Annotated in this window: 51 protein-coding genes (1 of these 51 running past the window's edge); 20 read left to right on the top strand and 31 right to left on the bottom strand. The window is 45.5% G+C overall.

Annotation, left to right across the window (positions count from 1 at the left end):
- On the bottom strand, positions 1-1,008 hold the 5' portion of the coding sequence (gene pap, locus ACE1CM_RS41445; RefSeq protein ID WP_374885041.1) for a polyphosphate:AMP phosphotransferase. It extends 480 nt beyond the left edge of the window; 1,008 of the gene's 1,488 nt are visible here — the first part of the coding sequence; its start codon is at positions 1,006-1,008; the stop codon falls past the left edge of the window.
- A gap of 441 nt (positions 1,009-1,449) precedes the next feature.
- Between pap and ACE1CM_RS41440 the strand changes: the two genes are divergently transcribed.
- A complete protein-coding gene (locus tag ACE1CM_RS41440; protein WP_374885039.1) occupies positions 1,450-2,388 on the top strand; it encodes a pentapeptide repeat-containing protein in 939 nt (312 codons plus the stop codon).
- 79 nt (positions 2,389-2,467) lie between these two features.
- On the opposite strand, the gene ACE1CM_RS41435 is transcribed toward ACE1CM_RS41440, so the two are convergent.
- Positions 2,468-3,145, bottom strand: coding sequence for a sugar transferase (locus ACE1CM_RS41435; RefSeq protein ID WP_374885038.1), 678 nt, complete (start codon positions 3,143-3,145; stop codon positions 2,468-2,470).
- Positions 3,146-3,537: 392 nt separating this feature from the next.
- On the opposite strand from ACE1CM_RS41435, the gene ACE1CM_RS41430 reads away from it, so the two are divergent.
- Entirely contained in the window at positions 3,538-3,951 is a 414-nt protein-coding gene (locus ACE1CM_RS41430; RefSeq protein ID WP_374885036.1) for a hypothetical protein, read from the top strand.
- A gap of 196 nt (positions 3,952-4,147) precedes the next feature.
- Here the strand turns inward: ACE1CM_RS41430 and adhE are convergent, their stop codons facing one another.
- From adhE to ACE1CM_RS41400, 6 genes are all read right to left on the bottom strand, one after another.
- On the bottom strand, positions 4,148-6,823 hold the full coding sequence (adhE, locus tag ACE1CM_RS41425) for a bifunctional acetaldehyde-CoA/alcohol dehydrogenase (RefSeq protein ID WP_374885035.1): 2,676 nt from the start codon (positions 6,821-6,823) through the stop codon (positions 4,148-4,150).
- 738 nt (positions 6,824-7,561) lie between these two features.
- Entirely contained in the window at positions 7,562-7,729 is a 168-nt protein-coding gene (locus ACE1CM_RS41420) for a hypothetical protein (RefSeq protein ID WP_374885033.1), read from the bottom strand.
- Position 7,730: 1 nt separating this feature from the next.
- On the bottom strand, positions 7,731-8,753 hold the full coding sequence (locus ACE1CM_RS41415; protein WP_374885031.1) for an S-layer homology domain-containing protein: 1,023 nt from the start codon (positions 8,751-8,753) through the stop codon (positions 7,731-7,733).
- Between the two features lie 41 nt (positions 8,754-8,794).
- On the bottom strand, positions 8,795-9,385 hold the full coding sequence (locus tag ACE1CM_RS41410; RefSeq protein ID WP_374885029.1) for a ferredoxin: 591 nt from the start codon (positions 9,383-9,385) through the stop codon (positions 8,795-8,797).
- 73 nt (positions 9,386-9,458) lie between these two features.
- Positions 9,459-9,707: an Asr1405/Asl0597 family protein gene (locus tag ACE1CM_RS41405; RefSeq protein ID WP_374885027.1), complete on the bottom strand. Its 249-nt coding sequence runs from the start codon at positions 9,705-9,707 to the stop codon at positions 9,459-9,461.
- Between the two features lie 132 nt (positions 9,708-9,839).
- Complete coding sequence (locus ACE1CM_RS41400) at positions 9,840-11,219, bottom strand: homoserine dehydrogenase (RefSeq protein WP_374885025.1); 1,380 nt, start codon at positions 11,217-11,219, stop codon at positions 9,840-9,842.
- 189 nt (positions 11,220-11,408) lie between these two features.
- Between ACE1CM_RS41400 and ACE1CM_RS41395 the strand changes: the two genes are divergently transcribed.
- Positions 11,409-11,543 (top strand): hypothetical protein, encoded by a 135-nt coding sequence (locus tag ACE1CM_RS41395; protein ID WP_374885023.1) that lies wholly within the window; start codon positions 11,409-11,411, stop codon positions 11,541-11,543.
- A gap of 933 nt (positions 11,544-12,476) precedes the next feature.
- Here the strand turns inward: ACE1CM_RS41395 and ACE1CM_RS41390 are convergent.
- The 8 genes from ACE1CM_RS41390 to ACE1CM_RS41355 all read right to left on the bottom strand — a co-directional run bounded on the left by ACE1CM_RS41390 (position 12,477) and on the right by ACE1CM_RS41355 (position 23,399).
- The gene (locus ACE1CM_RS41390) at positions 12,477-15,224 is read right to left on the bottom strand and encodes a TIGR02921 family PEP-CTERM protein (protein WP_374885021.1); all 2,748 of its coding nucleotides are present in this window, start codon (positions 15,222-15,224) and stop codon (positions 12,477-12,479) included.
- 323 nt (positions 15,225-15,547) lie between these two features.
- Positions 15,548-17,077, bottom strand: coding sequence for an exosortase O (xrtO, locus tag ACE1CM_RS41385; RefSeq protein WP_374885019.1), 1,530 nt, complete (start codon positions 17,075-17,077; stop codon positions 15,548-15,550).
- A gap of 161 nt (positions 17,078-17,238) precedes the next feature.
- Entirely contained in the window at positions 17,239-17,916 is a 678-nt protein-coding gene (locus ACE1CM_RS41380; protein WP_374885018.1) for an actin-binding WH2 domain-containing protein, read from the bottom strand.
- A 561-nt stretch (positions 17,917-18,477) separates the two neighbouring features.
- Positions 18,478-20,550 carry a PhnD/SsuA/transferrin family substrate-binding protein gene (locus tag ACE1CM_RS41375; RefSeq protein ID WP_374885016.1) on the bottom strand — a complete coding sequence of 691 codons (2,073 nt, stop codon included), beginning with the start codon at positions 20,548-20,550 and terminating at the stop codon, positions 18,478-18,480.
- Between the two features lie 8 nt (positions 20,551-20,558).
- Positions 20,559-21,761 carry a DUF1822 family protein gene (locus ACE1CM_RS41370; protein ID WP_374885014.1) on the bottom strand — a complete coding sequence of 401 codons (1,203 nt, stop codon included), beginning with the start codon at positions 21,759-21,761 and terminating at the stop codon, positions 20,559-20,561.
- Complete coding sequence (locus ACE1CM_RS41365; protein WP_374885012.1) at positions 21,758-22,435, bottom strand: sigma-70 family RNA polymerase sigma factor; 678 nt, start codon at positions 22,433-22,435, stop codon at positions 21,758-21,760. The genes ACE1CM_RS41370 and ACE1CM_RS41365 overlap by 4 nt, the downstream gene beginning before the upstream one ends.
- A 212-nt stretch (positions 22,436-22,647) precedes the next feature.
- Entirely contained in the window at positions 22,648-23,079 is a 432-nt protein-coding gene (locus ACE1CM_RS41360) for a type II toxin-antitoxin system VapC family toxin (RefSeq protein ID WP_374885011.1), read from the bottom strand.
- On the bottom strand, positions 23,061-23,399 hold the full coding sequence (locus ACE1CM_RS41355) for a hypothetical protein (RefSeq protein WP_374885009.1): 339 nt from the start codon (positions 23,397-23,399) through the stop codon (positions 23,061-23,063). The genes ACE1CM_RS41360 and ACE1CM_RS41355 overlap by 19 nt, the downstream gene beginning before the upstream one ends.
- A gap of 159 nt (positions 23,400-23,558) precedes the next feature.
- On the opposite strand from ACE1CM_RS41355, the gene ACE1CM_RS41350 reads away from it, so the two are divergent.
- Complete coding sequence (locus tag ACE1CM_RS41350; RefSeq protein WP_374885007.1) at positions 23,559-24,965, top strand: alkaline phosphatase; 1,407 nt, start codon at positions 23,559-23,561, stop codon at positions 24,963-24,965.
- Between the two features lie 82 nt (positions 24,966-25,047).
- Here the strand turns inward: ACE1CM_RS41350 and ACE1CM_RS41345 are convergent, their stop codons facing one another.
- Positions 25,048-25,674 (bottom strand): response regulator, encoded by a 627-nt coding sequence (locus ACE1CM_RS41345; protein ID WP_374885128.1) that lies wholly within the window; start codon positions 25,672-25,674, stop codon positions 25,048-25,050.
- A gap of 521 nt (positions 25,675-26,195) precedes the next feature.
- Between ACE1CM_RS41345 and ACE1CM_RS41340 the strand changes: the two genes are divergently transcribed.
- Together ACE1CM_RS41340 and ACE1CM_RS41335 are read left to right on the top strand one after the other, a co-directional pair.
- Positions 26,196-27,944 (top strand): ABC transporter ATP-binding protein, encoded by a 1,749-nt coding sequence (locus ACE1CM_RS41340; protein ID WP_374885006.1) that lies wholly within the window; start codon positions 26,196-26,198, stop codon positions 27,942-27,944.
- 236 nt (positions 27,945-28,180) lie between these two features.
- Positions 28,181-28,798 carry a Uma2 family endonuclease gene (locus ACE1CM_RS41335; protein ID WP_374885005.1) on the top strand — a complete coding sequence of 206 codons (618 nt, stop codon included), beginning with the start codon at positions 28,181-28,183 and terminating at the stop codon, positions 28,796-28,798.
- Positions 28,799-28,902: 104 nt separating this feature from the next.
- On the opposite strand, the gene ACE1CM_RS41330 is transcribed toward ACE1CM_RS41335, so the two are convergent.
- The 5 genes from ACE1CM_RS41330 to ACE1CM_RS41310 all read right to left on the bottom strand — a co-directional run bounded on the left by ACE1CM_RS41330 (position 28,903) and on the right by ACE1CM_RS41310 (position 33,209).
- Positions 28,903-30,255 carry an FAD-dependent oxidoreductase gene (locus ACE1CM_RS41330; protein WP_374885003.1) on the bottom strand — a complete coding sequence of 451 codons (1,353 nt, stop codon included), beginning with the start codon at positions 30,253-30,255 and terminating at the stop codon, positions 28,903-28,905.
- Between the two features lie 68 nt (positions 30,256-30,323).
- Positions 30,324-30,671 carry a hypothetical protein gene (locus tag ACE1CM_RS41325; RefSeq protein ID WP_374885001.1) on the bottom strand — a complete coding sequence of 116 codons (348 nt, stop codon included), beginning with the start codon at positions 30,669-30,671 and terminating at the stop codon, positions 30,324-30,326.
- A gap of 188 nt (positions 30,672-30,859) precedes the next feature.
- Positions 30,860-31,879, bottom strand: coding sequence for an NAD(P)/FAD-dependent oxidoreductase (locus ACE1CM_RS41320; RefSeq protein ID WP_374884999.1), 1,020 nt, complete (start codon positions 31,877-31,879; stop codon positions 30,860-30,862).
- 293 nt (positions 31,880-32,172) lie between these two features.
- Entirely contained in the window at positions 32,173-32,901 is a 729-nt protein-coding gene (locus ACE1CM_RS41315) for an AIM24 family protein (protein ID WP_374884998.1), read from the bottom strand.
- Positions 32,902-33,086: 185 nt separating this feature from the next.
- The gene (locus tag ACE1CM_RS41310) at positions 33,087-33,209 is read right to left on the bottom strand and encodes a hypothetical protein (RefSeq protein WP_374884996.1); all 123 of its coding nucleotides are present in this window, start codon (positions 33,207-33,209) and stop codon (positions 33,087-33,089) included.
- A gap of 410 nt (positions 33,210-33,619) precedes the next feature.
- Here ACE1CM_RS41310 and ACE1CM_RS41305 point away from each other — a divergent pair, with 410 nt between their 5' ends.
- The 6 genes from ACE1CM_RS41305 (at position 33,620) to ACE1CM_RS41280 (ending at position 40,727) form a co-directional block, all read left to right on the top strand.
- Positions 33,620-35,245 (top strand): mechanosensitive ion channel family protein, encoded by a 1,626-nt coding sequence (locus ACE1CM_RS41305; protein WP_374884994.1) that lies wholly within the window; start codon positions 33,620-33,622, stop codon positions 35,243-35,245.
- A 686-nt stretch (positions 35,246-35,931) separates the two neighbouring features.
- The gene (locus tag ACE1CM_RS41300; RefSeq protein WP_374884993.1) at positions 35,932-36,780 is read left to right on the top strand and encodes a YaaW family protein; all 849 of its coding nucleotides are present in this window, start codon (positions 35,932-35,934) and stop codon (positions 36,778-36,780) included.
- Positions 36,781-36,851: 71 nt separating this feature from the next.
- The gene (locus tag ACE1CM_RS41295) at positions 36,852-38,189 is read left to right on the top strand and encodes an O-antigen ligase family protein (RefSeq protein ID WP_374884992.1); all 1,338 of its coding nucleotides are present in this window, start codon (positions 36,852-36,854) and stop codon (positions 38,187-38,189) included.
- 35 nt (positions 38,190-38,224) lie between these two features.
- Complete coding sequence (locus tag ACE1CM_RS41290; RefSeq protein WP_374884990.1) at positions 38,225-39,589, top strand: HNH endonuclease; 1,365 nt, start codon at positions 38,225-38,227, stop codon at positions 39,587-39,589.
- Positions 39,590-39,883: 294 nt separating this feature from the next.
- Positions 39,884-40,453 carry a J domain-containing protein gene (locus ACE1CM_RS41285; RefSeq protein WP_374884989.1) on the top strand — a complete coding sequence of 190 codons (570 nt, stop codon included), beginning with the start codon at positions 39,884-39,886 and terminating at the stop codon, positions 40,451-40,453.
- Position 40,454: 1 nt separating this feature from the next.
- A complete protein-coding gene (locus ACE1CM_RS41280) occupies positions 40,455-40,727 on the top strand; it encodes a DUF3143 domain-containing protein (protein WP_374885127.1) in 273 nt (90 codons plus the stop codon).
- A gap of 76 nt (positions 40,728-40,803) precedes the next feature.
- On the opposite strand, the gene uppS is transcribed toward ACE1CM_RS41280, so the two are convergent.
- From uppS to ACE1CM_RS41260, 4 genes are all read right to left on the bottom strand, one after another.
- Positions 40,804-41,556 (bottom strand): polyprenyl diphosphate synthase, encoded by a 753-nt coding sequence (gene uppS, locus ACE1CM_RS41275; protein WP_226586343.1) that lies wholly within the window; start codon positions 41,554-41,556, stop codon positions 40,804-40,806.
- Positions 41,553-42,491 carry a diadenylate cyclase CdaA gene (gene cdaA / locus ACE1CM_RS41270; RefSeq protein ID WP_374884988.1) on the bottom strand — a complete coding sequence of 313 codons (939 nt, stop codon included), beginning with the start codon at positions 42,489-42,491 and terminating at the stop codon, positions 41,553-41,555. The genes uppS and cdaA overlap by 4 nt, the downstream gene beginning before the upstream one ends.
- Positions 42,492-42,768: 277 nt before the next feature.
- Positions 42,769-44,193: a diaminopimelate decarboxylase gene (gene lysA / locus ACE1CM_RS41265; RefSeq protein ID WP_374884986.1), complete on the bottom strand. Its 1,425-nt coding sequence runs from the start codon at positions 44,191-44,193 to the stop codon at positions 42,769-42,771.
- An 81-nt stretch (positions 44,194-44,274) separates the two neighbouring features.
- Complete coding sequence (locus tag ACE1CM_RS41260; protein ID WP_374884984.1) at positions 44,275-45,561, bottom strand: RNA-guided endonuclease InsQ/TnpB family protein; 1,287 nt, start codon at positions 45,559-45,561, stop codon at positions 44,275-44,277.
- 135 nt (positions 45,562-45,696) lie between these two features.
- Here ACE1CM_RS41260 and rimI point away from each other — a divergent pair, with 135 nt between their 5' ends.
- On the top strand, positions 45,697-46,242 hold the full coding sequence (rimI, locus tag ACE1CM_RS41255) for a ribosomal protein S18-alanine N-acetyltransferase (RefSeq protein ID WP_374885126.1): 546 nt from the start codon (positions 45,697-45,699) through the stop codon (positions 46,240-46,242).
- Positions 46,243-46,507: 265 nt separating this feature from the next.
- Positions 46,508-48,976 carry an ATP-dependent Clp protease ATP-binding subunit gene (locus tag ACE1CM_RS41250; protein WP_374884983.1) on the top strand — a complete coding sequence of 823 codons (2,469 nt, stop codon included), beginning with the start codon at positions 46,508-46,510 and terminating at the stop codon, positions 48,974-48,976.
- A 385-nt stretch (positions 48,977-49,361) separates the two neighbouring features.
- Here the strand turns inward: ACE1CM_RS41250 and ACE1CM_RS41245 are convergent, their stop codons facing one another.
- On the bottom strand, positions 49,362-49,559 hold the full coding sequence (locus tag ACE1CM_RS41245; RefSeq protein ID WP_374884982.1) for a hypothetical protein: 198 nt from the start codon (positions 49,557-49,559) through the stop codon (positions 49,362-49,364).
- Between the two features lie 201 nt (positions 49,560-49,760).
- Positions 49,761-50,018, bottom strand: a complete 258-nt coding sequence (locus tag ACE1CM_RS41240; RefSeq protein WP_374884980.1) for a hypothetical protein — start codon at positions 50,016-50,018, stop codon at positions 49,761-49,763.
- Positions 50,019-50,216: 198 nt separating this feature from the next.
- On the opposite strand from ACE1CM_RS41240, the gene ACE1CM_RS41235 reads away from it, so the two are divergent.
- The 5 genes from ACE1CM_RS41235 (at position 50,217) to ACE1CM_RS41215 (ending at position 54,961) form a co-directional block, all read left to right on the top strand.
- Positions 50,217-50,864 carry a hypothetical protein gene (locus ACE1CM_RS41235; protein ID WP_374884979.1) on the top strand — a complete coding sequence of 216 codons (648 nt, stop codon included), beginning with the start codon at positions 50,217-50,219 and terminating at the stop codon, positions 50,862-50,864.
- Between the two features lie 51 nt (positions 50,865-50,915).
- Positions 50,916-51,119 carry a hypothetical protein gene (locus ACE1CM_RS41230; protein ID WP_374884978.1) on the top strand — a complete coding sequence of 68 codons (204 nt, stop codon included), beginning with the start codon at positions 50,916-50,918 and terminating at the stop codon, positions 51,117-51,119.
- A gap of 208 nt (positions 51,120-51,327) precedes the next feature.
- Positions 51,328-51,813 carry an AAA family ATPase gene (locus ACE1CM_RS41225; RefSeq protein WP_374884977.1) on the top strand — a complete coding sequence of 162 codons (486 nt, stop codon included), beginning with the start codon at positions 51,328-51,330 and terminating at the stop codon, positions 51,811-51,813.
- Between the two features lie 418 nt (positions 51,814-52,231).
- A complete protein-coding gene (locus ACE1CM_RS41220; RefSeq protein ID WP_374885130.1) occupies positions 52,232-52,396 on the top strand; it encodes a hypothetical protein in 165 nt (54 codons plus the stop codon).
- A 345-nt stretch (positions 52,397-52,741) separates the two neighbouring features.
- Entirely contained in the window at positions 52,742-54,961 is a 2,220-nt protein-coding gene (locus ACE1CM_RS41215; protein WP_374884975.1) for an SUMF1/EgtB/PvdO family nonheme iron enzyme, read from the top strand.
- 167 nt (positions 54,962-55,128) lie between these two features.
- Here the strand turns inward: ACE1CM_RS41215 and ACE1CM_RS41210 are convergent, their stop codons facing one another.
- The gene (locus ACE1CM_RS41210) at positions 55,129-55,374 is read right to left on the bottom strand and encodes a hypothetical protein (RefSeq protein ID WP_374884974.1); all 246 of its coding nucleotides are present in this window, start codon (positions 55,372-55,374) and stop codon (positions 55,129-55,131) included.
- A 492-nt stretch (positions 55,375-55,866) separates the two neighbouring features.
- On the opposite strand from ACE1CM_RS41210, the gene lepB reads away from it, so the two are divergent.
- On the top strand, positions 55,867-56,466 hold the full coding sequence (gene lepB, locus ACE1CM_RS41205) for a signal peptidase I (RefSeq protein WP_374884973.1): 600 nt from the start codon (positions 55,867-55,869) through the stop codon (positions 56,464-56,466).
- A 52-nt stretch (positions 56,467-56,518) separates the two neighbouring features.
- On the opposite strand, the gene ACE1CM_RS41200 is transcribed toward lepB, so the two are convergent.
- Together ACE1CM_RS41200 and ACE1CM_RS41195 are read right to left on the bottom strand one after the other, a co-directional pair.
- Entirely contained in the window at positions 56,519-57,067 is a 549-nt protein-coding gene (locus ACE1CM_RS41200; protein WP_374884972.1) for a ComEA family DNA-binding protein, read from the bottom strand.
- Positions 57,068-57,234: 167 nt separating this feature from the next.
- Complete coding sequence (locus ACE1CM_RS41195) at positions 57,235-57,522, bottom strand: SHOCT domain-containing protein (protein WP_374884971.1); 288 nt, start codon at positions 57,520-57,522, stop codon at positions 57,235-57,237.
- Between the last annotated feature and the right edge of the window lie 149 nt (positions 57,523-57,671).

Raw genomic sequence — 57,671 nt, 5'->3', positions numbered from 1 at the left:
GCTGGGTGCGGCAAAGGCATGGACTTGATAACTGCGGGGATCTAGTACGTCGGTGAGTCGTTTGATCGCACCTCCTTTTCCGGCAGCGTCCCACCCTTCAAACAATACCAATACGGGTATTTGATTTTGGTGGATGTTCAGCTGGAGTTGGCGCAACAGCACTTGTTCTTTCCGTAACTGCTGTTTATAATCCTGCCGCGACAGTGCTGCGGTTACATCTACCTGAGCCAGGTAGTCTGGTTCGGCTGGCGTTAGGTGTTCTTGCGGGGGCAATAACGGCACAGGCGCGCGCGAGTGGAGTCGGTCGAGTGATTCGGTGAGGGTGGCTGCCAGTTGGGTGAGGACTTTCACTTTTGTCCAGCGTGGGCAGTTCCCTTCCACCAACGTCCAAGGGGCGGGTCCGGTGCTGGTGTGGATCAGCATTTCTTCGGCTAGGTTGACATATTGGTCGTAATGTTTTTGTTGCTGCCAGTCTTCTGGGCGCACACGCCAGGATTGTAGCGGATCGTCTGCATATTTTTTCAGGCGGCGTTTTAATTCTTTATGACTTAAATGAATCCAAAATTTAGCGATCGCTGCCCCATCATCCACCAACTGCCGCTCAAAGGCGTTGATCTGCTGCATCACCATCGGTACTTCCTCTGGTTCGATGCGCTCAAACAAGCGGTCTTCTAAAATATGGATGTACCAGCTGTGATAAAAAAACCCGATGCTGCCCCGTCGCGGCAGTTTCCCCCAAAATCTTCGCAAGAAGGGGTATTTCATTTCCTCTGGACTGGGAGGCCAAATCGGGTGGACCGCAAACCCGCGCGGGTCCATGTAGGCAACCATTTTCTTGACTATAGAGCCTTTACCCGCAGCCGCCCATCCTTCCAGCACCACGATCGCGGGCAGTTTTTTTTCCCAACACGCTTGTTGGAGACTTCGCATCTGACGCATTAACGCTTCTATCTGCGTTGCGTAGGTAGTTTTATCTAGGGTCAGTTCCAGATGGAGGGTATCTAGCATAAATAGCAGCGACAATTGCCGTTTTATTACGTTTTTTATCAGAGAGTTTGGTTTTGTAGAGCAGCCAACCCCTCAAATTATCCAATTCTCTACCTTTTAAAAGTAGCCAAAACTACGTCATCCCATCTTTAAAAACGATTTTTCCGTGTAAATACGGTTAATTATAAAATAAATCTTAAAAATCCTTGACAAATTGATTTTTTTCTTAAAACATACCGGCGGCAAACCAGAGTAATATCCATATGGGTCAAGCGGTGATGGGTCATGGGTAATAGGTAAAAGCGCTAATGGGTAAAAGCGGTAATTGGTAATTGGAGTAACAGGCTTTGGCAGTATTGACAATTACCCATTACCCATTACCAGCACCGCTCGATGTAACTAGCAACTTACGTTAGGTAGATTTTTCAAGGGTAAAACAGTACGGACTGGAGACTTCGCATTATGCAAGTTAGCTATCTGCTAAGACTTTACGAAATGGGACATAGAGATTTTGCCGGTGTAGATCTGCGAGGCGCAGACCTGAGTGGAATAACCTTAATCGAGGTGAATTTCTCCGGCGCAAATCTGACAGGAGCTAATTTAAGCCGAACTTTCCTCACAAAATCAAATTTGAGCGGAGCGTTTCTCAATTGGGCAAATTTAAGTTTTGTTAAACTGAGCGAAGGTCAGCTAACCGATGCAGATTTAACAAAAGCCAACCTCAACGGCGCTTTTATGGTGAAGTCAAACTTAACCAAAGCCAAACTCAGCGGTGCAAATCTGACAGGGGTGAATCTGCGCGGGGCTAACCTGGAAAAAAGCAATCTCTGCGGTGCCAATTTACAAGGAATTAATCTTCGAGGCGCTAACCTTAACGGTGCTAACCTGAATTGGGCGAACTTGTCCGGTGCTAGACTGAGCGGGGCAACGCTGTATGGAGCGTTCTTAAATGGGGTGAATTTGTCAGAAGCTTTTTTAAATGGGGTTGACCTCAACGGCGTCGATCTCAATGGTGCGAACTTGAGCGAAGCCAAATTGAGCGGTACTCAACTGCAAGTAGCCAATCTCGCCGCGAGCAATTTAAGCGAAGCACAGATGTGCGGCGTTAACTTGATGGAAGCCGATCTGACCGGGGCAGACTTGACGCGGGCAAGTTTAAAAAAGGCGAACCTGAAATGGGCAAATTTGAGTAAAGCTGACTTGCGCGAGGCGAATTTGAACGAGGCTTCCTTGCTGGGTGCGACAATTGATGGAGCGGAATTTTCCGGCGTGACGATGCCTGATGAGATGAGACGCTATCTGTGCGCGATCGCTAAAGGCACGACCCCATGGACTTTTCAAGCAACCAAGGCAACGCTGAACTGTGCCCCCAATCTTGCCAGACAGGCAGTCGTTAATTAACATCAAAAAATCTGGGGAGTGCTTAACCCCCCAACAAAGGAGAAATTACGAGCGACCCGATTCCCACAAAGGCTAGCAATTAGCAAGCACCCTTTCCGCAAAAGACTACCTGAATCGTCTTCAAAACAATTTGGATATCGTATAAAGGGTTCCATAGCTTTTGGTAATTCAGGTCTAGCGCCACTATCTGTTCAAAATCCTTAATCTGGGAACGACCACTGACCTGCCATACACCCGTCAAACCGGGCTTAACATTTAACCGCTGCCAGTGATGGGAGTTATAGCGAGCAACTTCATCCGATGTGGGTGGACGCGTACCAACCAAGCTCATTTCTCCCATCAGGACGTTCCAAAACTGCGGTAGTTCATCTAAACTGGTTTTACGTAAGAAACTTCCTACCCTGGTGACGCGGGGGTCGTTTTCATTCTTGAATATCAGTCCCTTAGCTTCATTCTTAATCTGAGACTTGAGTTGCTCGGCATTAACGACCATCGAGCGGAACTTGCGAATTGTAAACGGACACCCGTACAGTCCGTGGCGCTCTTGGGTGAAGAAAATGGGGCCGGGACTGTCCAGCTTGATCGCGATCGCTATCGGTACGAAAACAATACCCAGCAAGATCAACCCTACTATACTGCCCGCGATGTCCAGCAGACGCTTGAAAATCGAGCGCGTTGAGGGGTGATGCACCGATTCGGAAACGGGAGTACTTACTGTTGAACTAAAAATTATTGGTGACATTGCTGAATGCGTCATAACGGGTAGACTCTGGAACAACCGTAAAAGTACTTAGGCTAAACACAATATATAATTCCCGTTCCAGATGAGTGTGTTTCAGACACGACCTTGTTCAAATCTTCATTTATAATCAGCTTTTATAAAGTTTGTGTAAAGCCGATATAACCCCAGAAATATGGAATTCTGGGGGAAACTACGCTTTTAAGTAAGTAGGTTCGCTTAACAACCGTCAAGAGAGCCTCATACCCGCGTTTATTTATGTTGTTCGCGGTAAGTTCTCAAAGTTGTTGCACCCCCCGCGAAGGCGCGTGTCGCGGCAAAAGATAGCGTGAACAGTCAAGCAAAGCTTGTAGATTGCAGTCGTACCCCATCGGCAGGAAAAATAAAAAGATGATAAAAAGGCGAATTAAATGTGCAAAAATATTGTAACAGTTACCGTTGCTATCAGTTTTTTAGTCGTCAGTTGCACTTCCCATAGAGTATCCCAGTGTAACAAGCTGACTGAGGCGATCAATAAAGCTGACAGAGTGACTCAAAGTGCTAAGACGGGTTTGCCCGCAGACCTGATAGGCGCAGCAGATGGACTAGACCAAATTGTCCAAGAACTGAAAACCGTTGAAGTCAAGGATGAAAAACTTCGAGGTCTGCGAGGTAGCTTTGTCTTGATGTATGGCGATCTGAGCCAATTATTCCGAAATACGGCGATCGCTATCTCCAAACAAGACCGTCAAGGTATAAAATCTTACCTCGAATCTCTCCAAGAAGCGAACAAGCAAGATCGAGTATTAGTTCAAGAGATTAATACCTACTGTGCTGGAAAATAAGCGCGAAAACTTTTTTTAAGTCATCCAAAAGGTTGCAGCAGAGTTCGCGCAGCGATATCTATTCTAATGCGTGGTTCGATCGGCTACCTGTCTTCAGGGAAATGGCAAGTTTAGCAAGGATGGGCAAAGTATGGCTTACGACTCTAAGCTTCAGGTGAGGTAATTGATGGGGTGGGTTGGCCACCCCATGTTTTGATTAGCCTACAGGTTGGGGATCGGGGTTGACCTCAACCTTGTTGGTTCCATGACCGTTGCCATTAGCCTGCATCGCCGTAAAATCAACCACAGGCACGCCTTCGTAAGCATCCACAAATAGTTGCTTCAAATCGCTAATCAAGGGATAGCGGGGGTTCGATCCGGTACACTGATCGTCAAATGCTCGATCGGCAAGGTCGTCCAACTTGGCGTAAAATTCCGCCGGGGTTTCTTTAATCACATCCTTAATCGCTGAAGGAATTTCGACTTGACGCTTGAGATCTTCCACCGCCGCAATTAACCGATTAACTTTTTCGGCTTCCGTATCGCCTCCCAATCCCAAATAACTCGCGATCCGCGCATAACGCCACATGGCATTAGGATACTTGTATTGCGAGAAAGTCGCTTGTTTAAACGGCGCATCGGTGGCGTTGTAACGAATCGTGTGGGAAATCATCAGCGCATTTGCTAAACCGTGGGGAATGTGGAATGTTGCTCCCAATTGGTGCGCCATCGAGTGACAAATACCCAGGAAACCATTGGCAAATGCCATCCCCGCAATTGTGGCAGCATAGTGCATTTTCTCCCGCGCTTTGGGGTCGTTGGCTCCATTTTTGTATGCACTCGGCAGGTATTTAAAGATCAGTCGGATCGCTTCTAAAGCTAAACCGTTGGTATACTCGGAAGCCAAAACCGATACGAAAGCTTCCAGGGCGTGAGTTAATGCATCAATACCCCCATAAGCAGTCAGCTTTTTGGGCATATGTAAAACTAACTCTGGATCGACGATCGCCATTGTGGGAGTCAGCGCATAGTCCGCCAGCGGGTATTTAATATCGGTGCGCCGATCTGTGACAACTGCAAATGGCGTTACTTCCGAACCCGTTCCCGATGTGGTAGGAATTGCCACCAGAATCGCTTTATCGCCTAACGGGGGTAATTCGTAGACTCGCTTGCGGATATCCATAAACCGCATCGCCAGTCCTTCAAATTCGATTTCTGGATGTTCGTAAAGCAACCAGATAATTTTGGCAGCATCCATCGGAGAACCGCCACCCATTGCAATAATGACATCGGGTTGGAAGGTATTAATTAATTCCAATCCTCGCTGCACGGTTTCCAGGGAAGGATCGGGTTCGACATCGTAAAAGATATCGTATTTCAATCCAATTTCATCCAGAGCTGCTTCGAGGGTATTGGTAACCCCCAAGTCGTAAAGCGGTTTATCTGTGATGATAAATGCTCGCCGTTTTCCAGCTAATTCCCGAATCGCAACGGGTAGCGCCCCAGATTTAAAGTAAACTTTTGGCGGGATGCGGAACCAAAGCATATTTTCCCGCCGTTCTGCTACTGTTTTAATATTTAGCAGGTGACGGGGTTCGACGTTTTCGCTGATTGAATTACCGCCCCAAGTTCCGCAACCTAAAGTTAAAGATGGATCGAGGCGGAAGTTGTAAAGGTCGCCAATCGCACCTTGGGAAGAAGGGGTATTGATCAACACCCTCGCGGTTTGTACTTTATCTTCAAACCGCTTGATATGTTCTGTATTCGCCGGAGATGTGTAAAGAACTGCGGTGTGACCCCGTCCGCCAAATTCTACCAATTGCTCGGCTTTTTCTACCGCGTCCTCGTAGTCTTTCGCCCGATACATTGCCAGAATCGGCGAAAGTTTTTCATAAGCAAATGGTTCGTCTTTGCCAACCTTTTCGACTTCACCAATTAGCACTCTAGTATCTTCTGGAATGGAAAACCCGGCTAATCCTGCCAGCTTTTGGACTGGTTGTCCGACTATTTCCGCGTTGAGATGTCCGTTGACAATAATTTGATTGCCGAGTTTTTCCCGCTCTTCGGGAGTGACAAAATAAGCTCCCCGCGTGATAAACTCTTGCTTGACTTCCTCATAAACATCATCCACAACAATCACCGATTGTTCGCTGGCACAAATCATGCCGTTGTCGAAGGTTTTGCTGAGAATAATCGAGGAAACAGCTAGTTTTAAATGCGCGGTAGAATCAATCACTGCGGGCGTATTTCCTGCCCCGACTCCCAGTGAAGGACGTCCGGAAGAATAAGCCGCTTTGACCATTCCCGGCCCACCCGTGGCCAGAATTAAGCTAATATCCGGATGCTGCATTAAAGCTTGCGACAGCGGCACGGAAGGATCGTCAATCCAACCGATAATGTTTTCGGGCGCCCCGGCATCTACGGCTGCTTGGAGGATAATTTTTGCGGCTTCAATCGTGCAGCTTTTCGCCCGTGGGTGGGGTGAAAAAATAATCGCGTTGCGGGTTTTAAGGGCGATCAGGGCTTTAAAAATTGCGGTGGCAGTTGGGTTGGTGGTGGGAACAATTCCGGCTAAAATCCCCACTGGTTCGGCAATTTTTTGAATGCCAAATGCTTTGTCTTCTTCAATGACGCCGCAGGTTTTGTCCTGTTTGTATTTGTTGTAGATGATTTCTGAAGCAAAGTGGTTTTTAATCACTTTATCTTCTACCACTCCCATGCCAGTTTCTGCTACTGCCATTTTGGCGAGGGGAATTCTAGCAGCATTGGCGGCTAGGGCAGCTTTTTTGAAGATGGCATCGACTTGCTCTTGCGTGTAGGTGGCGTATTCAGCTTGCGCTGCTTTCACTCGCCTAATCAATTCTTCTAATTCTTGAATGTTCGTAACTCTCATAATTTTTCAGTCCTTGACATCAACTTTCAGACTGTCATTATCTGGGTGAATGAATGTGTTTTTGCTGGCTGGCAATTGTAGCGCCTGCTTTCAACAGGTTTGACGATTTAATGAAGGGTAAAATTACCAGTTTTTGCGTGCAACAATTGGCAATAACACTAACGATTGTTTCTGGGTTGTTAGGGAGTGATGAAGGTTTTTCCTGTTACTTCTCTGTGAGACTACTTTCATTGTAAAGAAGATTTGGGGTAAGTTGCAAAAGTTTAAAATAGATTTCAGGATCGCTGGTGGTTAGTGGCAAGCTGAAGCAGAAACCCGGTTTTTTGAAAAAACCGGGTTTCTTAAGGCTGCTAATGCGTTATAATTAAAGTTAACTGCGAGTTATAGTGCTAATGGCTAATTGCTAATGGCTAATTGATAGCTCTGCCAGTCTTGTATTAGCAACCTCACACCTCAGCAAAGTGCCTGTGTGAAGTAGAAGGCAGCTATCAGCCAAACAGTGGACAAAACTAGACAACTAGCACATTCACCCGATAGATAGCCTAAGCTAAGTCCTTTATGGACGAAGTTAAAAGGGTCATGACACCTCTAGGTGCTTTCGGTGCAAAGAAGCTCTCTGTCGTTAGAAGTTAAACAGATGTATTTGGTTAAGTCAGTACTTCTAGCCTAACAAGCCCTCTTAACATTAGCGAGGAAAACATTACCCCAGAAATGGGAGTTGGTGAGAGCTATTTTCAATCAAAAACCTGCTCTTAACCGATAGAGATAGGTACGCATTTTCCACTGTTGTCCAATTTTTAAACGATTAGAGGCGTCGCGATCGCATCCTCCCATCAACCTAATTACGTACATTTGCGGAATTTTGGGTGAGCGATACCTGGGAAGCACGTATCGCTCAAACGCCATCTTATTTCGGCTTCACTATAAACTTAGAGTTAATTTTTTCAGCTTTCCCTTCTTTAACCAAAGCTTGATGAATCAACGCCGCCACTTCAGCGCGCGTCACCATTTTGTTAGGATTGAGGACTGCCGCATCTGGATGATTCACGACTAAACCCGCTGCAGTTGCTGCCGCAACGGCGTTTTTGGCATAGGCGGGAATTTGATTGGCATCTTTGTAAACTTGTAAAGTTTTACCTGGATCGGCGGGGGGTTGTAAACCCAAACCATTGGCAAGGGCAACAATAGCTTGCACTTTGGGAATTTGTTGTTTGGGTTGGAAGGTATTTCCGGGATATCCTTTTAAAAATCCGGTTCGGGTTGATTTGTCAATCGCCGCAGCTGCCCAGAAATCTGACGGGACATCCTTATATTCCACTGCCTCCCGGACGGGGTTGTGGTCAAAAATTGCTTGCGTCATTAAAGCAAATTCAGCGCGGGTTAAAGGTTGATTCGGTTTAAAGTAATCCCGCGGAAAACCCCCAATGAAACCGCGCGTTTGCAGCGATTGAATAAAGGGTTTTGCCCAGAAGTTATCCGGAACATCGACAAATTTAACCGATTTCGCTGCCGGGGGAGTTTTTGAACGGGGTGGAGGCGCGACAATTACCGGAATTGCCGGAATCACTCTAGCGACTGTTTCTCCAGGTGAAGGTACGGGAATGGGACTGGGTGATTCTTTGCTGGGAGCAATTACTACAGGCACTCCGGGTGTAGGCGTCACCGTTGCTAAGGGGACTGGTTGAGTAGGTACAATCCCGGTAGAAGGAATTGCCACTCCCTTTTGTGGGGCGGGTTGTGAAGATTCTACGATTCCAGTTACAGTGGGAAAACCTTTAAAGCGGTCGTCTCTTCCAAGCACCCAGAACAAAATCGCGCCGATGGTAGTAAATGCAACCAATATGCCGATAAAATCATCAAATCCTAAGTCGCGTCGGCGCGATGATTGTGGCTGTGGGGGGGGCGAATCTGGGGAAGGGGAATTAGTCATTTTTTTCCACCTATCGCAACGGTAATGCCATCGCGATTAGTTTAACCCACCAGCGTTGGTTCTCCAATAGGTTGGGCGAAGTGTTTTTCGATTAAGTCGGGTATTTCTTGGGGACTTACGCGCCGGTAATTCGTTTTATCGGGCATTATGACTATATTTGGCCCTGCTTTGCATTGTTTCATGCAGCCGGTTTTTTTGATCGTCACTTGGTTTTCTAATCCGCGATCGCGCAATTCCCCCGCCAGTGCCTTACATACCTCCATCGCCCCTTTCTGGCAGCAATCGGATTTTTCACACACTAATATACAAGCTGGCGGTTTGGCAGCCTTTGCTGGCACTGGGGGTAGGACGTTAGCGTTACTTGGAACTGTAAGCTTTACTTCATATGCTTTTAATTTAAGTTGACCCCGCTTCCAGTCTAGGATGCGTTCTCCACTCACTTCGAGCCAATCTCCCGCTATTAAACCCTGCCTGAGGGAACCCCGGATTGATTTTGACAGTTTTATGCAATATTCACCCTCGGCGGTGGCGAGGCGCAAGCCTTTGATTTTATACCCGTCTTCCAGAATAAATCCCACAAACCGTCCTTTCAGACAGAATTCTAATATTTGAGCGCTTTTGCAGTGACTCACGATCTTCTTCCTCCTTTATTTCAGTAATTTTTCTCAATTGTGCTGGCTGTTTCTCTCTAATCCTTAACAAAAGTTAAGGTTTGCAGTGCCAACAGCGCTGCAACAAGAATGTCAATTCGCGCCGCTTTGCGGTTAACTGTCGCACCACACTCCACAGTTGCAAAGCTGCTGTGGGTGTATTTATTTCCGCTTTTAAGCAACCGTCGCTACAACACCAACAGGGGATGCCTAACTCTTGCAGTCGTTGATAAACTTGCCAGCGATCGCCACGCTGAACTAGCACCAACTGCATCGCTGGTGCCTGATTCTGAGATTGCTCCATCAAAACTCGCTCGCTCTAGATGCAAATCATTCTCAATTTATTTGTATTATAAGCGACGGTTCGCCAATTGCAAGTAATTTTCAATTGCTCTTTAAATTGTCTTCACAAAACCTACATATGATTAAGAATTATTTATAGAACCCGCAGCAGACTGGGAATGCTATCCACCGCGTCTAAAGTGCGAATTTCGTCAAGAGCTTGGTGGAAATCGCCTTCGCGGACATCGTGGGTAACGACGACAATTTCGGCGAACTCGCCCTGGAAACCAGTCTGGACGATAGATTCAATGCTGACGCCGTGGTTTCCGAAGCTAGTCCCCAGCTTACCGATGACCCCTGGACGGTCTTTGGTGAGAAAGCGGGCGTAAAAGCGGGTAGTTAATTCTTCGATGGGAGCAATTTTGCAATAGTGTTGGTGGGTGCAGGTGAGAAGTGGATGGAGATTGGTAATTGGTAATGGGTAATTGGTAATTGGTGATGGGGAATTCTCCTCTGCTCCCTGGGAGGGAACGCCTGTGCTACGATGCCCACCTGCACTCTTAAGCACGGCGGCGATGTTTAAAATATCGGAGACGACGGCGCTGGCGGTGGGACCTGCACCCGCACCGGGACCGAAAAACATGACTTGACCGATGGGGTCGCCTTCGATCAGAATCGCGTTGTAGACGCCGCTGATGCTGGCGAGGGGGTGACTTCGCGGTACTAATGTGGGATGGACGCGCAGGCGCAGACGGTCGGTAGGATCGTCTTGGAGCATTTCGCGGTTGGCGATCGCCAGCAATTTAATTACAAATCCCAACTTATCGGCATAGGCGATATCGGCGGCGCTGACTTGGGAAATGCCTTCGCGATAGACATCTTCTAATTTGATGCGTCCGCCAAACGCGAGTGAAGCGAGAATGGCGATTTTATCGGCGGCGTCAAAACCATCGACATCGGCGGTGGGGTCGGCTTCAGCGTATCCTAATTTTTGAGCTTGGGCGAGGACATCGGCAAAATCTGCCCCTTCGGTTTGCATCCGGGTGAGGATATAGTTAGTCGTGCCGTTGACAATGCCGATTACCGAACGAATGCGGTTAACGCCTAAAGCTTGTTTGAGGGGTTGAATTACGGGGATACCGCCGCCGACGGCAGCTTCTAACAAGACGTAAACCCCCGCCTCGTTGGCTGCGTCGTAGATTTCATCGCCAAAACGGGCGATAACGGCTTTATTTGCGGTAACGACGTGCTTACCGTGGGATATGGCTTTGAGGATAAGCGATCGCGCCGGTTCCAGTCCGCCGATGACTTCGACTACGATATCGACATCAGGATCGGTGACGATTGATTCTAAATCGCTGGTGACGGCGCCTGGGGGGAGTTGGACGGGGCGGATTTTTTCAGGATTTCGCACCCCGACCCGATAGATTTCTAACTCCTCTACCAGCGGGTTACGCCCAGAAGGGTCGAGTAAAATCTGTGCAGTTCCCGTACCAACCGTTCCCAGTCCGAGCAAACCGATTTTAAAAGCCACGCTTCTGACCTATACCGACTAAATTCTTGCCAAAACCATTTTGACATCTAGGGTGCGATCGCTGAAATTTACTCGCGCTTAAATTACAGGACCCAGGCACGACGAGAAAAGAAACCGGGTTTCTTGGGTCGAATCGACTGCGCCCGCACTTCCACCGCTGTTGGATACTGAGGATCGCGATCTCAAGCGATGCTTGAGCGATCGCACCGACAGTGCCAGGTGCTAAGACTCTGTCGGTGCGATCGCCACATCTGGTGCAATGCCAACTTTGTTGATGTAGCGATCGCCAAACCTAGAAACCGGGTTTCCAGCTGCTATCTCTAGTTCTCTTGCGACGATTTTTCACAGAAACCCGGTTTCTTTGAACTTAGCGATCGTCACCGCCAGCGCCAATCCATTTTTTTAGCCTAGAACAGATTATAACCATACCCAATCGAACTAACGACATACATGAAAAATCTAGCTCTATTATCTGCCACAGTTCTAGCTGCCACATCTGGATTGGTTTTCCAGACAATGCTAACAAGTAATATCAAATCAGGTGGCATCGGAATAATTAGCTTTCTTGGCAATTGCTAATTGCTAATTGCCAGCTTGCTAATTTTCCATACAGGTCGTAATTCCGATGCAACTGGAAACGATATAAAGGCTAGATTCCCAACTGCTTATATCAAATAGAAAAAATAATGCCACATATTGGAGATTCCCCTTAATCCCCCAAAACAGCGGGGGAGTTAAAACCTAGTCTTGTTCCCCCCTTTTGTAGGCGAAGTCTTCCCGCAGGTTAGGGGGACTAGGGGAAAGCAACCATTTGTAATAAACATTTAGGTAATTGATATCAGAGAAGTCGGGAATCTAAATAACGTAAGTTGGAGCCAAAGAAACCAAGTTTCTGATGCCAAAGAAACCCGGGTTCTCTATGAAGAAACCAAGTTTCTCATGCCAAAGAAACAAAGGTGAGCGCAAAAATCTGGGGTTTCTGGCGAGAAATAGCTGAAGAAACCGGGTTTCTGATGCCAACCCGGTTTCTCTATGAAGAAACCAAGTTTCTGATACCAAAGAAACAAAGGTGAGCGCAAAAATCTTGGGGTGCTTGGCAGAAATTGCGGAAGAAACCGGGTTTCTGAGGCGAAAGAAACAAAGGTGAGCGCAAAAATCTGGGGTTTATTCGCAGAAATCGCTGAATAAACCGGGTTTCTGACTCTGAAGGCAAAACCCTGTTAATCCAATTACCAATTACCAATTACCCATTACCCTTTAATTCAAAATGCGTAAGTCCTGCTGGTATTGATAGACACCCCAGAGTGCAACTGCCCCGACTATCAGTAACAGCCATTCTGCGGGTTCGGGTACGCCACTAATGATATTACTATTGGGCTGTGGCAGTTGTTGGTCTTCCACTTCGCGGTCAAAGCGATCGCCTTGTTGTTCTGCATATTTCAACTCTTGCCGCTGTTGGTCGGTAACCAACACAATCATTGAAGAATAAGGCGTGACAATGCCGTATTGCTTCGCCGCAGCATGAATCGCATCGAGTTTTTTGATTTCGTGTAGGTAGGGACTCTGATTCGGACCAGGATGAATCCCATCGAGTTCTTTGATTTCTTTGGTTTGCAGGTAGCGACTCAGATGGGTTGTCCACTGACGGGCAGCCAAAGCACCAAAGCCTTCTTGAGCCGCTTTAGCATTTACGGCATCTTTTGTCAAGTACCAGGCATAGCCATCCACCAGATTCAAGAAAGATGTACCGATGCCGCGACTGGGTTGCGTTCCAATGCGCTGCATCACGGTTTGCACCTCAGTTGCCACTCCGCCATCGCTGTCTTGAATTGCCTTTAAAGTTGCGTCATCGTAGCCAAAAGCCAAGCCGCCCAGATGGACAAACCACACGGGGGCGGGCATTGCACCGGGCAAGTTGCGATCGCTATTCAACTCATAGCTACCCGGATCGGTAATTACCACAATGGCATCGTAATTTTTGTTGCCGCGCACTTGCTGGAACTGCGCCAGCATATCCTTCGGCTGAACCATGCCATAAAACACGACGTTTTGGGGATCGAAACTGTCAAAGTTATCGAGACGCTGGGGTTTTGTCTCCGCCTTAGTGAGGTACAAGTCGGCGATGTTTTGTTTGAGGATATTATCTTTCAGCCAGCGGAAGGTATCAGTCACTTGCTGACGATGTGCTTTCATGCTGTAAGAACTGTCTAAAATTACGGCAAATCGTTTCCCTTGGGGTAGCTGGTAGTCATTTTTGGCAAACGGGGTGGCTAGTACGTGAGCGCCCCAAGGCAGGGTCATCTGGTGCGCGGTGGCTGGTGTTTTATCGGCAGGAAGCGTTGCTGGAAGCCACTGGTTAGATCCAGAAACCGTCTTGCCATTGATGACGCGCTTGGTTGCTTTAGTCCAAAAGATATTGCGTTGCTCGCGCAGTTCGGGCAATCGCCAACCCGCCTCTTGTTTCAGCACCTTGTAGCTGAACCAGAGATACATCTTAGCTGGCTGATCCGTCCAAATCCCGTCTGCTAGGACGGTTTGCCCCTTTGGGGGTACGGGGAATGCCCGCAGACGATATTGCTTTTGCCCCACCTGCTCCAGCAGTGCCGGATCGACATTGCGCACCACCTGGTTGTTATAAACTTGCTGGGCAGCGCCCCGTGGCGAAATAACAAAGGGATATTTCTTGGGAGTCTTGGCATCATCGCTCAGCCAAACGCCGGTAATTGCTGCGCTTTCCGGCAATGAGAAGTAGTAGAGTATTTCTTCGGGAAGGTTGGTTTTGTTTTGATACACCTCAGAAATTTCTACATCTGCCCAGTCTCCGTGGGGCGTGACGGTGATGTTTTGTTGTTCGAGCCAAACTCGTTTCTGGTTGATGTTATCCAGTCCTGCTTTTGCCCCACTGCGATCGAAGGTAGATTGCAAGGCTTTTTGAATCGCTGGGTTTTCTTTTCGCAGGATGGGCGCATCAAAAAACTGGGCATAGAGTTGAGCTGCTTTGTCTACGTCTGCGGGTGTACCCTGATATGTGAAGGGAGCAGTCAGGAAGTTGAACCAGTCTTGAACGATTTGAGCTGCAATTGGAGGAAAGTGGAGCGTGTGTTGATAAAGATCTCGCATCGCCGTGTTCTCTAAGCGAGGATAGCGATAGGGAGACAGGTAAGCATTGAGTAATCCAGTGCGGATCGTATTTGATTTTTGTAGGAGTTCCTGCCGCTGCGCGTCCGTTTGGGGTGGGTTACTGAGTAAGTCAAATGCTACCACTTGGGGCTGTTGCTGCAACAGTAGGAAGGTTAAGAGCCACCCAGCGAAGATAACGTTTGTAAACGCCCGCACTCGCCATTCTCCGTAGCGGGTTCCCAATTGCTTGAGGGTTTCCGAACGCGATCGCAGATACATCCTCACCATGCCGAAGGGAAGGGTAAACAATCCCAGGGCAAATATTGCCACCGGCATCAGGATAACAGTATAAAGCAGCATTATCAGCAATCCCACGACAGTCAAGGAAGGCAGTACGTAAAAGGCAGCCAGAGCAGTAAGATATACAGCGATCGCTAGCATCAGGGTTTGTCCTGCCAAATGCCACAGGTTGACTGCCATTGGATTGTCTCGCCGACTGAGTAACCAGTGGGCGGTGGCAATTGTCCCAAAGACAATTGTTAGCAGTAAAAACGTACTCGCCACTGTCAAATCCCGCAGCCAGAAAAACCGCGCGATACACACAATCAATAGCGGTGCTTCAATCCCATAAAACAACTGAAACAGGGTAATTTCTTGCCGCCGCTTTGCTTTAGTCCCCAAGATCGAGCAGGTTGTGGGAACGCTGACTAACCCAAAAAACGTGACTAGGAAATTGAGCGGAACTTGTCGGGCGAGCGCATCTCCCAAAAGAGAGAATCCCATAAATGGGAGAACTCCCACGTAAACAATCAAAAGCAGCATCCCGTTGAATACCCAAAAGAAGACTGCGAATATTTCCCTCAAGACAATATTGCATAGTTCCATAAGAAATCCTCACTAAACAGGGCCAAAAATAAACAAGGACAGGATTTACGCTTGGGCGAGTTAGAAACGTTTTTGAGAGAAACCCGGTTTATGGGGGCGTTTTTCAGAGAAACCGGGTTTCTGGCTGCGTCATCTGGTTGCTATCAAAAATTTTGGCGAGAAACCCGGTTTCTGTCCCGCAGCTGAGAAACCGGGTTTCTGGCTACGTACTCTGGTTGCCATAACCGATTTTTGCGAGAAACCCGGTTTCTGGGCGCGGGTTTCTGGCTGCGATTTCTTTCATATAAACCCGGTTTCTTTGGGTAAGTCCTGAAGGATGCGAGTTAAGCTTTTTGCAAGGTTCGATAAACCTCAGTCACAAAAGCTTGCACTACTGGATCGTTAGGACTGTGGAATTTATCAAACAAGATAGAAACTAGGGTCCAAGATGACTCTTGTCGCGAGGCTTGCTGCCAAAATCGCACGAGCAAATCTCCGGTGGTTTGATGGGGAGATTGAAACCAATAGACAGCCGAGTGAGTTTGGTCATCCAGGGATAACCAACGCCCAAAAAGTCTCGGTGCGAACTGTTGTTGAACGATTTGATCGAGGCGAAATCCACTACCGACCAAACACATCTCTGGTGCATGGTGTGCCTGCAAGGTGGGACTGGCAACAAATAAGATAGAACCTGTCAATCCTGGAAATTCAAAATGCTGCTTCTGAGTTACCACACTGGGATGAGTGGCAAAAAAGTCTTTTTCAACTAAAGTGAGTTCTATCGGTTGCGTTTGAATCGGGCTCGACCATTGTAGATTTGCCAAATTTGGCAGGGAATTAGAAATCGCTGGTGGATTGGGAATGAGTGTTAGTCCCAAAATGCAGGCAGCTAGAAGAAAAGATTTTAGATTAGACAGTCTGGCTGAGATTGGCGAGGCGGAGCCTCTGTAATTTCGTTCCCAGGCTGAGCCTGGGAACGAGTTAAGTGAGGCTCCGCCTCCCTGGCGTAGAACCCAACGCAGAATTACCCAGCTTAGGCTACAGGCGACTATAAAAGCAATTAATCCTAGAGGTACGTGCAGGATTTCTGCCAAAATAGGCTGGTTCCAAACCTTGGCGATCAGTACTAGAGTTAGTACTCGTGCGACGTTAGCGATCGCCAGTATCGCCAAATTTCCGACAAATACTACCAGCCAGCGTAACCCAAATTGCCGACCTTCAAGCCAGGTTGCTGCGAGTAGGAACAGCGTACCCGTCCATAAACTCCTGATGCCGCTGCAAGGCAAATCTATATGGGCGATGCCGGTATCGAGGACGATGATATCTTCTGAAGAGAGGGCGGTAACGTTCCCAGCTTTCAGGATGAATTCGACGATGTGAGCGGTGAGAATGCGTGCAGGGAAGCCCAATCCACTGCTAAATTGTACGCCGAAGGGGAGGAACAGAGCGATCGCCACACCAATCGGCAACCCTTTTCGCCAAGTAGTAAACTCCAAAAACAATCCCAGCAACCCGTAAGTGCCGAGTAATGCGAACGCAATCGGTATTTGTTCCAGAATCAACAGCCAACGAGATGCGTAAGCTAACAAAGCACTGCCGATCGTTACAATTAGCGGACTCCAGCGCAAGACAGGTACCGGCGAAAAGCGAAACTGTTGTCGATAGCGCACCCCTTGCACCAGCAAGAGCAATCCCCCGGCGATCAGCAATCCTTTATTGAACGGCGAAATTTCTTGCCATGTCTGTGCTAGCCATCCCAGAATTGGCAAATTCAGATACAACCAACTCAAGAGAATGGCGCCAGTGCCTATTAGTCCCAGTTTATTCCCTGCCGCTCTGGTATCCAAACGAACCAGATTACTTTCACTGGTCATAGGTATTTCCCTCCTAAATTGACTTTTTTACTCAAATTATTTGATATGATGTCCGTCAAATCACCCTTAATTAAAACTCTCCGCGTCCCCTTCCGAGTCAGAGCGTCAGTCCTAACGATGGGTAATCAAATGGACATGATATGAGGGTTATTTTTAGTAGCTTAACCACCACCGATTGCCCGAGAAATTATCTCCCATATGTGGAGATAAAAGTTACTTTCTAGCTGACGAAACAGTTGAAATTTACTGTCAGGATCGCCAAAAAATGGTCTGAGTACCCATCCCATTTGACTGCCTACAAAGCCATACAGAAATAGCCAACCCCTGAGAATGTAAGTTCGACTGTTCGACTTACCATCATGCTGATCAAGCAACATAATTCCTTTGTAAAACAAATTAATTCCCATCAATCCTGTGATGGCAAACAAGCCTACATTCATCAGTTTAAAAAACTCATAACTCTTAATAGAGAGGCGAAAAAATAGCACGATTGGTGCAAAGGCGAACAACATGACTCCAATTACTGATGTTGATGCTAACAGAAGAGCGAGATATTGTTTTAAATTGCAACGGGAGCCTAAAAACACACCAAACAAGTATAAAGTTGGTAAGCAAATGATGATCGTGACTAAGTAGAGTGCTGGTAGCTTGACTGCGGAAGCAATGACTTGCATCCAGCTATTAGATGAGCCAATAATTGCCCCATAGATTGCCAAAAATATTGAGCTACAGACTAGAAGTGACAAAACCTTATCATTGAGTCTAATTCCTTGAGAAATTTCTTCCAAGAAACGGGCGCGATCGCGCAAAAAAGACATTAATACCGTAAACGAGTGCATCCTATCCTCCTCTGGTTGGAAACTCAGTTGGTTGCCTACTAACGCAAGTTGCTAGTTATAAACAAGGGCGTTGCAAGCTTGCTAATTGCTAATTGCTAATAAAGGATTTTTACTGACATTAGCCATTAGCCATTAGCCATCAGCTGCTATGCATGAGATAACTAGCAACTTGAGTTACTATTTACTGACGCCTCTCAACAAGGTTTTTCGCACCCAAATCCAAGATTTTTTTCAAGGATATGCCAAAAATTTATTTATGTTTCATATCATGTCCGGTTCTTCACCCATAGTTAGGAATGACGCCCAGATCCGGTGACACGGTGACGCGGGGAGATTTTTATTCAGGGTAATTAGGCGGACATCATATCAACCATCGGGAGGCAGAGCTTCCAAAAAGAAAGGTAATTGGTAATTGGTAATTAGATTCATCGCTCAGTCTACTCTTGGCAATTACCTATTACCCCAGTCAGAAACAAAGGTGATGCGTCGATTTCTCGCTGTATCCACGATTTTTCCGAGAAACCGGGTTTCTTTGTCTTGGGATGTAACTAGCAACTTGCGTTATTTACAATAAAGGTCAACTGGATTTTTATCAAAGTAATTTGTACATTTCACGATCTTGTCCACCTTGTCAGCAACTGCTCCCATAGACTCATAATTTATTTCCGGACTTTCGGCAAATCCAATCATATTTTTAATTTCCCCAGATGCTTGTCTAAAAATTTGTTTAATGCGAGCTTGGTCGGATGGTGAAATTTTAGTAGAAATAAAAATACCTGAAATAGGAATAGCCTTGCTACGATGAATGACTCTCCATTCTGGGTTAGCTGCGATATGGTGTGTCGATGCGCCAATATCTGCGTTTCCACTCCTTACTAATTCTTGAATTTTTTCATGAGAATTTCCAATAGTTATACTCAGACTCTTACCATAGAGATTGTAGAGCGGGACATGGAAACTGGATGCGGAACCGATATAGCCTAAAGCGATCTTTGTGGTTGGTTTAATATCAGCAATTGAACGAATTGGGCTGTTGGCTTTGACAAACAGAACCGAGTAGTAATAAGATGGAGTTTGAAGGTACTGACGACCTAACCAGGAATAGCCATTACTTTTAGCTGTCCAAGAGTTCATGGGAGAATTGGCAAAAATGATGTCCCATTCATTGTCAGCTATTTTCTTTTTTATTTCCTGATAAGAGATGGCATTGCCAAATTTAATCCTAACGTCTCTGACATTAATTCCTAACTCTTTTTTTAGATAGTTTTCAAAGGCTAAATAGAGATGATCGTTTGGATATAAATTCTGGTGCGGTGCTGCTAAGAATCCAATGACCAAGGGGGTTTTTTGTAAATCCTTGAAGCACCCTAGCGCTTCTTTCTTTTCGGTTGCCAATGGACATGGCGATCGGGTAAAATTAGTCCAGGTCGCTGTGACGGTAATCGCACTTCCAGCAAGCCCGCTAAAGATTGCCACCCAAGCATATTGCTTCAATTTGATGATGGAATCAAGCCATAAATATTTATGGGGAGGTGAAGGCCAAACAAATTGTTCAGCCGCCGGATTCTGACAAATTACAGGTACCCAACTAGCACCGGGAAATTCTCTATCTACCTGCAACAATTCTCGCAAAATTATGCGAGATCGCCGCACCGAGGTATATAAAGATCCACCTTGAGAAAAGTCTTCTAGAAAATACTGCAAAAATTTTTGGGCAATTTTATCGGGGACTGGTTCCCGCATCACGATCGCTTGCGGAATGTGTAACTTTTCTAACTGACGCGCTAATCCTAATCCATCACAAGAATTAAAAATGGCAAGTTTTAACCCGAGATCAATGGCAGTTTTTAGAGTTTCCTCTAACTCGCTAATTTCTAACTTGCCCTCTGGGGTTTGGTTGATGTAGAGATAACCTTTTTCACCATCCTGACTGGAACTATGTCCGGCAAAAAAGAGGATATCCCAAGATGATTGCCAAAGACTTTTAAACTGTGGGCGAGTTGGTTCAACTAAAAAACAAACATCGGCTAAGGGTAAACTTTCTAAAATCTTTCGATCTGACTGAATATCAATACCATCACTATTACCCAAGATTGCCAATATTTTTAATTTGGCTGGTTTTGCCAACTGTTTGTAACTGTAAGAAATTAATGAACTGATGCCAAGGTCAGCATGGGGAAATCTCTGGAAGAAGCTCCAAGTTTCCCAAGGCAATTTTCGTAACTGATCGTCGTCGGTTTGCAGGATAAATCGCACCCGTTCGGATTTACTTAAGTTGGCTAACAATTCTGCCTCGATCGTGCGAAATTCATCGCATCTGAGCCACTCTTGAAAGCTGACTTTGAGTTTTTCAGCTGCTTCGTAACATTCCTGGAGCAAGTTTCCTGGTTGCTCGCTTGGCTCGCCAGCAGCTTCATCAATGAAATAGAGTCGTTTTCGGCGATAAATAGACTCCAGGTTGTAGTATTTCCTCTGCCAATCTCGATAAAGTTCAGGAATCTCTGGAGCTTGTCGTAAATAACCGCTCACTCCCATAATGTAGGGAAACTTTCCCTCTTCCGCAACATCGAGGGTGACTTGGAATCCTCGTTCAAAGTCACCTCGCTCTAGTTTTAACACAACTACCTTACTCATAAAAGCAGTTAGATTGCAAAGTCCTCCATCAGGCTAATTTTACCAAAACTAAGCTGCACGCGGAATAGTTCTCCGGGTTGACCGCTAAATTGCCGTGACTGAATGAAACGGTCATTGCTTCCCGATGCAATCTCGAAGAAACAGGTTCCTGATTCATCCAAAACGGCAAGTTTGATCCCGGTTGGTAAAAAAGTTTCACCTGTTTGGGGAAACACTTGTAAGCCAATGCCATTGTTTCTTTCCTGTTGTGTCAGAGTCACAACCAGCGTCACCGCTATTCCAGGTTTGTGTCTGCCAAAATTGATTAGCTTTGCTCGTTTAATTTCTTTGGTGATACTGCGTCGAAAGGCAACCTGAGTGAATGAAGAATGGGAGAGCGCGTTATCTAAAAATACTTCCACAGGTTGCCAACCAACTTCAAATATTCCCTGGCACCATTGACTCAATTTCGCCAGGGGAACAAGTTGTGTTTTTTGACTTTCAAGGTTTTTGAGCATCTCGGTGATGGGTTGCAATTCGTCAATCGTTAACTGCTCGCTGGTAACAGTTGGAGCAAATCCCAATAGATTAGCTTCTTGCCGTTCCAAATCAATTTCAACCACCACATAGCCAATGCGGTCATCCTGAGTTTCGGGTGGAACGTAACAAGAAATGGAGGCAGATTGGGATTGAAGAGGACGCTCTGAAGCGGGGACACGGTGACGCGGGGATACCCCATGGTACGAGCTAGGGGATTCCAGCAATGTAGAATTTTCTGATTCTCCACTAATAAATTCGGGAGGGTTGCCAGACCAGGTGCTTCGATCTGGGTCAGGGTAGCTCACCGCGTCTCCCCATCTCCCCATCACCGCGTCTCCCCATCTCCCCATCTGGGCGTCTTCTTGGTCAGTTTTAAACGGCAAGTTTGAAGGATCCCGGTTAATAACTTGCAGCGGACGACATTCTAATCGTCCGACACCTGTGACCCATAAATCGGCAACATCACAGGCGAATCGAATCACGGGATTCCAGCTATCACCCCCTTTCAGATCGGTAGAAATATCCATGATTCGTAAATAATTATTCACCGCATACACGGCTAATGTGTTGAGATAAACTTGAAGTGCTTTTTCCTCGGTTGGCTGTTCGATGGCAAACTGGCAAGCAATCTGTTGTGCTGCTTGGGTAATTGGCATTAAAACTGATTGTGGCATCTGAGCGATGTCAGTCATGATTGCTTTCTCCGACTGGAATTATTTTGGGGTTCAACATATCCCTGAGATTCTGCAAATTGTCGCAGTTGGGGTAAACATTTGCGGTTGTAGACTTTAGGTAAATCTTTCGCTTCCGCTGGGGTGAGGTTAAATTCTTTGGCGATCGCATTCCAAGGAGTTTCCGGTGGGAGGCGACGCAAAATTAACGCTTGGCAATTCACTTCACGACAGTTTCTAAAACAGGTGTTCCGTAAGTTCCCATCGGGATCGGTTTCCACCCAAGCGAGGGTTTTCTCCCATATCTCCAACACAGGTTGGATGTCGGGACGAGCAGGTAAAATCGCCATCGGGTCGATTGTTTCTCCAGACTCGGTTTGCAGGGTGTTAATCTCTCGCTTTTGCTGCCTGTACTTGGAATCCCGTAAATTTCTCAATCGCTTTTTGAGATAATCATCTAGCCAGGTGATCGGGCCTTTCACGCTTGGGTCATATAACTCTGGATTTTGGCAGAAAAATTCCCACATCTCTTGGAGGGCATCATTATAATATGGTGTGCTTTCCTTCCAAAGCTTCCCGGATGCCATGACGAGTCGATGCACGCAGGCAAGTCGCGATCTCCTGTCTAAACTCCTGGGTTCATATTGACACGCTTCGGCAATCAGCGTTTGGAGTGTTTGGTTCAGATCGTTCACAGGCGATCGCTCCAAAACTCGTCTACAGTAACTGTTAGAGTGGCTCTAACCTTCATAGGCCCCAACTAGCTGGTTAGTTATTTACACGCACGAGCAGCAACCTTTTTCGCAGATTTGGCAAAAATTTTTTGATTTTCCTGGGAAAAGTTGGACTGTCTGATGTTAGAGCGGTTGTTTGACAGCAAAACCGATTGTGTCATGATGCGATCGCCCTAAGCGGAAAAATCCGTGATGGGTTTGATAACCACGCCGCAAGCAGTTGCTGCATTCAATTGTCGCGCGTCAACCGTAATCAGCGGACAATTAAGTCTTAATGCCAAAGCGATATACAGCGAGTCGTATATTGCTAATTGATGAGTTAGACTAATTTGCAAAGCTTGCGGTAATAGTTTCTTAACTGGCACAATTTGGAACGGTAGCGCCAGCAGTTGGGCGGTAAACTGCTCTGCATCTGTTTGCGGTAGTCCCCGAAACCGAACATTTGTCCACAGAACATTGACGCATTCTATCAAGCAAAACTCCGGTACGTATAAGCGATCGCCTTGAGACATCCTACCTAATAAAACTCGTGCTTCGGCTGTATAAGTTTCTTGTAAGAAACGCTTAATCGCCACGCTCGCATCTACTACATAGGTTGCCGCCATTTCTCTCTCTCCGCAATTATCATTTCGCTGCCCGTTGGCGCTCCGGGGGGCGGAGTCCACATATGACTGTCTATCGACTCAAAAATCTTCTGCAAATCTTCTGGATCTACTAAGCGTGGTGGTTCTTGAAGCCATAGTATTAACCGCTCATCAACTATCTGAGTTATCAAGGTTCTGAGTTCTGCTACTGTCAAATCTGCCACTTTTTTTGAATCTGGTGGTGGCTGTTGTAACAATAGTTTTAACTGCTCGTTGACTATGCCAGCGATTAAAGCTTTGAGTTGTTCGTTTGACTCTGCTATTGTTTTTTGTGCTTCCATTTCTACCAACTCCTTTTTCCCGCATCTAATAATGATGACACAGGCAACAACTGTTTGTACAGGCTAGAAGCACCTACTTATAGCCTGGTGTTAAACTTTTCTTTAAAATTTGCGGTTAAACTATAAAATAACCAGACTGCTAAACCCTCCAAATTGGATATGGACTTAAATCTAATTAACCCCATCCCTCCGAATTCCGACCCCGATTCATCTAATATCAGCCCAGAACCAAATAATTTTAATCAACGAGCGATCGGCACGGTATTGTTAACCCTGGCGGCGATGGTAGGCGGGGCTTTACTGGTGCGAAATGCCACTGCACCGCGTCAAGGAAATGTTATTTTTATCCACCCGGATGGTACGAGTGCTTCCCACTGGGGTGCGGCGCGGATGTTGTATAAAGGGCCAGATGGTAGGCTAAATTGGGATAAAATGTCCAATCTCGGCGTCTATTTAGGACATTTGAAAAATCAATTAACGGCTACTTCTAACGCGGGTGCTGTGATTCACGCGACGGGAGTAAAAGTAGAAGCAGATTCGTTTGGATTAAACTCAAAAGGAAAGCCATTAGAGGCGCTTTCCGGGTATAATAAAACGATAATGGAAGAAGCGATCGCATCCGGTAAATCCACCGCCATTATCAATTCCGGCGTTATCACCGAACCCGGAACGGGTGCTTTTTTAGCCAAGGTAAATAATCGCCGCAATCATGGAGAAATTACCAAACAGATAATCGAATCAGGGGTAAATGTAATATTAGGTGGCGGGGAAATGTGGTATCTTCCCAAAGGAACCGCCGGACGGCATACCTCCGCATCCCTTAGCAAGCGAACGGATGGATTAAACCTAATCGAACTGGCAAAAAGCAAAGGTTACACCGTTGTATACACGCGCGAAGAATTGCTGAATTTACCAGCAAATACTGAGAAAGTTTTGGGCATTTTTGCCGCCGAAGATACCTACAACGACGAATCAGAAGAAAAATTAAAAGTAGCGAACTTACCCCTATACGTAAAAACTGCACCAACCGTGGCGGAAAAATTACAAGCTGCTTTAGGAATTTTATCCCAAAATTCCAAGGGTTTCTTTGTAGTTTTGGAAGAAGAAGGTAGCGATAATTTCTGCAATTACAATAACGCCAGAGGGTGTTTAGAAGCGATAAAACGGGCGGATGATGCGATTGGCGTGGCGATGAATTATGCCGAGCAAAACCGGAATACGCTGGTTATAACTGCCGCAGATAGCGATGCGGGGGGACTGGAAGTAATTGGGGAACAGGCGCAAGATGTACCCCTGGATAAACCATTACCAGCTAAATATGGAAATGGCGCACCAATTGATGGACGAGATGGGACAAAAACCTTGCCATTTGTTTCAGCACCCGATAAAAATGGACAGCGATTTTCCATGGCGATCGCCTGGTCTGGTTTCGGCGATATGTCGGGTGGTATTATTGCAAAAGCTCACGGAATCAACGCCGAAATGCTGCCAAAAACGGTAGATAATACCGATATTTACCGGATGATGTATGCAACGTTATTTGGGACTAAACTACCTGAGAATTAACCAGAAACCCGGTTTCTTTAAGAAACCGGGTTTCTCAGTCAACAGATATTGCAGCTTTAAATTCTTTGCCACAAGTATTTTCCTAGATTAATCCCGATCGCAATGCTACCACCGCCGCCTGCACTCGGTCATCCACAGACAGTTTATTCATAATGCTGCGAATGTGGGTTTTAACCGTACTCAGACTCAGATAAAGCATGGCTGCTATTTCCGGGTTGCTTTTCCCTTCTACAATCAGTTTGAGAATTTCTGACTCCCGTTGGGAAAGTTGGGAGATATTATTTTTAGGAGAGGGGGGTTTGAGGTTTTTAACTACCGTGCGGGCAATTTGGGGATCGAGATAAACAGCACCTTCAATAGCGCAAGAGATCGCTTTCAACAATTGATTCAAACTCGTTCCCTTAATACAATAGGCATCCGCGCCGCTAGACAGCGCAGCAATCATTTCATTTTCTGCTTTGTGAGAAGTCAACATCACCACCCGCATATCTGGTAAAGCAGCTTTAATTTGCTGGGTCGCCGCAATCCCATCGAGTTGGGGTAACCCAATATCCATAATCGTCAAATCCGGTTTCAGGTCAAGCGCCATCTCGACGCCTTGATAACCATCACCAGCTTGTCCAATTAGGTTAAAATTCGGCTGTTCGGTCAAAAACTGCTCTAACCCCAATTGCATTACCGGGTCATCTTCTACCAATAAAACCCGCAGCAATGGCAGCTGTTCAAGGGAATTCTCGGATGGAACTGTTGCGGAAGACATAGAAAAATGTTCGCCCAACGCAGTGCTGAGTATACAATTAGAATTATAAAATTACTTCGGGAAAAACCTGAGCCAGTTTTATTGGCTCAGATTTTTCAAAAGAAACAAGGGTGATATGAAAAATCGTTGGTTTGGCAATCAGAGATTGATGAAGAAACCGGGTTTCTTTTCTCGTCGTGCGTAAGTCCCGTTCCTGTTTCCGTCGTCTTCATCCTGCTTCCCCCTATGTCAACCTCGCCTAAATAAAAAAACCCGGTTTCTCCGAAAAATCGTGGGGTGAAAGTCGCGAGATTGACGCATCACCTTTGTTTTTGACCCCGCGTGCGTAAGTCCTTAAAATATTACCTTTGGAGAGATGCAAATTGGGAATCGGTAATTGACGATCGAGGCATTGGGAATTTGACATTTATAATTCTCACCCGCCGCAGCCCACCTGTTCACCTGTTCACCCCCTCAAAAAGCTCCCCATCATGGCACAATCTCGTCTGCGAAAACTAGGTGCTTACCTGCGTCCCCACTGGCGACAAGTCGCGCTGGGTATTCTAGCGCTTTTAATTGTTAATGCGATGGGGGTTTATATCCCGCTGTTAATTCGCAATACCATTGACGAACTGCAAAAACAGTTCGATTTCGATCGGATTTGGTACTATGCGGTGCTAATCTTGGTGCTGGCAACGGTAATGTGGTTGATCCGGGTGGCGTCGCGCCTGTTTTTATTTGGCGTCGGACGGCAGGTGGAATTTGACCTGAAACAAAAGATTTTTCAACACTTGCTAACCCTGGAACCGTCTTATTTTTCCACCAATACTGCGGGAGATTTAATTAACCGCGCTACTAGCGATGTGGATAATATTCGCAGGTTGTTGGGGTTTGCAGTATTGAGTTTGGCGAATACGGTATTTGCCTATGGATTAACGTTGCCAGTGATGCTAACAATTAACTGGTGGTTGAGTTTAGAAGCAATCGCAGTCTACCCGTTAATGTTATTAGTCGTCCAGTTATTCAGCGACAAGCTACGCGCGCAACAACTGTCAGTCCAAGAGGAACTTTCCAACCTCAGCGAGTTGATCCAGGAAGATATGAGCGGCATTGCCTTAATTAAAATATACGCTCAAGAACAAAACGAGCGGCAGGCATTCCGGGAATTAAACGATCGCTTGCTAAAAGCCAATCTCCAACTTGCCAGAACCCGAACGACTTTATTTCCCATGGTAGAAGGCTTGTCTTATATTAGTTTACTGGTTTTGCTGGCAGCTGGAGCGGGAGCGATCGCATCTGGTTCGCTTTCCATCGGTAACTTCGTCGCGCTAATTATATACGTCGATCGCCTAGTTTTCCCCACTGCATTATTAGGTTTCACGATTACTGCTTATCAACGAGGGGAAGTCAGTATCGACCGCATTGAACATATTCTCAGCGTCGAACCCCAAATTGAAGATAAAACCAACAGCATAAGTTTGCCGCTAACTCAAGTCAAAGGCGAGTTAACCGCACGCAATCTTAGCTTTACCTATCCGGGTGCTAAAACCCCGGCGCTGAATAATATCAACTTTACCATTGCACCAGGGGAAACCGTAGCAATTGTAGGCCCAATTGGTTCTGGAAAGTCAACCCTTGCCAATACTTTACCGCGACTATTGAATATTGCCCCAAATCAATTGTTTCTCGATGGTTACGATATTACCCAGATTAAATTAGGGGATTTGCGGAGTGCGATCGCCTACGTCCCCCAAGATAGTTTTCTCTTCAGTACCACGATTAAAAATAACATCCGCTACGGCGATCCTGTAGCCGAACAACCAACAGTTGAATACGCAGCAAAACAAGCCCAAATTCACCCAGAAATTGTCAATTTTCCGCAACAATACAAAACGATTGTAGGAGAACGCGGCATCACTTTATCTGGCGGACAGCGCCAGCGGACTGCCCTCGCTCGTGGCTTATTAATCGATGCTCCGGTGTTAATTTTAGATGATGCCCTTTCCAGCGTCGATAATCAAACGGCTAAGGCAATATTGGATAATCTTTCCACAGGAACTGATCGCAAAACAGTGGTGTTTATTTCCCATCAATTATCGGCGGCGGCGACATGCGATCGCATTTTTGTCATGGATAAAGGCGAGATTGTTCAGACAGGAACTCACGCCGAATTGGTGCAACAACCCGGTTTATACCAATCGCTTTGGAATCAACAAAAGTTAGAGGAATTATTGCGCTAAAACACACCAACCCAGCCAAAATACGACACCCTTAAGGGTGTCGCTATACAAACCAAGGCTGCCTCCGCAGCCTGTAAGAATTCTAGCCTGCTACGCCTTGCTTTGTTTGTGTAGCCACATGCTTTCTTCTTGTGGGCGTTTCAGAAAGTTGGCGAAGGTATTTTTTGAGAAACCGGGTTTCTATATCTTATGCTAAAATAGTTATAGTCTCTCGCCGATGCAATGGAGACAATAGTATGACCTATACAACAACTAAACCGCTAACCTTTGAAGAGTTTCTTAAAGTCTGTCCAGAAGATGGCAGTTATGAACTGGTAAATGGGGAGATTGTCAAAGTGGATTCTACAGGAGCGCATAGAAGTGTTTCGAGATTTATAGTCAGGAGTTTTGACAGAGAAATTGAGCGATTAGGACTCGACTACATAGTTGACAAAGACATAGCCATCAGGACTTACACCAGTGGCGGAAAAGAACAAGGTAGAAGACCAGATGTGAGCGTAATTGAGGGGAGAATTTGGGAAAGATATCTCAACACCTACGCCGGTATTATAGAACCCCTACTTTTAGCCGTTGAGGTTGTATCAACGAATTGGGAAGATGACTACGTTGATAAACTAGATGAATATCAAAGATTGGGCATTTCTGAGTATTGGATTGTAGATTATCTTGCTATTGCTTCTCGTAGTTATCTCGGAAATCCTAAAGTCCCCTCTGTTTTTGTCCATCAGCTAGTCGATGGACAATACCAAGTCAAGAGATACGCAGGCGACGATAGAATTATCTCCCAGATTTTCCCAGAGCTAGAACTAACTGTCGCAATGGTTGTAGCAGCAAGTCAACCCCGCATAGTCTAAGAAACCCGGTTTTTTGGAAAAACCGGGTTTCTGGGCAGGTTTCTGAGTTTGTATAGCGGCAGCATTAATGCTGCCGCTATACAAACGAGAGCCTTAAGGCTGTGCTAGATTAATATCTGGCGATTCTCCATCCCTAAATCCTGCAAAAATCTATTCTTATCAAATCTGTATTGTTCGCCCAAAAAAGATATTATTCTTTCAGTATCATCTTCAGCATTTTGCAAGCAGGTTGAAGCGCCAGGAGAAGGGGTTATATTAAACAAAATATTCTCGCCTAAAATCTTTGCTTCTCCAAGTTCCATGCTTTTAGTCTTAAGATTAACAATTTGAGGTCTAATTCCTCCATATTTTTGGGCAAACTTCAGTTCGCTCAATTTTATTGAAGGCACAATCCTTTTAACTTCTTTAATAAACAATCTCTTGCCAATGAAGGGAATATCATAAATATAATTTTTCACGATATATTTCAAGATAACGGGTTCGGAAAGAATTTTAAAGAAGCTGATAAAAGCATCCAAACTCAGTCCAGCCGTCTTAAAATATGACCAAATAGTCCCATAATGATGCCGCTCTAACATGGGAATAGCTTTTGCAGTCGGACCAAATCTAGTTTGACTTTGATTGTGAACTTCTGGATCTCCATGAATGGCGGCAAAAGGTAGTTTTTTAAGTTGCACGGTATAAACTTTACCGTTTAAAACTCCCGGTGCAAAGTAAAAGCTGCCAGCAACGCTCAGAAGCGCATAATCTTTCCCATAACCTAAAGATTTGGCAAATAATAAACTATGCGCTCCAGCAGTAACAGCAACTACTTTTGCTGCGATAGTTTCTCGAGCAGTTTGAATGTAATATAAGTCTCCTTCCCTTGTAATCCGCTTGACTTTTGTCCCCATCATCAAATCAATATTTTTGTGGGAATTTGCCAGCGCCTGTTGCAAAAATGATTGAGCCAGCTTTTGGTAATCGATTGTATAACCTTCTTCAGTAAAGAGAGCAAGAACTTCTTCATCTGTTTCTCTCTCTTTCAAAACATTGGGTTCTACCGATTCTATTTGGTCTTTATCTATTAATCTCAAATCGGGAAATAGGGATTTAAATTCTCCATATCTGTTTCTGAGTTGGTCTGCTTGTTCTTTGCCGATCGCCAGAACCATTTTATGATACTTGCTGTATATTTCTTGTCTCGCGTCGTTTTGCAAAAGATAATTTTTTACCAAGCTGGCAGCTTTATTAACTTTTTTAGCTTTTTCCAAGGTGTAGTTGGTTTCTATATCGCCAAAATGAAGCGTTTGACTATTGCTGGTTCTGTGGGAGTTAACTAAAGCAACTTCTGGGTTTTTTTCGATCAAAGCAATGCGATTGATGTTAGTGTAATTGCTTAAACTATACAGTAAAGCAGTTCCAGAGACTCCAGCGCCAATGATGGCTACTTCATAAACAGTTTGAGCGACTGGCATAATTCTTCCCCAATATAACTAAACAAAAAAATAGATGCGATTCCTCCGGAAAGCTTTGCTAACGCAAGCTATTTATTTTGCTCAATTCGTTCTACCCAAGCTTCGCTTTGCGAGATTGTTAGAACCATTTTTTTGTATGGTTCATCTTCTAATTCTAAAATTAAATAGTCTTGCTCTGCTGTGACATACCAAAATTCTCTACCATTTCTGGTATAATAAGTTCCGGCTTTGATAACTCCTGGAAGAAAAGTTCCAGGGGCGCGAATTTCCGCCCAATTGCTTTGGGGTTCTTCGGTGCTTACCCGTTTGATATGGTTGAGTGGAATTTCAAAGGTTTTGTTCAGCGTAAATGCCCAAAGTTGCTCGTACCATTCCAAGTCAATCAGCAATTTGTCGCCAACGATACTAAGATTCATCTCGCTCCACCACAACAGGAGTTTCAGGATTTTATTCTAAAATAATATCTAAAAAATTGGCAGCGGGGCGCGCCAGAAAGTTAAATGATGATTAATTTTACACATGGCTGTAACCCGTTGCCAGAAACCCGGTTTCTTTTTCGGAGAAACCGGGAAGCAAGCGCGTCAGTCCTGCCTTTGAATTGAAGCTATCCAAGATTATGCAAAAAATTATTACCGGGAAGCGGTAGTTGTTTAAGATATCGATTAATTCCAGACGCGGCTGCCATACCAGAAACTAAAGCACTTTCTACTAGATTACCACCACACCAATCCCCACAAAAAATTAAAGGCTGCGGTAACTGAGAATCTAAGCAGATTTCCGATAAGGGACTACTGGGAAAAGCATAGCGCCATCGGTGGACTTGGAACCAGTCTGGTGCATCTATCCAGGGAAGTGTTAATTCGGCGGCGGCGCTGGATAATAAATGTTGTCCGATTAAGTTTAAATCTGGTGCTTCTAAGTTAGCGCGGGCGAAATCGGCGCTGCTGTGAAACACCAATACGGTTGCTGGAGAATTGATGCGCTTGCTGCTATCTAAACCTATCCAGAATAAGTCAGAATTAGGGGGAAAAGAGATATCTTTCCAGGTTAAATTGAAAGGCGTTGAATAGCTAGCGATCGCAGTCAAACAAGGGTCAAATTCAACCCCACGCAAGCTATCTAAAAATGTCGCCGGTAAAATTGTTTCGGCTAAAGGTTCGAGTAAGATTAAAGCTTGCGGGGCGGGAATTGCGACAACGACTGATGACGCTGTTAATGTTTCGGTTGTTGCTGCAAAGGTGAGATGCCAAATGTTATCGGTGTTGAGGGTAATTGACTCGACGCGGCGATTTAATTTAACGTTCAAATTAGTGGCGAGAAATTTAGCGATCGCACTCATCCCATCTGGCGCTACATACTGGGAAATTTTGGCTTCTGACTCGTACCAAAGTTGAAGGATATTGCGCGAGAGCAATACCTCAATTAACTCCTCCACCCTCTCACCATTAGCTTCCAGATAGCGCAACCCATGATCCGCGCGAATACCATTTACCCGCCGCGTCGCCGCCCTTCCGCCAACACCACGGGACTTATCTACCACGACGGTATTATATCCAGCTTGATGCAATTGTTGAGCGCAAGTCAAACCAGCAATTCCAGCACCAATTACAGCAACATCAAACATTAATTTTGTAGTCTCCTGCGATTAAATTTGAGGGGTGCAAGAAACCCGGTTTTGCCAAAAAACCGGGTTTCTGGGCGAGGGTAGTGGGTATTGGGTAAGATTGACTACTAACGTAAGTTGCTAGTTATAAACATTGGGCGTTGCTAATTGCTAATTGTTAATTGCTAATTGCTAATTCCGAGAGAGCTTCGTCAGCATTTTTCCTGATCGATCCATTAGCCATTAGCCATTAGCCGCGCGTTTGAGATAACTAGCAACTTGAGTTACTACCTACACACCAGTAACTCTGTCTGTCACCCCAAACCCATTCCATCATTTTCAGATACCAATAATTTACCTTCACCCTCATAAACCCAAACATAACCCTCACCGCCGCCTTTACCAAAATGTCCTAATTTGCGGTAATCTTCTACAATCCCGTTTGTAAATCCTTTGACTAGGTCATAGTCGGCAATTACAACTTCCCCTCTGGTTATTTCAATCACTTTGCCAGGGGCAAGCGTACCCGTTACAACTTTAGCAATTTGACCGGGTAAAGCTTTAATAGCAACCCTCCACCGACCATCAGTAGAACCCATCATTTGTCTGTATTTTAATTTTTTTGCCCCGATTACTACGTTGTCAGAACAAAATTGAAATACTCCGTCATCAAACTCCCATTGCTCCGATTCTGACAGTTCAATTGGCGTATAATTCAGAAAATTGCCTTTTTGTCTAGGTTCGAGGTGGACGGTTCCCGTTCCTTTATAAACTGGGGCGTTATACTCCATCTCTGTGGTCAAGGAAACCCATATATCTCGCAAACGACTATCGGTTTTATAAATGCCGTAATTTATTTTACCGACGCACCTATGCAACGTTCCTTTTTGTAAGATAACCCCCGAATTATTCAGCTTAATTTCTACTTGCTGAATCAAGGGAATATTTTTGGTTGGATGATACAATTGGTTCGTTTCTTTATTGATGCCATTTTGGATATACCAAATATCTGTGGGTGACAAAATCTTGACTTCCTGTTGCATAATTATTTTCAAATCTTTTCTCGTATAAGCTAATTGATTTTGGCATCCTTGTCAAGGTTAGGCTCATAATCCCGGTTGGTTTGGGATGATTTTAACAAATTTTCCAGCATCTTTTCTCCTGCGGGCGGCTGCTCGGTATCGAGCTAAAAACCTCCGTTATCCGCCGATTTGTCTAATACTTTTGCCTAGGCATCAGCGCTATTTTTTCCTGAATCATCAGCTGTTAATCGATAGATTTCAAGAACCATAACTCTGGGTTGCTGTGCTTTAATATTTCCCAGCAATTGTGTTATTTGGGTGTCAGACATAGCCATCGCCCCAACTGGCGGATATGTCTTCAATGATATCCACAGTATAATTACTCAGATAACGGCAAAGCAAGTTGGTTGAATATACCTTTTATAGGGGCGGGTTTATCCAGATTTATGCTTCGCCAGCACAATATCTATACACCCGCCCCTACTGTATTCCATCTTGTAACAAACCGCTATAAAGTCACGTCTCCCTGTATGGTATAATTTCGTAAGATATACCCTGGGATAGAAAATATTTCAATCCAGATGTGTTAGTTGACAAAGATTTTTGTCACTAATACTCTGTAAATCAAACCCTGGGAGGATTCTGCTCTCAACTTTAACTCACAGCAAAGGAAAATGCTTGAAGTAACCAAGCATAAAACTTTTGTTGCCAGTTTATTGGTTGCTATATGGAGACACAAATGATTGCTATCTTCGCCTTTCAACCTATTCTGCTAGGATTCTTACTGGTCCCTTCAGCGGAAGTTGTCAGTTTCTTCATTACTTTAGTCATCGCTGCATTGGTAGCAATAATGCTAGACCTAGTGATCTTCGCATTGCTGCGAAGCGTATTTCGCCAGATGGAAAGCGATGCAGCCCTAGTCAGTCTAAACGTTTCGCGGCTTCCAGTTCTAGCGATTTTCTTAATGTTGAGCCTAAAATTTTCATTTAACGAATTAAATACGGGACCAATCATTGATGGAATTCAGAAAGTATTAGACGCCTTGCTGGTTTTGGCTGTTACTCACTGGATTGCCCAACTATTTACTCAAGTCGTTATCTCCTACTTGAAAGAGAAAGCCAGGAAAACAGAAGCGGTTTGGGACGATGTATTGGTACCAATTTTAGAACGAGCTATCCCGTTTTTAACTTACCTGATAGGGGTATCGATTTTCTTACAAACCCTGGGAGTAAATTTAACCGGAATTGGGTTAGCAGTTGGCAGCATTAGCGTTGTAATTGGTTTATCGGTACAGAAGATTTTAAGCGACTTTTTCGGCGGATTGGTCTTATTGGTCGATACTCCATTTAAATTCGGAGATGTCATTTCCTTAAACGGGTCAATGGCTGTGATTAAAAATGTCGGCATCCGAGTGACAAAATTGTACCTAATCGATACCCATTGCGAGGTTTATACACCCAATTCCTCTTTTGGCGGTCAAGACATCATTAATCTCAGCCGTCCTACCCCTCACTATGCTTATTCAATTAATATCGGAGTCAGAGTTGATGCAGATCCTATAACAGCAACCACAATCTTGAGAGAAATTGTTCTCGGACATCCAGACATCTTGGGTAATATAGATGAAAAGCTGTTATACATCGACAAATATTATGAATGGAATGAAGCTCAACCGAGAAATATCTCAAAGCAAGAAGTCGCAAGCCAGCGGATTTTAGCCGAAAAAGATGTCAACAACCAACTCCAAAAAATTGAAGAAGCGTTTGAGAATATGATTGGTAAGATTAAGATTTTAGAAAAAGGAGGATTAGAATCAGAGGAAATCAGAAGAATTCAAACAAATTACCTAGAAATTTTGAAGTTGGTTGGGTTGCGTGCGAGCGCAGAACGCAAGGGGAGAAAACAGCGAACAAGAGTTGATGAAGAAAAGGAACCAGCCTTGAAAGATAGCCTGATAGGCTTAATCAGAAATTGGTATCAAATTTGGTTAAAAGACCCCGATCTCGTGTTGGAAGACCAGACGATATTACCCGAAGAATGGGAACAAAAGATTGAAATACTTAAGACCAAAATGAACAAACTATATCAGATAATATCCAACCCTGGTGGGCAGGAAACCAGGTTGGATGATTATACGAGTAAGTTTGTGGAGTGGATGAACGAAAACTTCAAAGAGTCCCAAACCATCTGGAAAGATCCAAAAATTCGCCTGAACAATATTGCAGGATCTGAGATGCAATTTACCGTCAAGTTCTACGTTGACAATATCAGGTTAGAACACTGGGAGCGGGGCTACCGCGTCAATAATGAAGTGCGTAGAGAGATGGTGCGGCGGTTAAGACAAGCTTACATTTACAATAGCTAAAAACCAACTTCTGGCATCATACTTCTGTGCCTCTATCTTGGGAGACAAATTTCTCCCGCAACTCGTTCCTTTGCTCGGCAAAAGAACGAGTTTATTTTTTGGGATCACCACTAATCTCCGGGAGTGTTTCATCCCCCGCGATTTATCCGGGGGATGAAACACTTTGCTATGGGAATTTATTCGCTGTCAGCCAAAGAACGAATGAACTCTCGAATAACGTCTGATTTAGACCTCCTGTTTTTTTTCAATAACGTTCAAGCTTTTCATACTCTGACTGACTAACTCGAATATGCAACTGTTCTCTTGACATTTTGCCTACAAAATCGGTACATTGATTAGATGCTGAAATAGCGAAAGGCACGCTCGGTTGCTACGCAGAAAAGGTCTCGCAGTCAGCAAGTATCGGAGATAGATACGCAAACCGTAGCCATGGGGCTGTCCGGGGTATCTCGGTTATGGAAGCAACATCAAGTAGTTGGTGTCTCGTCATGCCAGCCTGGAGGTTCAAGGGGCTAGTATGCTTGGGAAGAACTTCTCCAACATCGCTAGTTTCTTAGGGCTACTGAAAATCTCTGCTCTGGAGCCATTGCGAATGCCCCCGTGCTTCAGCAGGGGGTAAGCTTACTCCCTCACCATAGCAGTAGAATAAAGAACAGCAAGAATCTGGGGTCTTGGAGGATTTGACTTTGGATGAGTTAAGAGCAGTGCTGGAGTTGGCAACAGAAGAAGAATTGCAGCAGCTGACCGCTATTCTGTTCTGTCGCCGGTTCAATCCCCTAGACTACGTTGGCACACCCGAACCGATAGAAGTGCAAAGCCAGGATCGCCAAGCGTGGTTAGATACGATCGAACAGCGCTTTCGGTTCTTGGCTGCCGATGGGTTAACGGTATTGCAAGGGCGCACCCATCAGGTAACTTATCGGCAAACGTTGATTCAAGTCTGTCGCTATCTGAAAATTCCATACTCCCACAAGCTTTCCACCACCGATATCGAAGCAGAGATATTTCTCAACCTGCTGAAACGGGCATCGAAACAATTACCCCCATCGGAGCAAAATGAGTTGAAGCAGCGAATTGTACAAAGTCTCTCCGAGTCCAAGCTTTCTCAACCCCTGCCCCTGTCCGTACAGCGCGATCCCTTGGGTTGGTTGCTTAAAGGTGGTAGCGCCTTGGCAGTCACTTCCGTAATCCAACCAATGCTGCTTAAACAAATTGCCCGTCAGTTTGCCATCCACTTTGCTACCTATCAACTCGCTAAGGAAGCCGTTGTTTCTGGCAGTACGGCAGTAGCAACCAAGGTACAAAGCTATATGCTAGTCAAAAGCGCTCAACAGGGAATGGCTGTGAGTGCGGCGCGATACAGTGCTGTCCGGGGTGTATTCTCCTTTTTAGGGCCGATGCTGTGGGCTTGGTTTTTTGCCGACCTCGGTTGGCGCGCCATTTCTACCAACTATGCCCGCATTATCCCCACCATCTTTGCCCTGGCTCAAATTCGCCTCACCCGTTCAGACGAATACTGCTGGGAACCCGCATAAAATTTTAGATTGGGTAATCGGTAATCGGTAATCGGTAATGGGAAAATTCAATTACCAATGACCAATTACCAATGACCAATTACCATCCAAAATCCCAAATTCAAAATCTTTGCTGGAATTTCGCTCAAATTGGGCTGCTATTATTCCCCATCATGCCCGCTTTGGCAGCATTGCCACTCGTCGCGGTTATTCTGCTGACTCTTGGGCAGCAATTCAATACAATTATTCGACGCCCCCTTAACTGGGGAATCGCCATTTTCAGCTTGGGGTTAGTTATTACATCAACCCTTGCTTTTAAGCCATCAGAAGCTTTCTTGGGATTGGGTAATTTTCTGCCATTTTTCCTGCTATTTGTCGCATTTAGCGAACTGATACAAACACCTTTTCAACTGCGGCGAATTGCTTGGATTTTGGTTATACCTTCCGTGCCGATAGTCATTCTTGGTTTAGGACAGTTATTTTTAAATTGGTCTGTATCCGGGTCATTAGCCAATATTTTAGGGTCGGCGATCGCTCCCAATGGTAACCCCCCAGGTAGAATGGCGTCCGTCTTCATGTACGCCAATATTTTCGCCGCCTATCTCACCATCACTTTCATTCTGGCACTGGGACTGTTAATTGAAAATTTGGGAATTGGTAATCGGTCATCGGTAATAGGTAATGGTAAAGAAAATTACCAATTACCAATTACCAATTACCGATGTTTATTTTTAAGTATTGCAGTTGTGGGGAATGCGATCGCTCTCATCCTCACCAACTCCCGCAACGGTTGGGGGATTGCTGCTTTGGCTATTCTCGCCTTCGCGCTTTACCTGGGTTGGCGTTGGTTGGTGACCGTAGTAGCAGGAATTACCAGCACTATCCTCTGGTCTGCCTTTGGCCCCGACCCCATACGGCAATGGTTGCGAGCAATTGTACCCGCTTTCTTTTGGGCAAGACTCACCGACGATATGTTTCCCAATAGACCAGTAGCACTGATGCGCGTCACTCAGTGGCAGTTTGTGGCTTCGATGATTCAGCAGCGCCCCTGGACGGGATGGGGATTGCGTAATTTTACCCCGCTTTACGAAGAAAAAATGCATCTATGGCTCGGTCATCCCCACAATTTGTTTTTAATGCTAACCGCTGAAACAGGAATTCCCGCAACAATTCTATTTTGTAGTTTGGTAGGTTGGGTTATCGCTAAAGGCGTCTTGTTACTAAATAATTTTTCTGGGCAAGAAACAGGTAAATTAATATTTTTTACTTATTTAGTTGCGTTTGGGGGCTGTATTTTGTTTAATACAGTCGATGTGACTTTATTTGATTTTCGCGTGAATACATTTGGATGGTTACTGTTAGCAGCTATTGGCGGCGTTGTCAATTGTATTCAGGTGAAGATTGGCGATGCAAGTGTGAGAAAGCGTTAAGACTCTGTTAGATAATTTACCCTTTCAAAAAACCAATGTTTCCAGCATCTAACAATTTACAAACTAACTGTCCTTTTTCAACCAAAACTTTTGAAATTCTTACTCAAGTCAATCATTCGAGCGCTTTCTACCGAAATAGCTTGCTGCGAAACGAGTATCGAAAACACGTTTCGGAGCCATTTTTGAGCCTTCTTAAACCTGTGGTTAGACAAGTAGCTCAAATCGCCGAGTCCCAATCGCTCAAAATGAGATCTTTCTGTCCGTATTATCTGAGTATAGAAGGTTGGAAAGACAGGGAAATTAATCATTGCTTTAACGAAAAAGACAATCTAATGGGATGTTCGCTTAGGTTTCACTTTATGAATTTAAATGATTATCTACAAGGTAAGCGCTGGTCTGGTTGGGATTCTGATTATCCAGACCTATTTGTATCTATCTATTCTGAAGTATTTGTTATTGGTTTAGACGGATTATCAAAAAATGTTATGCTCAAAAATATTCAAGATAATCAAGAAAAAATCTTGCCGATAATGGAGCAATTCGATGATAACAATATGGTTTATGGCTATTGGGATGAAATTTGCAATTCCAATTGGACATTGAAGGATTGGCTGAAGAATCTTAAACAAGCAGGTGGTTATGCTGCCGTACATCTCAAATCGAAGGATATTCTGGATATTAATGCTGAAAATTTGAGAGATCTGATAGTAAACAAGTTAAAGCAACTTTTTATTTTAATATTACTATCCACTGAAAGCGAGCCGATTCTAGCCATCAAAAAATACATGGTTTCGGAAAATTTAAAAAACAATTCAATGAAAGTCCAAAAAAGTAATTATTTAGACCTAATCAATTTAGACTTTAACTTTGAAGATGATTATGTAAATGAAGGCCAAAAATCAACAAACAAAATTAACCATACTGTTGAGCAAAACCTTGACTATCTTGCTCTCGCCCAAGAGTATCTTGATGCTGAAAAATACTTCAGCCCAAAAAGTATCAAAGAAGCTAAAGAGCGAATTACTGTATCTATTGCTCGGCGGCAAGGACAATCTAAGTTCCGTCAAAGGTTGCTTGAAGCTTACAGCTATCGGTGTGCCATAACTGGTTGCGATGCCCAAGAAGCCCTAGAAGCTGCCCACATTATCCCCTATATTGAAACTGAAAATAATCACCCCTCAAATGGCATATTACTTCGGGCAGATTTACATACGCTCTTTGACCTCAACCTGATTACAATTGACCCAGAGATGATGAGGATACACCTGGCTCCTGATTTACGCCATACAAGCTATCGCGATCTTCATGAGAAACCTCTGCAACTGCCCAAAAACAAAGCTTATTTCCCTAAAAAAGAGGCACTTAAATGGCGGTGTTACCATTGTGGGTGGTATAGATAATTTTGCGACAGTTCTATACCTTAACTTTTCACGTCCAGTCTCACAATGCAGTTCCACACCCCGGAGTTGGGAGTAGGAAAAAATACTACCACCGACTCCCGAATCCCCATCTTCACCAAGATGTCGTGAAAAGTCAGTTCTATACAGATGCGCTCGACTTGTCAACAGTATCGATTGTGACATAAGTTACCGTTAAAACCAGTTTTGCTCCTTAACCATTTTGTCGCTATGTCAGCCCTTGACCCCAGTTAAAATAATTGAAAACCCGTCACAACTCGTTAAAGGGAAGCGTCGGTGACAAGCAACAGGGCCAACCAAAACAGCGAAAATTCGACAAGATCAGCCAAAATACCTTTCGCTTATAGTTATTACGCCCTTTTAGGGCTGCATCCTTCCGCATCGGCGATAGATATTCGGCGAGCGTATCGGGAATTGAGCAAGCAGTATCATCCGGATACCACTGACTTGCCAAGTGCGATCGCTACCCCCAAATTCCAGCAACTCAACGAAGCCTACGCCACCCTCAGCAACCCAGAACGACGGCTAGCCTACGATACTAAAATCGGGTATTCCCGCATCAGCGTAATTCAAGCCCCGCCACACTTTAACAATCCCTCCCAAAAGGTATATACCTCGTCTTCGGCTTACTTAGACCCCACGGATCGACCCTTCTCAGCGGGAGAAATTTTCGCCCTGTTTATTCTAGTGCTAACTTTTGTAGGATGTTTATTGTTAGCTGTTGCCGTTGGATTAACACGTGAGGATGTCGGCTTTGAACCTCTGGCGACAAATTCAGCATCGCAAGAGCAACAGATATACACTAAGAAAAACGAAAAGGTATCTAATTTTGATTTCAAACATTGATATGATTCTTCCTCCTTCCGATACCCCGCTTTATAACCATCCCCTCCCGGCAATTGAACAGTGGCTCAAACAGCGGGGATGTCAACAAGATCGCAGAGAACTGCATTGTTGGACAGTCGAGCAACGCGACTGGAAAGCCGAGTTATGGCTAGATATCGATCAGCTCACAGTCCGCTATCTAAAAGCAGGCGAGAACGGTCAAGACGTACAACGCTCGTTTAAATACTCCCTCAGCAGACAGGATGTAGAAGCAGCCGTTTTCGCTGGCCCATAAGAGAATTTGAGATTTGAGATTTTAGATTTTAGATTTACAAGCAAAAAATCTGAAATCTCAAATCTGCAATCTAAAATTATCGGACTTTCCCAAATCGGCGATCGCGCTGCTGATAAGCACATAAAGCGCGGTGAAACTCGGCGCGGTCAAAATCGGGCCAAAGCGTTTCGGTAATATATAATTCGGCATAAGCCATTTGCCAAAGCAGAAAATTGCTAATCCGCATTTCTCCGCTGGTGCGGATCAGCAAATCTGGGTCGCAAATGCCTGATGTATAAAGATGGCGCTCAAATAAAGCCGCGTCGATTTGATCCGGTTGTAACAAACCTTGTTGGACTTGAGAAGCGATCGCTCTACAAGCTTCTACAATCTCTTGGCGTCCGCCGTAATTCGTCGCCACCGTAAATGTAACCGCTTGATTGTGCTGAGTTTGAGCCATCGAGCCTTCAATTTCAGCTTGCAGACTGCGGGGCAAAGCTGACAAATTCCCCACAAACCGGATGCGAACCTCCTCTTCCATCATCTCCCGCAATTCTTGCCGCAGTACGCGCTCAAACAGCGTCATCAAAAAATCCACTTCCTCTAATGGGCGTCCCCAGTTTTCCGTCGAAAAAGCGTAGGCAGTCAGCGCTTCAATTCCCCAATCTTTACAGCAGCGTAAAAGTTCCTTAAGCGCATCAACCCCGCGCTTATGACCCATAATGCGGGGCAATCCTTGCCGCTTTGCCCACCGACCATTCCCATCCATAATGACCGCCACATGTCTGGGCAGTCGTTCTCTATCCAGGTCAGCAGGCAACTCTTGTAAAATAATTTGCTTTGCAGTCATTTTCTTTCCCGTGAAGCCGATGATGGACGACGGAGTAAACGCGAAACCAATGCTAACCCCTTGGACTCGATCTGGCGACCCCAACTGCGTAAAGCCGGGGAAACATCCCGCTCTACCGATGGAGAGAATCTCGCCTCCAGCAGTTCCTTCAGTTTACTGCTGGTCAAGGGTCGATTTAGGATTCCCCTTTCCGCTAAGGAAATAGATCCTGTTTCTTCAGATACAACCACACACAAGCAATTTTCGACTCGCTCAGTAATTCCCATAGCAGCTCGATGGCGCGTTCCCAATTGTCGCGACGCCGTGCGTTCCGACAGCGGCAAAATCACCCCAGCAGCCACAATACGCGACCCCCGAATCAACACAGCCCCATCATGCAATAGAGTAGTCGGCTGGAAAATAGTCTGCAATAGTTCCTTAGAAACTTCTGCATTCAGTTTTACCCCAGGTACGGAAAAATCTCGCTCATCAATCGGACTGCTTGTTTCCATAATTAGTAAAGCACCGATGCGCTTTTGGGACAGATCTTTGACTGCAACCACAATTTCATCGATCACGCTGTCGGGCTTCAAGACGGCTAAACCGGACTGTTGAAACAGCTGCCGAATTTCGCCCCGACCTAATTGTTCCAGAAAGCGGCGAAATTCGGACTGGAAGATCACAGCCATCGCTACGGCAGATCCGACGACCAACTTTTCCAGCACAAAACTCAACAGTTTTAGTTCTAAACTATTGCTTACAACCGTCGCCAGCATCAGGACAATAAATCCTCGCACCACCCAAAGCGTGCGACGCTCGCTAATAATCACCAACACCATATAAGTGAGCGCCAGCACCAAACCGACATCGAGCAACGACTTAGCCCAGCTGCCAAAATCAAGCAAGGACTTAGTCCAGTCGTAGTTGGTCAGCCATTGCCTTAACGCATCTGCCATCGCATCTGGAATAAACTACCCTACCCAAACTCTAGCTTGGGGCGAGTCTCTCATATCAAGCTCGGTTAATTCGATATTTTTGTTTCGGCTGAGGGCTAGGGATTAGGGAAGGGCGTCTAATCTTGGGTTTCACCAATTAAGAACGTTCATTACGCCGATTCGGTTGCTATATTTCTGCAATTTCTGTTGTTGGCGAGCGCTCAGCTAGTCTCACCAGATACTATATCTGCTTGGTAGAGGCGCGTTGGTGAACTGCGCCCCTACTGCTACTCGATCCTCAATCTACAGGCGCTTCGTCTAGTCGCAGGCGTTCGGGTAAGCGATCGCTGCGAGTAATATCCTTATAACTTTCCCGCTGCAATATAATATTCGCTTCTCCATCTTTCACCAACACCGCCGCCGGACGCGGGACGCGATTGTAATTGGAAGCCATGCTGTAATTGTAGGCTCCCGTTGCCATCACTACGAGAATGTCTCCCGTTTCCGTTTTCGGCAATAAGGCATCTTTAATTAAAACGTCTCCCGATTCGCAATGTTTGCCAGCGATCGTTACCGTTTCCGTCAGGGGATCGGACATCCGATTTGCTACTACACATCGGTACACCGATTGATACGTAATCGGACGCGGATTGTCAGACATACCTCCATCCACAGCCAGATACGTCCTGATCCCCGGTACTTCTTTGCGACTGCCCAAAGTATAAGCGGTAACGCAGGCAGGGCCAATTAAAGACCGTCCCGGTTCGCACATCAGTTTAGGTAAGCGTACTTGCTGGGTTTCGCAAGCTGCCTTGAGCGCGAGGCTGACTGTTTTCACCCATTCGTCAATGCTGGGGGGATCGTCGGCTTCTGTATAGCAAATACCTAAGCCTCCGCCAATATTTATACATTCCACCGGCCAACCCATTGCCGCCGCTTTCTTAAACCACTGCACCATTACCTCTGGCAGATCCCGATGGGCTTGCAATTCAAAAATTTGAGAGCCGATGTGGGCGTGCAGTCCTATGCAAGAAAGCGTTGGTTGCTGGCTGACAAATGCTAGCACCTCTTCCATTTGATCTGGATCGAAGCCGAATTTATTATCTAAGTGTCCCGTGCGAATATATTCGTGCGTGTGACAATCTATACCTGGTGTTACCCGCAACATGATGCGAGTTTTGGATTCTGAGTTAGGGAGTTGGCTAAGTGCAGCGAGGGTTTTCAGTTCCAGCCAATTATCGACCATAATCGTGGAGCCGATAGCGATCGCCAGCTGGAGTTCGTCGCGAGATTTATTGTTACCGTGGAAATAGAGTTTTTCACCAGGAACCCCGGCAACGCTGGCGGTGTAGAGTTCGCCTCCCGATACGACATCGATGGCTAAACCTTCAGCAGCGGCGATGGCGCAAACCGCCATACAATTCCAAGCCTTGGAGGCATAAACGACCTCAAACTCACCCCCGTAGTAGCGTTTAAAGCCATCTTGGTACTGACGGCAAGCAGTTCGCAGCGTTTCTTCATCCAGAATGTAAAGTGGGGAGCCGAATTGCTCAACCAACGTTGTCACGTCACAGCCACCAATTTCTAAGCAATCTCGGCTATTGACCTTGGCTGTCAGGGGTAAAAGTTCTTGGTTGGGAGAAACAATTTCTGGCGTCCTAGCGTTACTCCGCAAATACTGACTGCCAGAATTGCGAACCTCTGGAGCTTGAATCGATACCATGATGCGGTGATAGTCCTTGCTTAAGTCAGGGGCGTGATTTTATTCCCTTTCCAGTTTACATTTGTTTGACATACTCTCCCGTCAAGCTGACGCTGTGACGGGAGATTCTTGAAGGATTCTCACCCTTGCAGGCTGTGTCAAACAGACCCTATCCAGTCGCCCGAAATCGAGTTCCCGGTTACTTTTTCGCAAAATATTAGCCGCGCCGTTACAGTCAGCGTTAATCAAATGACCGCCCCTTGTCCTATACAATCCCCGCTTGACCCGCTTGCCGCTAAATTTAGCGGTGACGGGATTATCGGCATTGTAAACGGGCAGAGCGTCACCATCGAGAAAACTCGCCAAAGACGTGTAACTCTCTTCCTGTTCGATAAACTCGATTCCCGTCCGCTCACAGAGGCTTTTCAGCTTGTCCTTCAGGGTAAAAATCGGGAGATCAGTGAAATTCTGATTGTTGCGAGTACCCATGTTTACCGATTGTTTAAGGGTCGGGTTGTACCCCGCGACGATTTTCCCGATCTGATTTTGAACGCAGAAGTTAACAATATAGCGCGCGGTTTTATTCAGGTAGTCTCTAACCTGATTCGAGCGGCGGTAGGAAAGCCACGCCTCCTGTCTCGTGATGCCTTTTATCCCCTGCTTATCCTTGTGGTATCTCAGGTGAGCTATCCGTTTATTAAACCATTGGTTAATCGATTTGAGCGGTTTTCCGTCAATCAAAAAAGCATCTCCCGTGGTACTAACGACGGCGCAAAGGTTATCGAGTCCGAAGTCAATTCCTATCGCTCGTGTCGGTTGCGTTTTTACCAACACATCTTCATTCACCTCGTAAACGAACGTGCAATCGAAAAATCGCCCGCTCTGTTTCGGCAGTACGCGGATTTCCTTAATCCGTTTATCCCGAATCCTTTCGGTAACCGTAACGTGGACAGAACCGCGCTCTCTTCTAAACTGTCGGGACGTGGGTATCAGAAATCGCCATCCGTCTTTAGCGAAATCTTGTCTCGCTCGGATCGGGATAATCAGAGGAAAGAATCCATCCTTTTTCAAGTATTTAGGAAGTTCTACTCTCTGCTGATAGATCCCCTGTTTTCTCGTTTCCAACAGTTTAAAAAATCCCTTGAAAGCTCTATCGACGTACTTCAAGGTCTGTTGACCGCAATCGGTAGCGAGAAGCTTGTAGTTCTCGTTTTCTTTGACGAGATGATACGCGGACTCGTAACTCAAGTATTTCCGCTCTTGAAAGAAATACTGTCTCACCGTGTAAAGCCCCACGTTAAAGAGGTTTTTCGACAGGTGACAGAGTTCTTTCAAGATCCCGCTCTCCGTATCGGACAACTTGAGTCTTACCGTTTGAGTCAACAGCATAGAGAGTTTCCGCTATATATCTACTATTCTAGCGGGAGCTACACTACCTGTAAACCTGATTCGGAGGGCGGCGTTTCCTCTCCCGTTAAGCCTGACGGCTTTAACGGGAGTCCCCACGCCGCAATTTAGATGGGTCTGACTCCCTTAGAACTCAAACCGATAACAGCCGAACTGCTACCGGCTGTCGTAGAACTAGATAGGCTTTGTTTTAACGGACTTTGGACTACTGAAGCATACCAAAGAGAGTTAGAGGGCCCCAACAGCGATTTATTGGTATTGTCGATTCCAGAAGCCGATAATAATCTTCCTATTTTGGCAGTAGGTTGTCAGTGGGCAATTGTGGATGAAGCTCACATTACGATGGTGGCGGTGCATCCCAACTACCGAGGACAAGGTTTGGGTCAGGCATTGCTCTTTGGTCTGCTAAAATCGGCAAGGACGCGCGGGATGGAGCGAGCCACCCTGGAAGTCCGGGAATCTAATACTACAGCACTGTCGCTCTACCAGAAGTTTGGCTTCCAGACGGCTGGACGACGGCGACGCTACTACGAAGAAAATAATGAAGATGCTTTAATTTTATGGCGCAGCGGGCTGGGATATCCTCAGTTTGAGCAAACCTTGGCCTCCTGGTACGGGGAAATAAGTTCGCGCCTTGCCTCCTTTGGATGGAATTTATATTGACCAAACCGCTTGACGGTGAGGTCACTCTGTACCGACAATCTCCACTTGGTGGAAAATTAGCAGCGAGCGCAACTCCCAAGGCCAGCGAATAAATCCTCGCCTCTAGGAGTGTCGATGTTGTGCGTCCACTTACCCGCTCTCAGTAAAAACCGATCTATGCCCTATGGGGGAATCAGTACAGCCGTCTATCGCTTGTGGACGATAGGTGGCGAAATTCCCTATGCTAAAATCAAGCTTACCGGCACTGAGCAGGTGATGGAACGCCATGTTTGAAAGGTTTACAGAAAAAGCCATTAAAGTGATCATGTTGGCCCAGGAAGAAGCTCGTCGCCTGGGACACAACTTCGTAGGCACAGAACAGATCTTATTGGGTCTGATTGGAGAAGGGACCGGCGTCGCCGCCAAAGTGCTGAAATCTATGGGCGTAAACCTCAAAGACGCCCGGATTGAAGTAGAAAAAATCATAGGTCGGGGTTCGGGGTTCGTAGCGGTTGAAATTCCTTTTACCCCACGCGCCAAAAGAGTTCTGGAGCTGTCCTTGGAAGAAGCTCGCCAACTAGGTCATAACTACATTGGCACAGAACACCTGCTTTTGGGCCTGATCAGGGAAGGGGAAGGCGTCGCAGCAAGAGTCCTGGAAAACCTGGGGGTAGACCTGTCAAAGGTACGAACCCAGGTGATTCGCATGTTGGGCGAAACCGCAGAAGTAACAACGGGCGCTCAATCTGGACGCACTAAGACGCCAACTTTAGACGAATTTGGCTCGAACTTGACCCAAATGGCGACGGAAGGCAAGCTGGATCCCGTCGTGGGACGCCAGAAAGAAATCGAACGGGTAATTCAAATTTTGGGTCGTCGTACCAAGAACAACCCGGTGTTAATTGGGGAACCAGGGGTCGGAAAAACCGCGATCGCAGAAGGGTTAGCCCAACGCATCGCCAATAACGACGTTCCAGACATCCTGGAAGACAAGCGGGTCGTTACTCTCGATATTGGATTGCTCGTAGCGGGTACTAAATATCGGGGTGAATTTGAAGAAAGGTTGAAAAAAATTATGGACGAAATCCGCAGCGCGGGGAATGTCATCCTCGTGATCGATGAAGTCCATACCCTGATCGGCGCAGGGGCAGCAGAGGGTGCAATCGACGCAGCGAATATTCTAAAACCAGCCTTAGCGCGCGGTGAACTCCAGTGCATCGGCGCCACAACGTTAGATGAGTATCGCAAGCATATCGAACGGGACGCAGCACTAGAACGGCGATTCCAACCCGTGATGGTGGGCGAACCCAGTGTAGAAGAAACAATCGAAATATTGTATGGGTTGCGCGATCGCTACGAGCAACACCACAAGCTGAAAATCTCCGATGAGGCGCTACTTGCAGCCGCGAAGTTATCAGATCGGTATATTAGCGATCGGTATTTGCCCGATAAAGCTATCGACTTGATCGACGAAGCAGGATCGCGGGTACGTCTGATTAACTCCCAACTGCCCCCAGCAGCGAAGGAACTCGATAAGGAACTGAGGGCGGTACTTAAGGAAAAAGACGACGCGGTTAGATCCCAAGACTTCGACCGTGCGGGAGAATTGCGCGATCGGGAAATGGAAATCAAAGCCCAAATTCGGGCAATTTCCGCCACTAAAAAATCCGAAGGAACCGATCGCGATGTTTCTCCCGTTGTCACCGAAGAAGACATCGCCCACATCGTCGCCTCCTGGACGGGTATCCCGGTAAACAAACTCACCGAATCCGAATCCGAAAAGCTGCTGCACATGGAAGATACCCTGCACCAGCGCTTAATCGGTCAGGACGATGCGGTAACCGCCGTTTCTCGCGCCATCCGTCGCGCCAGGGTGGGTCTGAAGAACCCCAACCGACCGATTGCCAGCTTTATCTTCTCAGGTCCCACCGGGGTTGGGAAGACCGAATTGGCGAAGTCTTTGGCATCCTACTTCTTCGGGTCAGAAGAGGCGATGATTCGCCTGGATATGTCCGAATATATGGAACGCCATACGGTTTCCAAACTCATCGGTTCGCCTCCAGGTTACGTAGGATACAACGAAGGCGGTCAGCTGACCGAAGCAGTGCGCCGTCGTCCCTACACCGTGGTGCTATTCGACGAAATCGAAAAAGCCCACCCCGATGTATTCAACATGCTGTTGCAAATCCTGGAAGACGGTCGCCTCACCGATGCTAAAGGTCGCACGGTAGACTTCAAGAATACCCTGCTGATCATGACTTCTAACATCGGTTCCAAGGTGATTGAAAAAGGCGGCGGCGGTTTGGGCTTCGATTTTGCCGAAAATCAAAACGATGCTCAATACAACCGCATCAAGTCCCTGGTGAACGAAGAACTGAAGCAATACTTCCGTCCAGAGTTCCTCAACCGTCTCGATGAAATCATCGTCTTCCGCCAACTCAACCGCGACGAGGTGAAAGAAATCGCCGATATCATGCTCAAAGAGGTGTTTGGTCGCCTGAAAGAGCAGGGAATTACCCTGGAAGTCACCGAACGGTTCAAAGACCGCCTGGTGACCGAAGGCTACAACCCCAGCTACGGCGCGCGTCCCTTACGTCGTGCAATTATGCGCCTGTTGGAAGACTCCCTAGCAGAAGAAATCCTGTCGGGTAGCGTCAAGAACGGCGATATCGCAGTTGTAGATGTGGATGAAGAAGGTAAAGTCAAGGTCGTTCAAGGCGAAAAGCGCGTCCTTGCGCCTGGTGCTGCTGAATAACCCAACTTTTAAATAACGCAAAAACGCTCGAATTAAACTTCGAGCGTTTTTTTATTAACTTAAGTTGGTAGATAAAACCGATCCCCCCAAACCCCCCTTCCCAAGGGGGGCTTTTACCGACTTAGAAACCGGGTTTCAAGCTGGGATCTGTGGTTCCAAAGCGACGATTTTTCATAGAAACTTTGGTGTTTGCGTAAGTCCTGAAATAGCTAATCGCTAATAGCTAGTGGTAGTTTCCAACTTTACCATTAGCCATTAGCTATTACAGCGGATTGCAAGCGAGTGAGGGAAAGCCTTATGGCGACAGCGGTGTGCCCCGCACACCGCTGTCGAAGGTGTACCTCATGCGCCTGCAATCCGCTATAGAGATATTAAAAGATAGCATTTATCTTGTCGTTCTTAAAAGTTCGCGGGATTCTTGTTTAACACGACCTTCGCTCGCTGCTTGTTGCAATGATACGAAAGCATTCAGGTCTTCCATATCGTACTTGCTGCTTAAAAGCAACCGCAGTTGATTTTCGGCTTCAATGCTCAGATAACCCGTATTGAGAACTTGTTGAACAACCTCGCGAATGAGAATCATAATAGACACCCCCTCATTAATTGAGGGATTTCGATTGTAATGTGATGTTTCAAGCTGCTCAGTCATAGGAGTGCTGCGAGGCAGAAAATGTTCCTGAAGCAGCGATCGCATTCTTTCTCTTTAGCAGCTGTATTGTATGTTTCATAGATCCACATCAGAAACCCGGTTTTTCCAAAAAAACCGGGTTTCTTTTGCAGCAACCTAAGTAGTTCGCTGCACATCGACTTCAGGAGGGATAGTCGGTTGCGTCGGTTGCTGCGGTGTCGGTGACTGAAACACAACCGTTGTCAAAAGCGTTACCAGTACCGAACCCACCGAACTTAGCAACCGGCGCTGCATTTCCTCGGATAAACCAGAAATCTTGAGATGCATTTCATGGTCTGGGGAAAGCTTAACCGAAATTTTGATCGGGAATTCATCAGAGCGATCGCTATTCACTTTTTTGTTTCGCTGTGACATATTGGTTATCAACCTCTCTAGCCTGTATATTTACAAGGTTAGAAGGAGCGAAAGTTGACACTGCTGATCATCCGTGCGGATAATCCCCAACTTTGCTCGAAATTACAAAAAAGGCGAAAATCTTTTCCCAGACAGGTTTTCTGCTACATCCATCTTGAAGTCTAACGACTGTGGATTATCAGCAACTCGGAGTCAAGCGTGTCCTCACCTCAATTCTCTAACCATCACTGTAAACTTACTAATACAGGTAACAAGAAATTCCTGAATGCGCTGTCAGATCAATATTTGAGCAATCTTTCTAACGTTCAGTTAGGACGAACTTTGGGGTGCGATCGCAGTCTTATACCCAAGTTACGAAATAATAGTTTTGTCGGCAAGTACACCGTTCTTGAAAGAGTCTTCCAAAATCTCAAATTAGACTTAGAAGACACAGATTACGAACAGGTTCCCTATGACAATACCGACAACAGAAATATAACTAGCTTAACAGACGAAACAACCCAATTTAAACAGGCATTACTCTCGCTTAATTATAAACAACAATCTAGATTATTTGAAGACTTCTGGGAGCTTGACACCCGGCATCAAATGGGTGCTTTTTTAGTTCGCGGAAAACCTTACAGCGGTCAGCGTTGGCTATTGCATCGGTTATTGGATGAATTTCGCCTTGATACAACAGCATATAAATTTCCGGTTCCGCTTACCCAACGGGAAGAGGTTTATATCGAAGATTTATGGAGGCAATTAAGCGATAAATTGCGACTTAACCGTAACGCTTCATTTGAGGAAATTGTGCAGCGTTTATATTGTTATTGGCAAGAAGGTACAGTAATTTTATCGCTGTAAAATTTTGACCGAATTTACGAAACAGAACACCAAATAAAATTATGGCAACCTTTGGTAACAACTCGTAAGCAGCATCCCGAACCTTGCAAGTCTTATTTTCTCATGTTTTTAGTAGATAATCGCGGCAATTTTGGAGAAGGCAGACTTGAATGGGCTAACCTGGAAACATGGCATTCAAATCAAATAATAGACTTGAAACCTATAGAAAAATTCTCAGAATTCATCATCACAAACTGGATTCAAGAATATAGATAACTCCTATCAAAATTGCTTCCCGAATCCTGCCATAACCCCAAATTAGGCAAAAATATTTGGCAAGACAGTCGCGAAGGTATCCCCCAATTAGTTATGCAAGAAATTTGCCAGCACTATCGTCATGACTGGTACAACTTGTCAAACAATTCGTAGGGTGCGTTAGCGAAGCGCGTAACGCACCAACCCAACTATCTGAACCAAAAAAACCATGCAAAACCACCTCCCGCAATGCAACCTAGAATACACCGGAGAAATCCTAGATCCTGCCTGTCCCTACCTTCCCAGTCAGGAATTACTAGAATCTGTAAAACTGGCAATTAACCTCGAACGACCCTTGTTACTCATGGGCGATCCCGGTTGTGGTAAAACTAAACTAGCCAGTGCGATCGCCTACGAATTTACTCAGAAAAATCAGGAGATATTGACAGCAGCGAATCTCCCAAACTATCCTTACGAACCTTGGTATATCAAATCCACCAGTCGCGGCAGAGATGGACTCTACATCTACGATTCTATTGCCCGGTTGCGCGATGCTCAACTAGCAGGAGTAAAACAACTCGAACCCGCAGGAATAGAACGCTTGAAAGATAAAACCCAAGCAGGTTATATCAAATTTGGTGCGTTGGTAAAAGCGTTTCAAAGCAAGTTACGCACCATTATTTTAATTGACAAAATCGATAAAACAGATATATAATTTACCCAAAAAATACTGTTATAAATCAAAAAAATACAAATACAATAAAAAAAAATTACCTCGCCAGATAAACTTACAGCAACCCCGATTGTAATTATTACCAGCAACGGTGAGAGAGATTTACCCAACGCTTTCTTAAGGCGCTGCTTTTTTCACTACTTTGAGCCGCCGAACGCTGAGGAACTGTATAATATTATCAAAGCTCATTTTGGAGAACAGTTACCGGAAATTTTAACTGAGGAAATTATCGAAACTTTTTTAGAACTGCGGGACAATACCGAGAAAGTTAGCAACAAGCGCATCAGTACCAGCGAATTGCTCGATTGGATAAAAGCACTGTTGCAATCCGATCTGAAACAAGTCCCCGAAAAACTCCAGGAAGGAATTCCTTTTTTAGGGACGTTGTTGAAAACTCCAGATGAGGTCAAACGTTATTGGAGACAACGCCGTGACAGTGAATGACCCTCACCTTTGGAAATTATATTCGGGACTGCGAACAGCAGGATTACCCTTGCGGCTAGAAGATTATCAACTATTGCTGCAAGCGGTTGAACGCGGGTTTCAGCCGAAAAATTATCAATAATTAAAGCAATTGTGCTGTCGTTTGTGGGTGAAGTCCCTGGCTGAGAAAAAGTGATTTGATGATTATTTTGAACTATATACAGAAGCTTGGATTCAAGCAGCAAAAATAATCCCTACTGCACCAGAATCAGAATTAAAGCCGCCACCTCAAACAGCGGCAGAAAGTATTGCTAAAACACCTCAGAATAAAACCCTTCCAACAACCGAAGTAACCGCAGAAATTGAAGTTGCGCAAGCTGTCCCCCAACAGATTCAAACAAATAGGCAAAATCTGGTTATTAAATTTAGCCTCAATCATGAATATTTTCCGGTCACGCGCAGGCAACTGCAACAAGGTTGGCGGTATTTGCGCTATCCAATGCGCTGCGGAATTCCGGCAGAATTAGATGTAGACGCCACTGTTAAACGCATTTGTCAGCAGGGATTTTTTCTCGAACCTGTCTTAGCTCCCAGTCGCGCGAACAAAATTGAATTAATTCTACTGATTGACCAAAGTAATTCGATGCTGCCTTTCCATAATTTAGCAGAGCGTTTAATCGAAACAGCTAGGGATGGAGAACGGGTGGGTCAGGTTAAAGTTTATTATTTTAATAACGCTATTCGTGATTTTCTGTATCTGCAACCGAACCTGGAACCGTTTAAAAAAGATAAAATTACTGACTTAACTATCCATTGGCATCAAACTCGAACGACGATTCTTATTTTCAGCGATGGTGGTGCAGCACGGGGAGGTTTCAATCCTGGCAGAATTAGATTAACTCGCGAGTTTTTTGGGCGGATTAAACCGACGGTAAAACAGGTGACTTGGCTTAATCCTATCCCGAATATTCGCTGGGGTGGCACAACTGCTGATGGCATAGCTGAATTTGTGCCAATGTTTGAATTTAGTTTATCTGGATGGCAAAAGACTATCGGGAATTTACGCGGACAAGGATTGAGGAGGGAAAAAGATACAAAACAGGAATTAGGCAGTGTTGATGGTGCGTTACGCTTCGCTAACGCACCCTACTTTGAAAGGGGTTTGGGTGGGGAAGATGCGCTCAAGTACGAAATTGCTGTGGGTCGGATTTGCTCGTTTGCTGACAGGGGAGATCATTATTTAGAACTTGCTTATCTGGCTGCTTTTCCTCTTGCCTTGACACCTGACTTACTTTACTACTTGCGGGCAAATTTTCAATTTGATTGCGAAGGAAATAGTTACGAAATTCCTTGGATAGGGATACCGGATTTATTGCTATCCAATCTTTGTCAACCGCGGGGGTATTGCTTGTATGAAATGGATAGTGCTGTCCGGCATTTATTATTAAAACACCTCAAATTAAATCCCAGATTTGGTAACGAACGGTTGAACCAGCTATCAGATGCCTTGCTGTTTTATATCTGGCAAGGTATTCCCGATGGGTCAGCCGCAGATTTTGGCGAAAATCCCCAATGGATTGCTTTAGCTTATACCCAACCAAACGAACTAGCGAGAGAATTGGCTTTAAAGTTGCAAGAACTTTATGCCGGGGATAAACAAGCTCAAATTCAGGCCGCTTCTTTGATAGCAACTTTTTCTGAACCTTTAGCAGAATCTAATTTTCAACCATTGCTGACTTTTGCCCGCGGTTTGGGGCGCTTGGCGAGGGGAAATCAAAATGGTGCTGACGAACAATTTAACCAATTGCCAGCAGAATTAACTCTTGCAGGGGTGAAGTTAAAAAAACCGGGTGGAATTAAACTGCAGACGTTTGATTTTGAGGGTGTTACTGTCAACTCGCGCGGGAAAATTGTGACGCGAGAAAGCAAGCAAGCAAGTTATTTTACCGAAGACTTAGGCAACAACATCACCCTAGAAATGGTTGCCATCCCCGGCGGCACTTTCCTCATGGGTTCGCCCAAAACTGAGGCAGAACGGTTTGAAGATGAAGATTCTCAACATTCGGTCAGCGTTCCGTCCTTTTTTATGGGAAAATACCAAATAACGCAGGCGCAATGGCAAGCTGTTGCTGCTCTGCCTAAAATCAACCGCGACCTTGAATCCAATCCATCTTATTTCAAAGGAGAAAACCTACCTGTAGAAAATGTATCGTGGTTAGACGCTGTTGAGTTTTGCGCTAGACTGTCGCAAAAAACTAAACGGGAATACCGCTTACCTAGCGAAGCAGAATGGGAATACGCCTGTCGTGCCGGAACTACGACTCCGTTTCACTTCGGCAAAATCATTACAACCGACCTAGCTAACTACAAAGGCAATTACACTGCTCCCAAAGGAACTTATCGAGGAAAAACAACTCCCGTTGGTAGTTTTGGTGTTGCCAATAATTTTGGGTTGTATGACATGCACGGGAATGTGTGGGAATGGTGTACTGATGATTGGCGCGACAATTATGAAGGTGCCCCCACAGATGGTAGTGCTTGGGGAATCAAATTAAATAATAATGATAATAATTCCCATGTGCGGCGTGGTGGTTCGTGGTACAACTATCCGAGGCGCTGCCGTTCGGCGTGTCGTAACAGTACCGATGCTGGCAACAGGAACCTCACCTTCGGTTTTCGGGTTGTTTGCTCCTCGGATAGGATATGATATTACGCAAAAAAATCGGTTTTCTAGGAAAAATCATGGCTTTGTAAGCTAGATATCTGTGCAGAAACCCGGTTTTTGGCTTCATTGTGGGTAAATTCTGAGATCTTGTAGTAGCACGGCGTCGATAAATTTTGATTTATACCCAAAGATTGTAAAATGCCGTGCTACTACAGCTGGAAATTGATTGAGGGAATGGGGCGGCGCCCAGAGAGAGAGGTGATGGAGGCGATGGAGGTGAGCAAGATCGGTAATTTCTTCCCCATCTGCCCCATTTTCATTCCCCGCGTCTGTTTTTCAATTCGCCGCGCCTGACGTTGCCGATGCCATCCGATATGATATTCCGCCAAAAAATCGGTTTTATAATCCTGAGATCTTGTAGTAGCACGGCGGCGATAAATTTTGATATTACCCAAAGATTGTAGGATGCCGTGCCCCTACAACCGGAAATTGATTGAGGGAATGGGGCGGCGCCCAGAGGGAAAGGTGATGGAGATCGGGAATATCGGTAATTTTTTCCCCATCTTAATTACCCGCATCTGTCGCATATAATATCACGCAAAAAAATCTTGCGATCTTGTAGTAGCACGGCGGCGATAAATTTTGATTTTACCCAAAGATTGTAGGATGCCGTGCCCCGGAGGCCGAAAATTGATTGAGGGAATGGGGTAGCGCGCCGAGGGAGGTGATGGAGGTGATGGAGGTGATCAACATGAGGAAGTAGAAGTAATTTCTTCCTCATCTTCCTCATCTTCTTCATCTTCCTCATCTTCCCCATCTTCCCCATCTTCATTCCCCGCGTCTTTGCGTCACCACGTCCTTAGCGTCCTCCCCTTCAAGCGCTCCAGGTAAGGTATGATTTTCAATGCAGAGCGCCGCTATGGGTTGCACCATTCCTGAAAATGTCAATGGATATAAACGAAAAAGAGTTACCAGAAACGCCGCGTTGGGTGCGCTTCGGAAATCAAGTCCGGGAAAATGTCCAAATTCTGGCTATTGCTTTGAGTCTGGCGCTGCTGATTCGCATCTTTGTGGCAGAACCGCGCTACATTCCCTCAGATTCTATGCTACCTACGTTACAGGTGGGCGATCGCTTAATCGTGGAAAAAATCTCCTACCGCTTCCATCCACCCGCCAAGGGCGACATCATCGTCTTTGAACCTCCCGCACCTTTGCAAACTCAACTGCAACTTCAGGGATACGCTAAAGATCAGGCATTCATCAAACGAACCATCGGCGAACCCGGAGAACAAGTAAGCGTCAAAAACGGCAAAGTTTATATTAATGAAAAACCCTTAGAAGAAAAGTATATAGCGGAGCCTCCTAACTATCAATGGGGGCAAAAAGAAGTACCAGACAATGAACTTTTTGTCATGGGAGATAACCGAAATAACAGCAACGATTCCCATATTTGGGGCTTTTTACCAAAACAAAATGTAATTGGTAAAGCCTTTTTTCGCTTCTGGCCTCTCAATCGGATTGGATTTTTGGTAATTGGTAATTGGTAATTGGTAATGTATTTTTCTGACAATTAGCTATTAGCTATTACCAATTACCAAATTAAAATCTTAGATAGTGCATTAATTTGCCGATCGTATCTCCTGGTAAGGATAAACGGCGTTGCAGATCTGCTAGATTGCGATATTGACCGCCTGCGGAGCGATTTTGCACGATCGCTTGTGCCAAAAATAAGTCAATAATGCGTATTTGGGTCAGCATTTCTACCGAAGCAGTGTATGGATTGATACGCCGATTTGTTGTATAAATACTTTCGTCATCGTAGTAATAAAAGCTTAAAACTGGTTCTAAATATTTTAAACTGGCGACGGGCAAGCCCAAGGCAGCGGCAATATCTTCGAGGCAGTAAAAACAAACACCAGCGTGACTGAGTTCTACAAGGGATCGCGCTTGATGAATCGACAGTCCTGGTAAGCGCAACCAATCATCTACCGTGGCTAGGTTTGCGTCTATTTTGATACCTAAAGACGAAGCGAGAGCAATTTCTTCCAGGGACTGCATTCGATAGTAAGGATCGTTAAGAAGGCGACGGCGCAACGACTGAGAACGAGGTATATTTCTAAAATGTGCTAGCCAATTAAACAATTTCATAGTTGGTTTGGTAATTAGTAATTGGTAATTGGTAATTGGTAATTGCTAATTGCTAATTGGTGGTAGGGGCTTTTGGATTCGGGTACAAATATTAAAACTGAAATGCGAAAAATAGTACAGTAGTAAATAGACTTTTTCCACTAGCAATTAGCCAGCAATTACCCAATTTAAAATCTTTCCAGTAATTGTCGGCGTTTTTGCTCAAATTCGTATTCGGAAATCAACCCTTCTTGGCGCAGGAGTTCTAACTGGCGCAAACCATCGGCAAGTGCATTCATCCGTTGTGAGTCTAGCGTCGATTTAAGTGCATTTTCTCCACCATCGAGATTGAAATTGCGGTCAAATTGATCGGCAGAAAGGACTAAATACCAAAATCCTTCAATCCCACTGGCGACGTGGGGAATAGGCGTCGGGGATAGAAGTAAGTATAAAACTCCCCACAGGGGTTGACCCAAATAAAACTTTTGACACTCCGCGAGCTAAAGCTGCGCGGATTCTCCAGATTTTCTGCCGTATTTGCTGGATTTCCGAATGTCAGCAACAGTATACTGAGTTAAGTCGCACAAACTTAACTGAATACTTGTTTGCTCATAGGCATGGTTCC

Origin of the sequence: Microseira sp. BLCC-F43 (assembly GCF_041929235.1) — a bacterium.
Taxonomy (GTDB): Bacteria; Cyanobacteriota; Cyanobacteriia; order Cyanobacteriales; family Aerosakkonemataceae; genus Microseira.
This window is presented reverse-complemented; position numbering and strand designations above follow the sequence as displayed.

What these genes read in the sequence shown, in the direction of transcription:
- ACE1CM_RS41440 (WP_374885039.1), top strand. Translation starts at nt 1,450, where the DNA reads ATGCAAGTTAGCTATCTGCTAAGACTTTACGAAATGGGACATAGAGAT.
- ACE1CM_RS41435 (WP_374885038.1), bottom strand. Translation starts at nt 3,145, where the DNA reads ATGACGCATTCAGCAATGTCACCAATAATTTTTAGTTCAACAGTAAGT.
- ACE1CM_RS41430 (WP_374885036.1), top strand. Translation starts at nt 3,538, where the DNA reads ATGTGCAAAAATATTGTAACAGTTACCGTTGCTATCAGTTTTTTAGTC.
- adhE (WP_374885035.1), bottom strand. Translation starts at nt 6,823, where the DNA reads ATGAGAGTTACGAACATTCAAGAATTAGAAGAATTGATTAGGCGAGTG.
- ACE1CM_RS41420 (WP_374885033.1), bottom strand. Translation starts at nt 7,729, where the DNA reads ATGGCGTTTGAGCGATACGTGCTTCCCAGGTATCGCTCACCCAAAATT.
- ACE1CM_RS41415 (WP_374885031.1), bottom strand. Translation starts at nt 8,753, where the DNA reads ATGACTAATTCCCCTTCCCCAGATTCGCCCCCCCCACAGCCACAATCA.
- ACE1CM_RS41405 (WP_374885027.1), bottom strand. Translation starts at nt 9,707, where the DNA reads ATGGAGCAATCTCAGAATCAGGCACCAGCGATGCAGTTGGTGCTAGTT.
- ACE1CM_RS41395 (WP_374885023.1), top strand. Translation starts at nt 11,409, where the DNA reads ATGCTTGAGCGATCGCACCGACAGTGCCAGGTGCTAAGACTCTGTCGG.
- ACE1CM_RS41390 (WP_374885021.1), bottom strand. Translation starts at nt 15,224, where the DNA reads ATGGAACTATGCAATATTGTCTTGAGGGAAATATTCGCAGTCTTCTTT.
- xrtO (WP_374885019.1), bottom strand. Translation starts at nt 17,077, where the DNA reads ATGACCAGTGAAAGTAATCTGGTTCGTTTGGATACCAGAGCGGCAGGG.
- ACE1CM_RS41380 (WP_374885018.1), bottom strand. Translation starts at nt 17,916, where the DNA reads ATGCACTCGTTTACGGTATTAATGTCTTTTTTGCGCGATCGCGCCCGT.
- ACE1CM_RS41375 (WP_374885016.1), bottom strand. Translation starts at nt 20,550, where the DNA reads ATGAGTAAGGTAGTTGTGTTAAAACTAGAGCGAGGTGACTTTGAACGA.
- ACE1CM_RS41370 (WP_374885014.1), bottom strand. Translation starts at nt 21,761, where the DNA reads ATGACTGACATCGCTCAGATGCCACAATCAGTTTTAATGCCAATTACC.
- ACE1CM_RS41360 (WP_374885011.1), bottom strand. Translation starts at nt 23,079, where the DNA reads ATGGCGGCAACCTATGTAGTAGATGCGAGCGTGGCGATTAAGCGTTTC.
- ACE1CM_RS41355 (WP_374885009.1), bottom strand. Translation starts at nt 23,399, where the DNA reads ATGGAAGCACAAAAAACAATAGCAGAGTCAAACGAACAACTCAAAGCT.
- ACE1CM_RS41350 (WP_374885007.1), top strand. Translation starts at nt 23,559, where the DNA reads ATGGACTTAAATCTAATTAACCCCATCCCTCCGAATTCCGACCCCGAT.
- ACE1CM_RS41340 (WP_374885006.1), top strand. Translation starts at nt 26,196, where the DNA reads ATGGCACAATCTCGTCTGCGAAAACTAGGTGCTTACCTGCGTCCCCAC.
- ACE1CM_RS41335 (WP_374885005.1), top strand. Translation starts at nt 28,181, where the DNA reads ATGACCTATACAACAACTAAACCGCTAACCTTTGAAGAGTTTCTTAAA.
- ACE1CM_RS41330 (WP_374885003.1), bottom strand. Translation starts at nt 30,255, where the DNA reads ATGCCAGTCGCTCAAACTGTTTATGAAGTAGCCATCATTGGCGCTGGA.
- ACE1CM_RS41325 (WP_374885001.1), bottom strand. Translation starts at nt 30,671, where the DNA reads ATGAATCTTAGTATCGTTGGCGACAAATTGCTGATTGACTTGGAATGG.
- ACE1CM_RS41320 (WP_374884999.1), bottom strand. Translation starts at nt 31,879, where the DNA reads ATGTTTGATGTTGCTGTAATTGGTGCTGGAATTGCTGGTTTGACTTGC.
- ACE1CM_RS41315 (WP_374884998.1), bottom strand. Translation starts at nt 32,901, where the DNA reads ATGCAACAGGAAGTCAAGATTTTGTCACCCACAGATATTTGGTATATC.
- ACE1CM_RS41310 (WP_374884996.1), bottom strand. Translation starts at nt 33,209, where the DNA reads ATGTCTGACACCCAAATAACACAATTGCTGGGAAATATTAAAGCACAG.
- ACE1CM_RS41305 (WP_374884994.1), top strand. Translation starts at nt 33,620, where the DNA reads ATGATTGCTATCTTCGCCTTTCAACCTATTCTGCTAGGATTCTTACTG.
- ACE1CM_RS41295 (WP_374884992.1), top strand. Translation starts at nt 36,852, where the DNA reads ATGACCAATTACCATCCAAAATCCCAAATTCAAAATCTTTGCTGGAAT.
- ACE1CM_RS41290 (WP_374884990.1), top strand. Translation starts at nt 38,225, where the DNA reads ATGTTTCCAGCATCTAACAATTTACAAACTAACTGTCCTTTTTCAACC.
- ACE1CM_RS41280 (WP_374885127.1), top strand. Translation starts at nt 40,455, where the DNA reads ATGATTCTTCCTCCTTCCGATACCCCGCTTTATAACCATCCCCTCCCG.
- uppS (WP_226586343.1), bottom strand. Translation starts at nt 41,556, where the DNA reads ATGACTGCAAAGCAAATTATTTTACAAGAGTTGCCTGCTGACCTGGAT.
- cdaA (WP_374884988.1), bottom strand. Translation starts at nt 42,491, where the DNA reads ATGGCAGATGCGTTAAGGCAATGGCTGACCAACTACGACTGGACTAAG.
- lysA (WP_374884986.1), bottom strand. Translation starts at nt 44,193, where the DNA reads ATGGTATCGATTCAAGCTCCAGAGGTTCGCAATTCTGGCAGTCAGTAT.
- ACE1CM_RS41260 (WP_374884984.1), bottom strand. Translation starts at nt 45,561, where the DNA reads ATGCTGTTGACTCAAACGGTAAGACTCAAGTTGTCCGATACGGAGAGC.
- ACE1CM_RS41250 (WP_374884983.1), top strand. Translation starts at nt 46,508, where the DNA reads ATGTTTGAAAGGTTTACAGAAAAAGCCATTAAAGTGATCATGTTGGCC.
- ACE1CM_RS41245 (WP_374884982.1), bottom strand. Translation starts at nt 49,559, where the DNA reads ATGATTCTCATTCGCGAGGTTGTTCAACAAGTTCTCAATACGGGTTAT.
- ACE1CM_RS41240 (WP_374884980.1), bottom strand. Translation starts at nt 50,018, where the DNA reads ATGTCACAGCGAAACAAAAAAGTGAATAGCGATCGCTCTGATGAATTC.
- ACE1CM_RS41225 (WP_374884977.1), top strand. Translation starts at nt 51,328, where the DNA reads ATGCAAAACCACCTCCCGCAATGCAACCTAGAATACACCGGAGAAATC.
- ACE1CM_RS41220 (WP_374885130.1), top strand. Translation starts at nt 52,232, where the DNA reads ATGAGGTCAAACGTTATTGGAGACAACGCCGTGACAGTGAATGACCCT.
- lepB (WP_374884973.1), top strand. Translation starts at nt 55,867, where the DNA reads ATGGATATAAACGAAAAAGAGTTACCAGAAACGCCGCGTTGGGTGCGC.
- ACE1CM_RS41200 (WP_374884972.1), bottom strand. Translation starts at nt 57,067, where the DNA reads ATGAAATTGTTTAATTGGCTAGCACATTTTAGAAATATACCTCGTTCT.